Annotated in this window: 71 protein-coding genes (2 of these 71 running past the window's edge); 53 read left to right on the plus strand and 18 right to left on the minus strand. The window is 29.8% G+C overall.

Annotation, left to right across the window (positions count from 1 at the left end; all coding sequences use genetic code 11):
* A protein-coding gene (locus tag Q0731_RS07585; protein WP_299062124.1) for an oligosaccharide flippase family protein crosses the window boundary here: on the minus strand, positions 1–127 show its 5' end (the start). 1115 nt of this gene lie to the left of the window's left edge; 127 of the gene's 1242 nt are visible here — the first part of the coding sequence; its start codon is at positions 125–127; the stop codon falls past the left edge of the window.
* A gap of 81 nt (positions 128–208) precedes the next feature.
* Between Q0731_RS07585 and Q0731_RS07590 the strand changes: the two genes are divergently transcribed.
* From Q0731_RS07590 to Q0731_RS07605, 4 genes are all read left to right on the plus strand, one after another.
* The gene (locus tag Q0731_RS07590; protein WP_299062127.1) at positions 209–895 is read left to right on the plus strand and encodes a YjjG family noncanonical pyrimidine nucleotidase; all 687 of its coding nucleotides are present in this window, start codon (positions 209–211) and stop codon (positions 893–895) included.
* Positions 896–965: 70 nt separating this feature from the next.
* The gene (locus Q0731_RS07595; RefSeq protein WP_299062130.1) at positions 966–1466 is read left to right on the plus strand and encodes a hypothetical protein; all 501 of its coding nucleotides are present in this window, start codon (positions 966–968) and stop codon (positions 1464–1466) included.
* Position 1467: 1 nt separating this feature from the next.
* A complete protein-coding gene (locus tag Q0731_RS07600; protein WP_299062133.1) occupies positions 1468–2838 on the plus strand; it encodes a DUF5723 family protein in 1371 nt (456 codons plus the stop codon).
* A 1-nt stretch (position 2839) separates the two neighbouring features.
* The gene (locus Q0731_RS07605; protein WP_299062135.1) at positions 2840–3628 is read left to right on the plus strand and encodes a hypothetical protein; all 789 of its coding nucleotides are present in this window, start codon (positions 2840–2842) and stop codon (positions 3626–3628) included.
* On the opposite strand, the gene Q0731_RS07610 is transcribed toward Q0731_RS07605, so the two are convergent.
* Positions 3625–4896 (minus strand): replication-associated recombination protein A, encoded by a 1272-nt coding sequence (locus Q0731_RS07610; RefSeq protein WP_299062138.1) that lies wholly within the window; start codon positions 4894–4896, stop codon positions 3625–3627. The genes Q0731_RS07605 and Q0731_RS07610 overlap by 4 nt on opposite strands.
* A gap of 75 nt (positions 4897–4971) precedes the next feature.
* On the opposite strand from Q0731_RS07610, the gene Q0731_RS07615 reads away from it, so the two are divergent.
* Positions 4972–5667 carry a rhomboid family intramembrane serine protease gene (locus tag Q0731_RS07615; protein ID WP_299062142.1) on the plus strand — a complete coding sequence of 232 codons (696 nt, stop codon included), beginning with the start codon at positions 4972–4974 and terminating at the stop codon, positions 5665–5667.
* Between the two features lie 113 nt (positions 5668–5780).
* Here the strand turns inward: Q0731_RS07615 and Q0731_RS07620 are convergent, their stop codons facing one another.
* The 3 genes from Q0731_RS07620 to Q0731_RS07630 all read right to left on the minus strand — a co-directional run bounded on the left by Q0731_RS07620 (position 5781) and on the right by Q0731_RS07630 (position 9257).
* On the minus strand, positions 5781–6419 hold the full coding sequence (locus tag Q0731_RS07620; RefSeq protein ID WP_299062145.1) for a peroxiredoxin: 639 nt from the start codon (positions 6417–6419) through the stop codon (positions 5781–5783).
* Positions 6420–6538: 119 nt separating this feature from the next.
* Entirely contained in the window at positions 6539–7288 is a 750-nt protein-coding gene (rlmB, locus tag Q0731_RS07625) for a 23S rRNA (guanosine(2251)-2'-O)-methyltransferase RlmB (protein WP_299062148.1), read from the minus strand.
* 331 nt (positions 7289–7619) lie between these two features.
* Positions 7620–9257, minus strand: a complete 1638-nt coding sequence (locus tag Q0731_RS07630; protein WP_299062151.1) for a ShlB/FhaC/HecB family hemolysin secretion/activation protein — start codon at positions 9255–9257, stop codon at positions 7620–7622.
* A gap of 202 nt (positions 9258–9459) precedes the next feature.
* Here Q0731_RS07630 and rpsL point away from each other — a divergent pair, with 202 nt between their 5' ends.
* The 35 genes from rpsL (at position 9460) to Q0731_RS07805 (ending at position 31132) form a co-directional block, all read left to right on the plus strand.
* On the plus strand, positions 9460–9834 hold the full coding sequence (gene rpsL, locus Q0731_RS07635; RefSeq protein ID WP_018943587.1) for a 30S ribosomal protein S12: 375 nt from the start codon (positions 9460–9462) through the stop codon (positions 9832–9834).
* Between the two features lie 128 nt (positions 9835–9962).
* On the plus strand, positions 9963–10442 hold the full coding sequence (rpsG, locus tag Q0731_RS07640) for a 30S ribosomal protein S7 (protein ID WP_299062154.1): 480 nt from the start codon (positions 9963–9965) through the stop codon (positions 10440–10442).
* Positions 10443–10445: 3 nt separating this feature from the next.
* Positions 10446–12563 (plus strand): elongation factor G, encoded by a 2118-nt coding sequence (gene fusA / locus Q0731_RS07645; protein ID WP_299062157.1) that lies wholly within the window; start codon positions 10446–10448, stop codon positions 12561–12563.
* A 19-nt stretch (positions 12564–12582) separates the two neighbouring features.
* A complete protein-coding gene (rpsJ, locus tag Q0731_RS07650) occupies positions 12583–12888 on the plus strand; it encodes a 30S ribosomal protein S10 (RefSeq protein ID WP_075342599.1) in 306 nt (101 codons plus the stop codon).
* A gap of 338 nt (positions 12889–13226) precedes the next feature.
* Positions 13227–13844: a 50S ribosomal protein L3 gene (rplC, locus tag Q0731_RS07655; protein ID WP_299062165.1), complete on the plus strand. Its 618-nt coding sequence runs from the start codon at positions 13227–13229 to the stop codon at positions 13842–13844.
* The gene (rplD, locus tag Q0731_RS07660) at positions 13844–14473 is read left to right on the plus strand and encodes a 50S ribosomal protein L4 (RefSeq protein ID WP_299062168.1); all 630 of its coding nucleotides are present in this window, start codon (positions 13844–13846) and stop codon (positions 14471–14473) included. The genes rplC and rplD overlap by 1 nt, the downstream gene beginning before the upstream one ends.
* A gap of 4 nt (positions 14474–14477) precedes the next feature.
* On the plus strand, positions 14478–14768 hold the full coding sequence (gene rplW / locus Q0731_RS07665; RefSeq protein ID WP_299062173.1) for a 50S ribosomal protein L23: 291 nt from the start codon (positions 14478–14480) through the stop codon (positions 14766–14768).
* 12 nt (positions 14769–14780) lie between these two features.
* The gene (gene rplB, locus Q0731_RS07670; protein WP_299062175.1) at positions 14781–15605 is read left to right on the plus strand and encodes a 50S ribosomal protein L2; all 825 of its coding nucleotides are present in this window, start codon (positions 14781–14783) and stop codon (positions 15603–15605) included.
* Between the two features lie 6 nt (positions 15606–15611).
* Positions 15612–15890: a 30S ribosomal protein S19 gene (rpsS, locus tag Q0731_RS07675; RefSeq protein WP_015482224.1), complete on the plus strand. Its 279-nt coding sequence runs from the start codon at positions 15612–15614 to the stop codon at positions 15888–15890.
* 6 nt (positions 15891–15896) lie between these two features.
* Positions 15897–16301 (plus strand): 50S ribosomal protein L22, encoded by a 405-nt coding sequence (gene rplV, locus Q0731_RS07680; RefSeq protein WP_299062178.1) that lies wholly within the window; start codon positions 15897–15899, stop codon positions 16299–16301.
* Positions 16302–16312: 11 nt separating this feature from the next.
* Positions 16313–17035, plus strand: a complete 723-nt coding sequence (gene rpsC, locus Q0731_RS07685) for a 30S ribosomal protein S3 (RefSeq protein WP_299062181.1) — start codon at positions 16313–16315, stop codon at positions 17033–17035.
* Positions 17036–17057: 22 nt separating this feature from the next.
* Positions 17058–17489 (plus strand): 50S ribosomal protein L16, encoded by a 432-nt coding sequence (rplP, locus tag Q0731_RS07690; protein WP_299062184.1) that lies wholly within the window; start codon positions 17058–17060, stop codon positions 17487–17489.
* Positions 17490–17500: 11 nt separating this feature from the next.
* Positions 17501–17692 (plus strand): 50S ribosomal protein L29, encoded by a 192-nt coding sequence (gene rpmC, locus Q0731_RS07695; RefSeq protein ID WP_299062187.1) that lies wholly within the window; start codon positions 17501–17503, stop codon positions 17690–17692.
* A gap of 20 nt (positions 17693–17712) precedes the next feature.
* Entirely contained in the window at positions 17713–17970 is a 258-nt protein-coding gene (rpsQ, locus tag Q0731_RS07700) for a 30S ribosomal protein S17 (protein ID WP_299062192.1), read from the plus strand.
* Position 17971: 1 nt separating this feature from the next.
* On the plus strand, positions 17972–18340 hold the full coding sequence (gene rplN, locus Q0731_RS07705; RefSeq protein WP_068451523.1) for a 50S ribosomal protein L14: 369 nt from the start codon (positions 17972–17974) through the stop codon (positions 18338–18340).
* Positions 18341–18353: 13 nt separating this feature from the next.
* Positions 18354–18656, plus strand: coding sequence for a 50S ribosomal protein L24 (gene rplX / locus Q0731_RS07710; protein WP_299062198.1), 303 nt, complete (start codon positions 18354–18356; stop codon positions 18654–18656).
* A gap of 8 nt (positions 18657–18664) precedes the next feature.
* Positions 18665–19216 carry a 50S ribosomal protein L5 gene (rplE, locus tag Q0731_RS07715; protein ID WP_299062200.1) on the plus strand — a complete coding sequence of 184 codons (552 nt, stop codon included), beginning with the start codon at positions 18665–18667 and terminating at the stop codon, positions 19214–19216.
* Positions 19217–19219: 3 nt separating this feature from the next.
* On the plus strand, positions 19220–19489 hold the full coding sequence (rpsN, locus tag Q0731_RS07720) for a 30S ribosomal protein S14 (RefSeq protein WP_299062202.1): 270 nt from the start codon (positions 19220–19222) through the stop codon (positions 19487–19489).
* A gap of 163 nt (positions 19490–19652) precedes the next feature.
* Entirely contained in the window at positions 19653–20051 is a 399-nt protein-coding gene (rpsH, locus tag Q0731_RS07725) for a 30S ribosomal protein S8 (RefSeq protein ID WP_299062204.1), read from the plus strand.
* Between the two features lie 9 nt (positions 20052–20060).
* Positions 20061–20606: a 50S ribosomal protein L6 gene (gene rplF / locus Q0731_RS07730; RefSeq protein WP_299062206.1), complete on the plus strand. Its 546-nt coding sequence runs from the start codon at positions 20061–20063 to the stop codon at positions 20604–20606.
* Positions 20607–20617: 11 nt separating this feature from the next.
* A complete protein-coding gene (gene rplR, locus Q0731_RS07735; RefSeq protein WP_299062207.1) occupies positions 20618–20968 on the plus strand; it encodes a 50S ribosomal protein L18 in 351 nt (116 codons plus the stop codon).
* Between the two features lie 3 nt (positions 20969–20971).
* Positions 20972–21496, plus strand: coding sequence for a 30S ribosomal protein S5 (gene rpsE / locus Q0731_RS07740; protein WP_299062362.1), 525 nt, complete (start codon positions 20972–20974; stop codon positions 21494–21496).
* Positions 21497–21507: 11 nt separating this feature from the next.
* Positions 21508–21690: a 50S ribosomal protein L30 gene (rpmD, locus tag Q0731_RS07745; protein ID WP_036783629.1), complete on the plus strand. Its 183-nt coding sequence runs from the start codon at positions 21508–21510 to the stop codon at positions 21688–21690.
* A gap of 12 nt (positions 21691–21702) precedes the next feature.
* Positions 21703–22152 carry a 50S ribosomal protein L15 gene (gene rplO, locus Q0731_RS07750; RefSeq protein WP_299062209.1) on the plus strand — a complete coding sequence of 150 codons (450 nt, stop codon included), beginning with the start codon at positions 21703–21705 and terminating at the stop codon, positions 22150–22152.
* A gap of 13 nt (positions 22153–22165) precedes the next feature.
* The gene (gene secY, locus Q0731_RS07755) at positions 22166–23488 is read left to right on the plus strand and encodes a preprotein translocase subunit SecY (protein ID WP_299062211.1); all 1323 of its coding nucleotides are present in this window, start codon (positions 22166–22168) and stop codon (positions 23486–23488) included.
* Position 23489: 1 nt separating this feature from the next.
* Complete coding sequence (gene infA / locus Q0731_RS07760; RefSeq protein ID WP_004568721.1) at positions 23490–23705, plus strand: translation initiation factor IF-1; 216 nt, start codon at positions 23490–23492, stop codon at positions 23703–23705.
* Positions 23706–23774: 69 nt separating this feature from the next.
* Positions 23775–23891: a type B 50S ribosomal protein L36 gene (ykgO, locus tag Q0731_RS07765; protein ID WP_004568720.1), complete on the plus strand. Its 117-nt coding sequence runs from the start codon at positions 23775–23777 to the stop codon at positions 23889–23891.
* Entirely contained in the window at positions 23891–24256 is a 366-nt protein-coding gene (gene rpsM / locus Q0731_RS07770) for a 30S ribosomal protein S13 (RefSeq protein WP_165732607.1), read from the plus strand. The genes ykgO and rpsM overlap by 1 nt, the downstream gene beginning before the upstream one ends.
* A gap of 91 nt (positions 24257–24347) precedes the next feature.
* Positions 24348–24731: a 30S ribosomal protein S11 gene (gene rpsK / locus Q0731_RS07775; RefSeq protein ID WP_299062217.1), complete on the plus strand. Its 384-nt coding sequence runs from the start codon at positions 24348–24350 to the stop codon at positions 24729–24731.
* Between the two features lie 82 nt (positions 24732–24813).
* Positions 24814–25419, plus strand: a complete 606-nt coding sequence (rpsD, locus tag Q0731_RS07780; RefSeq protein WP_299062219.1) for a 30S ribosomal protein S4 — start codon at positions 24814–24816, stop codon at positions 25417–25419.
* Between the two features lie 98 nt (positions 25420–25517).
* The gene (locus Q0731_RS07785; RefSeq protein ID WP_299062222.1) at positions 25518–26510 is read left to right on the plus strand and encodes a DNA-directed RNA polymerase subunit alpha; all 993 of its coding nucleotides are present in this window, start codon (positions 25518–25520) and stop codon (positions 26508–26510) included.
* Between the two features lie 60 nt (positions 26511–26570).
* Positions 26571–27044, plus strand: a complete 474-nt coding sequence (gene rplQ / locus Q0731_RS07790) for a 50S ribosomal protein L17 (protein ID WP_299062224.1) — start codon at positions 26571–26573, stop codon at positions 27042–27044.
* 93 nt (positions 27045–27137) lie between these two features.
* On the plus strand, positions 27138–28256 hold the full coding sequence (carA, locus tag Q0731_RS07795; RefSeq protein ID WP_299062227.1) for a glutamine-hydrolyzing carbamoyl-phosphate synthase small subunit: 1119 nt from the start codon (positions 27138–27140) through the stop codon (positions 28254–28256).
* Between the two features lie 124 nt (positions 28257–28380).
* Positions 28381–29670: a phosphopyruvate hydratase gene (eno, locus tag Q0731_RS07800; RefSeq protein ID WP_299062231.1), complete on the plus strand. Its 1290-nt coding sequence runs from the start codon at positions 28381–28383 to the stop codon at positions 29668–29670.
* Positions 29671–29845: 175 nt separating this feature from the next.
* Entirely contained in the window at positions 29846–31132 is a 1287-nt protein-coding gene (locus Q0731_RS07805; protein ID WP_299062234.1) for a citrate synthase, read from the plus strand.
* Between the two features lie 106 nt (positions 31133–31238).
* On the opposite strand, the gene Q0731_RS07810 is transcribed toward Q0731_RS07805, so the two are convergent.
* Entirely contained in the window at positions 31239–31943 is a 705-nt protein-coding gene (locus Q0731_RS07810) for a DUF4369 domain-containing protein (protein WP_299062236.1), read from the minus strand.
* 37 nt (positions 31944–31980) lie between these two features.
* Entirely contained in the window at positions 31981–33288 is a 1308-nt protein-coding gene (locus Q0731_RS07815; RefSeq protein WP_299062239.1) for a DUF819 family protein, read from the minus strand.
* A gap of 214 nt (positions 33289–33502) precedes the next feature.
* Between Q0731_RS07815 and Q0731_RS07820 the strand changes: the two genes are divergently transcribed.
* From Q0731_RS07820 to Q0731_RS07830, 3 genes are all read left to right on the plus strand, one after another.
* Positions 33503–34015, plus strand: coding sequence for a TlpA family protein disulfide reductase (locus Q0731_RS07820; RefSeq protein ID WP_299062241.1), 513 nt, complete (start codon positions 33503–33505; stop codon positions 34013–34015).
* A 10-nt stretch (positions 34016–34025) separates the two neighbouring features.
* On the plus strand, positions 34026–34631 hold the full coding sequence (locus tag Q0731_RS07825; protein WP_299062244.1) for a thioredoxin family protein: 606 nt from the start codon (positions 34026–34028) through the stop codon (positions 34629–34631).
* A gap of 273 nt (positions 34632–34904) precedes the next feature.
* Positions 34905–35360 carry a DUF4442 domain-containing protein gene (locus tag Q0731_RS07830; protein WP_299062247.1) on the plus strand — a complete coding sequence of 152 codons (456 nt, stop codon included), beginning with the start codon at positions 34905–34907 and terminating at the stop codon, positions 35358–35360.
* On the opposite strand, the gene Q0731_RS07835 is transcribed toward Q0731_RS07830, so the two are convergent.
* Both Q0731_RS07835 and Q0731_RS07840 read right to left on the minus strand, forming a co-directional pair.
* Complete coding sequence (locus Q0731_RS07835; RefSeq protein ID WP_299062249.1) at positions 35361–35507, minus strand: hypothetical protein; 147 nt, start codon at positions 35505–35507, stop codon at positions 35361–35363.
* A 123-nt stretch (positions 35508–35630) separates the two neighbouring features.
* Positions 35631–37706, minus strand: coding sequence for a thioredoxin domain-containing protein (locus Q0731_RS07840; protein ID WP_299062252.1), 2076 nt, complete (start codon positions 37704–37706; stop codon positions 35631–35633).
* 260 nt (positions 37707–37966) lie between these two features.
* Here Q0731_RS07840 and Q0731_RS07845 point away from each other — a divergent pair, with 260 nt between their 5' ends.
* Complete coding sequence (locus Q0731_RS07845; protein WP_299062255.1) at positions 37967–38443, plus strand: thioredoxin family protein; 477 nt, start codon at positions 37967–37969, stop codon at positions 38441–38443.
* Between the two features lie 182 nt (positions 38444–38625).
* Here the strand turns inward: Q0731_RS07845 and Q0731_RS07850 are convergent, their stop codons facing one another.
* From Q0731_RS07850 to Q0731_RS07865, 4 genes are all read right to left on the minus strand, one after another.
* Complete coding sequence (locus tag Q0731_RS07850; protein ID WP_299062258.1) at positions 38626–38898, minus strand: HU family DNA-binding protein; 273 nt, start codon at positions 38896–38898, stop codon at positions 38626–38628.
* A gap of 181 nt (positions 38899–39079) precedes the next feature.
* On the minus strand, positions 39080–40030 hold the full coding sequence (fmt, locus tag Q0731_RS07855) for a methionyl-tRNA formyltransferase (RefSeq protein WP_299062261.1): 951 nt from the start codon (positions 40028–40030) through the stop codon (positions 39080–39082).
* Between the two features lie 84 nt (positions 40031–40114).
* The gene (locus tag Q0731_RS07860) at positions 40115–42013 is read right to left on the minus strand and encodes an ATP-dependent DNA helicase RecQ (RefSeq protein WP_299062264.1); all 1899 of its coding nucleotides are present in this window, start codon (positions 42011–42013) and stop codon (positions 40115–40117) included.
* 2 nt (positions 42014–42015) lie between these two features.
* Entirely contained in the window at positions 42016–42552 is a 537-nt protein-coding gene (locus tag Q0731_RS07865) for an ATP-binding protein (protein WP_299062267.1), read from the minus strand.
* A gap of 96 nt (positions 42553–42648) precedes the next feature.
* Here Q0731_RS07865 and Q0731_RS07870 point away from each other — a divergent pair, with 96 nt between their 5' ends.
* From Q0731_RS07870 to Q0731_RS07890, 5 genes are read left to right on the plus strand one after another with little or no spacing between them, the layout of a single operon-like run.
* Complete coding sequence (locus Q0731_RS07870) at positions 42649–42930, plus strand: DUF493 family protein (RefSeq protein ID WP_299062269.1); 282 nt, start codon at positions 42649–42651, stop codon at positions 42928–42930.
* A gap of 9 nt (positions 42931–42939) precedes the next feature.
* Positions 42940–44574: a peptidylprolyl isomerase gene (locus Q0731_RS07875; protein WP_299062272.1), complete on the plus strand. Its 1635-nt coding sequence runs from the start codon at positions 42940–42942 to the stop codon at positions 44572–44574.
* On the plus strand, positions 44574–45419 hold the full coding sequence (locus tag Q0731_RS07880; protein ID WP_299062275.1) for a hypothetical protein: 846 nt from the start codon (positions 44574–44576) through the stop codon (positions 45417–45419). Before Q0731_RS07875 ends, Q0731_RS07880 begins: the two co-directional genes overlap by 1 nt.
* Complete coding sequence (locus tag Q0731_RS07885; RefSeq protein ID WP_299062277.1) at positions 45385–46764, plus strand: peptidylprolyl isomerase; 1380 nt, start codon at positions 45385–45387, stop codon at positions 46762–46764. The genes Q0731_RS07880 and Q0731_RS07885 overlap by 35 nt, the downstream gene beginning before the upstream one ends.
* Positions 46764–47717: a MoxR family ATPase gene (locus Q0731_RS07890; protein WP_299062280.1), complete on the plus strand. Its 954-nt coding sequence runs from the start codon at positions 46764–46766 to the stop codon at positions 47715–47717. Before Q0731_RS07885 ends, Q0731_RS07890 begins: the two co-directional genes overlap by 1 nt.
* Before the next feature lie 128 nt (positions 47718–47845).
* On the opposite strand, the gene Q0731_RS07895 is transcribed toward Q0731_RS07890, so the two are convergent.
* The 3 genes from Q0731_RS07895 to Q0731_RS07905 are packed head-to-tail and all read right to left on the minus strand — an operon-like array spanning position 47846 to position 49933.
* Positions 47846–48397 carry an RsmD family RNA methyltransferase gene (locus Q0731_RS07895; protein WP_299062282.1) on the minus strand — a complete coding sequence of 184 codons (552 nt, stop codon included), beginning with the start codon at positions 48395–48397 and terminating at the stop codon, positions 47846–47848.
* On the minus strand, positions 48394–49230 hold the full coding sequence (locus Q0731_RS07900) for a DUF3822 family protein (protein WP_299062284.1): 837 nt from the start codon (positions 49228–49230) through the stop codon (positions 48394–48396). Before Q0731_RS07900 ends, Q0731_RS07895 begins: the two co-directional genes overlap by 4 nt.
* Complete coding sequence (locus Q0731_RS07905) at positions 49199–49933, minus strand: hypothetical protein (RefSeq protein WP_299062287.1); 735 nt, start codon at positions 49931–49933, stop codon at positions 49199–49201. The genes Q0731_RS07900 and Q0731_RS07905 overlap by 32 nt, the downstream gene beginning before the upstream one ends.
* A 106-nt stretch (positions 49934–50039) precedes the next feature.
* Between Q0731_RS07905 and Q0731_RS07910 the strand changes: the two genes are divergently transcribed.
* Positions 50040–51464, plus strand: coding sequence for an AAA family ATPase (locus Q0731_RS07910; protein WP_299062290.1), 1425 nt, complete (start codon positions 50040–50042; stop codon positions 51462–51464).
* On the opposite strand, the gene Q0731_RS07915 is transcribed toward Q0731_RS07910, so the two are convergent.
* A complete protein-coding gene (locus tag Q0731_RS07915; protein WP_299062292.1) occupies positions 51461–52411 on the minus strand; it encodes a lipid A deacylase LpxR family protein in 951 nt (316 codons plus the stop codon). The two genes, Q0731_RS07910 and Q0731_RS07915, sit on opposite strands and share 4 nt — an antisense overlap.
* Positions 52412–52712: 301 nt before the next feature.
* On the opposite strand from Q0731_RS07915, the gene ppk2 (Q0731_RS07920) reads away from it, so the two are divergent.
* Together ppk2 (Q0731_RS07920) and ppk2 (Q0731_RS07925) are read left to right on the plus strand one after the other, a co-directional pair.
* Positions 52713–53570 (plus strand): polyphosphate kinase 2, encoded by an 858-nt coding sequence (gene ppk2, locus Q0731_RS07920; protein WP_299062295.1) that lies wholly within the window; start codon positions 52713–52715, stop codon positions 53568–53570.
* Positions 53571–53572: 2 nt separating this feature from the next.
* Complete coding sequence (gene ppk2, locus Q0731_RS07925) at positions 53573–54352, plus strand: polyphosphate kinase 2 (RefSeq protein WP_299062298.1); 780 nt, start codon at positions 53573–53575, stop codon at positions 54350–54352.
* On the opposite strand, the gene Q0731_RS07930 is transcribed toward ppk2 (Q0731_RS07925), so the two are convergent.
* Positions 54349–54975 (minus strand): hypothetical protein, encoded by a 627-nt coding sequence (locus Q0731_RS07930; protein ID WP_299062301.1) that lies wholly within the window; start codon positions 54973–54975, stop codon positions 54349–54351. The two genes, ppk2 (Q0731_RS07925) and Q0731_RS07930, sit on opposite strands and share 4 nt — an antisense overlap.
* A gap of 70 nt (positions 54976–55045) precedes the next feature.
* Between Q0731_RS07930 and Q0731_RS07935 the strand changes: the two genes are divergently transcribed.
* Positions 55046–55325: the 5' portion of a Smr/MutS family protein gene (locus Q0731_RS07935; protein ID WP_299062304.1), read on the plus strand. The gene runs 266 nt beyond the window's last position; only the first 280 of its 546 coding nucleotides appear in the window; it begins with the start codon at positions 55046–55048; its stop codon lies off the right edge, out of view.

Below are 55325 nucleotides of genomic sequence, written 5' to 3' on the forward strand. Positions count from 1 at the left end.
AAACGAATACAGAAGATGTAAACAACATATAAATACCAAAAACCTCTGTAGAAAAAAGTCTTGTAAGCAGTAAAATAGATGCATAAATAACTATTTGGCTTAAAGCAGAACCTGTTATTAATGTCAAAACATTTTTAACAAACTCTTTTTTTAAAAAAGAAAATAGTTGCATATTACTAGCTTTAATAGGTTTTCAAATATAGCGGAAATGAAACAGATAGAACACGTCTTTTTTGATTTAGATCATACTTTATGGGATTTTGAGAAAAATTCTGACTTAACCTTTCAAAAAGTTTTTAAAAAGATTGATATCGATACAAATTTAGATGCTTTTTTAGCAGCTTACAAACCTATTAATTTTCAATATTGGAAACTTTTTAGAGAAGATAAAATCACAAAACAAGAGTTAAGATATCAAAGGTTAAAAAAAGCTTTTGAAGCTATTAATTACTCAATTTCTGATGAAATAATAGCACAAATAGCTCAAGAATATATAAATTTTTTGGCAGATTTTAATCATCTTTTTGACAATGCACTAGAGGTTTTAAATTATTTACAGACCAAATATAAGTTGCATGTTATAACCAATGGTTTTGAGGAGATTCAAAGTAAAAAAATGATCAACTCTAAAATTTATCATTATTTTGAAACCATTGTTACTTCAGAATCTGTAAATTTAAAAAAACCACATCCAAAAGTGTTTCTTTTTGCTTTAGATATTGCAAGTGCTAGCAAAGAAAAATCAATTATGATTGGAGATAGTGTTGAAGCAGATGTAAAAGGTGCTTTAAATATTGGCATGCAAGCTATACATTGTAATTTTAGAAAAGAGATTTTAAAAGCGAACGATTTTCCTTCAATTACGTCTCTTTTAGAAATAAAACAATATCTTTAACGTTCTCAAATTAATGCATTTAGAAATGTTCTTAAAAAAAATAGTTGTCTGGTTTATTTGTTTTTTTTCTATGGTTTCTTGTTACGGAGATATAGACTTTAAGCAAATAGAAGACTATACACTTACCCCAGAAATTGTATCGCCTTTAATTTATTTTACTGTTTTACCCAATAAATTTTTTAATGGCGCTAATATTCAGCAACCATTTATAGAAGATATTGCAGATTTTAGAGCTTTTGAAGACAATACCTTAAGAGGTAATGTAGTAAAAATTGTTATAGATGTAGAAATAAAAAACGAATTTGATAGAAGTTTTGGAGCACAAATAGATCTGTTAAATGAAGAAGGAGAAGTAACTTATACAATTAATAGATTTGCAATACCTGCAAATGATTTAAACTATGTTCATCCTTCAGAAGAAATTTTAATTGAAGATAATTTTAATGTTAAAGATGCAACTAAAGTTAGGGTTAGAGTAACAGATTCTTCTGCTAGGGCAATAGATGTTAATGATACAACTGAATTCCAATTTAAATCTTCTTTAAAAGTCTTTTTAGAATTAGGTGCATAATATGAAAAAAATAATCACGCTTCTTTTCGTCTTTTTTGGAATAATATCCTACTCCCAAAATAAACAAGTTTTATATGATTTTGCAGAACTACCACAAACGTTATTACTAAACCCTGGTGCAGAAACTAATTATAAATTTCATGTTGGTGTGCCAATGTTATCTGGTCTTTCATTAGAAATAGGTTCAACTGGGTTTACTGTGTCAGATATCTTTACTATAGATAATATTCCTGTTCAAGATAAAGTTACACGGGTTTTAAGTGGTTTAACTACAAAAGATCATATAAAAATTAATACCCAGATAGAGGTTATAAATGCAGGTTTTAGGGTTGATAAAAATTATTTTAGTTTTGGTTTTTATGAAGAAGTAGATGCTTTTTCTTATTTTCCTAAAGATCCAGTAAAACTAATAACTGATGGGAATTCTGCATTTTTAAACAGAAGTTTTAATTTTTCTCAAATAGTTTATAAAGTAGATGTATTAGGTGTTTTGCATTTTGGAGCTTCTAGAGAAATAAATGAAAAATTAACAATTGGTGGACGATTTAAAATTTACTCATCTGCTGCTAATTTAGAAAGCTCTAGAAATACAGGAACTTTTACAACTACAGAAGGAACAAATAATATTTACAATCATAACTTAGATAATGTAGATCTTAATTTTAGAACCTCTGGAATTGTTGGAGACGATAATGAATATATTGATACCCCAGAGACTTATTTAGGGAATACCTTTTTTGGCTCAAATTTAGGTGTTGGTTTAGATATTGGTTTTACATATCACTCATCAAAACAACTAGAATTTACAGGTAGTATTGTAGATTTTGGTTTTGTAAATCATAAAAATAATGTTAAAACTGCTACAGCTAAAGGAAGCTATGTTTTTGAAGGTGTAGAAACTACGTTTGATGAGAATGATTTTACAAATTACTGGGATGAATTTGAAGAAAATTTTAAAAGACAGCTTCCTAGTGGAGATAATAGTGATTCTTATATTTCTTGGAGACCCACCAAAGTAAATGCTTCTTTAAAATATAGTTATGGAGAAAGAAGGAGTTTGGAGTGTTATAGAAATACTCACAAAGATTTTTATGCTAATGCTTTAGGTGTACAATTGTTTTCTGTGTTTAGACCTTTAGGACCTCAGTTAGCTTTAACAGGTTTTTATGAAAGAGCATTTTCAAAAAAATTCCATGCAAAGTTTACCTATACTTTAGATGAGTATTCTTTTTACAATATCGGAGCTGGTTTATCTGCTCAATTAGGAGCTATAAATTTATACGGAATGGTAGATAATATAGCGCAATTTGCAGATATTGCAGCTTCAAATAATGTGTCTTTCCAAGTAGGTGTCAACGTAATATTCAATTAAAATGAACAAAAATAAAGTATTTGTTTTATTGTTTTTTGTAACCTTAGTATCATTTAGTCAACAAAAAAATATCAATAGCTATAAATATGTAATTGTACCTGATAAATTTGATTTTTTAAAAACTTCAGATCAATATCAAACTAGTTCACTCTTAAAATTTTTATTAGAAAAAAAGGGTTTTGTTGTTTTTTTAAGTAACGATACATCTTTACCAAAAGAACTTTTGGTTAACAATTGTTTGGCTTTAAAGGCAAGTGTTATTGATAAATCTAGCATCTTTACTATAAAAAGTATCATAGAATTAAAAGATTGTTATAATAAAACTATTTATACTTCAGAAGTAGGAACAAGTAAGCAAAAAGAATACAAAAAATCTTATCATGAGGCTATTAGAAAAGCTTATGCTTCTATGAAGAATTTGGATTATAAATATATTGCTGATAAAGACTTAACTACAAAACCAACAATAACTTTACCAATAAAAGAAGTTGTTTCAGAAAACGCTACAAAAGAAATTAAAGTAGTCAATTCTTTAGAAATTGGAATGTTAATAGAAACTACAAAACTTTCTAATAGTATAGAAACGCTTTATGCTCAAAAAAACTCAACAGGTTTTCAAATTGTAGATACAATACCAACAATTATTTTTCAAGTTTTAAATACAAATGTGAATGATGTTTTTATTTTAAAAGATAAAAATGGAATCTTATATAAAAAGGAGAAAGTTTGGGTTGCTGAGTATTATGAGAACAATGAGTTTGTTATAAAAAAATACACGATAAAATTTTAATAATCGTACCTATTTTTCCATCTGGTTTTTAAAGTTTCTCTAAAATTATTTTCTCTGGCATTGTTTCCTGGTTCATATAATTTTGTACCAGAAATTTCATCAGGTAAAAACTCTTGTTCAGCAAAATTGTTAGGGAAATTATGCGAGTATTTGTAATCTTTACCATAATCTAAATCTTTCATTAATTTTGTGGGTGCATTTCTTAAATGTAACGGAATTGATAAGTCTCCAGTTGTTTTAACCAAATTTAAAGCAGTATCAATTGCCAAATAAGAAGCATTGCTTTTTGGCGAATTTGCCAAATAAACAGCACACTGACTTAAAATAATTCGAGATTCAGGATTGCCAATTACACTAACTGCGTGAAAAGTATTGTTTGCCAAAATTAAAGCAGTTGGGTTTGCATTGCCAACATCTTCAGAGGCTAAAATTAACAATCTTCTTGCAATAAATTTTACATCTTCTCCACCTTCAATCATTCTTGCCAGCCAATAAACTGCTGCATTAGGATCACTACCTCTAATAGATTTTATAAAAGCAGAAATAATATCATAATGTTGTTCGCCAGTTTTATCATATCTAACTGTGTTTTTCTGAACCTTTTCTAAAACTAATTTGTTGGTAATTTCAATTTCATCATCAGCAGAAACTAACAATTCAAAAATATTTAACAATTTTCTGGCATCACCACCAGAAACTTGTAACAATGCATCTGTTTCTTTTAAGGTTATTTTTTTGGTTGATAAAAGGGCGTCTTTTTCCATTGCTCTGTGTAATAAAGCAATCAAATCATTTTTATCAAAAGAATTTAAAATATATACTTGGCAACGAGATAGTAGGGCAGGTATTACTTCAAAACTTGGGTTTTCTGTAGTGGCACCAATTAAGGTAACCCAACCTTTTTCTACAGCACCTAACAAAGAATCTTGTTGCGATTTACTAAATCGATGAATTTCATCAATAAATAAAATAGGGTTTTTTGCAGTAAACAAGCCACCTCCTTTTTTTGCTTTTTCTATAATTTCTCTAACCTCTTTTACGCCAGAACTTATTGCACTTAACGTGTAAAAAGGTCTGCCAGATTCTGTTGCAATAATATTTGCCAAAGTGGTTTTACCAATTCCTGGAGGTCCCCATAATAGTAAAGACGGAATAATTCCTTTTTTTATTAGGTTGGTTAAAACTCCATTTTTACCCACCAAATGTTGCTGACTTATATAATCGTTTAACGTTTTAGGTCTAATTCGTTCTGCCAAAGGTTCATTCATTCAGTAAAAATAATAAAGATTTCTGTCAAAAAATGTAAAAAAAGTATTTGGTTCGTTTTTTGTATTTTTATTTTGATGAATGATGAAAGCCAATTAAAAATATCGAAGTCAATTTTTCTAATACCATTTGTATATGTATTTGCAATATGGTTTATTTATTGGGTTGAAATAACGTTTAATTTTAATTTTAATAAATTCGGGGTTTTTCCAAGAACTCTGCAAGGTTTTAGAGGAGTTTTCTTAACTCATTTTATTCATGGAGATACAAGCCATCTTTTTAACAATTCCATTCCTTTGTTTGTTCTTTTAAGTAGTTTAATTTATTTTTATAGAGATGTTGCTTACAGAGTTTTATTTTTTGGGGGCTTTTTTACAGGGTTTTTAACTTGGTGTATTGCAAGAGAATCCTATCATATTGGTGCAAGTGGCATTGTGTATTTATTATTCAGCTTTGTGTTTTTTAGCGGAATTATAAAAAAACATTTTAGATTGGTAGCGTTGTCTTTAATTATTATTTTTCTTTACGGAAGTATGGTTTGGTATGTGTTACCAATAAAAGAAGGTGTTTCTTGGGAAGGACATTTATCAGGCTTTTTAGTAGGTCTTGTTTTTGCAATTGTTTACCGAAAAATAGGAATGGTAAAAGAAGAACATCAATTTATTGAAACAGAATTTGATGCTATGTTTGATGAAAATGGAAATTTTTCTCCACCAATTGAAGTTGAAGAATTAGAAGATTCTAAAGCAATGGAAATAAAAAAGGACATCTAAATGATGTCCTTTTAAAGTGCTTTTTTATCAGATAATCAGCATAAAGTCTTGCTTCATGGTTATTGAAACAAAGTGGTTTTGTCTTTTTTTATCTAATCATAATAAACTTTGATTTACAAGTTTGGTTGAGGTGTCATCCTTAAATAAGGTTTCACTTCTTTATGTCCTTTTGGAAACAAATCAGGAATTTGTTCATTACTAACTGCTGGAGAAATTACACAATCTTCACCTTTTTTCCAGTTGGCTGGTGTTGCTACTTTATGGTAAGCTGTTAATTGTAAAGAGTCTATAACTCTTACTAATTCATCAAAATTTCTACCTGTAGAAGCAGGATATACAATAATTAATTTTACCTTTTTATCAGGATCAATAATAAATACAGATCTAACCGTTAAATTGTTATCTGCATTTGGATGAATCATATCATATAAGTTTGATACTTTTTTGTCTTCATCAGCAATAATAGGAAAATCTACAGAAGTATTTTGAGTTTCATTTATATCTTTAATCCAACCTTGGTGAGAAGGAACACCATCTACACTTAAAGCGATTGTTTTTACATTTCTTTTCTCAAATTCAGCCTTGTATTTTGCAACTGTTCCTAATTCTGTTGTACAAACAGGTGTATAATCTGCAGGATGAGAAAATAAGATTCCCCAACTATCTCCTAACCATTCATGAAAATTTATTTCTCCTAATGAAGTTTGTGCTATAAAGTTTGGTGCAACATCACCTAATCTAATAACGCTCATTTTTTTTTGTTTAAAATATTAATAAATTTATTTAGGTAAAATTACAAAAAAAACAGAGTGCTACTTATTGAATATTCTAAAATTGATGTTAAAAATAAATTAGATTTTATTTATACAAATTACAAGCGTTGTCTAAGAGTTTCATACAAAAAAGCACCACAAGCAACAGATACATTTAAGGAGGCAATTTCGCCTAATAAAGGTAATTTTGCTTTATAATCTACCATTTTTAAAATAGAAGGGTTTACACCTCTATGTTCAGAACCCATTACAATTGCTATGGGTTGGTTTAAATCAATATCATAAACAGAATCTTCTGTTTTTTCTGTAGCTGCTACTATTTTAATATTAGAACCTTGTAGTAAAAATAAGGCGTCTTTAATATGATCTACTTTACAAATAGGAATTTTAAAAGCAGCACCTGCAGATGTTTTTATCGTTTCAGCATTTACAGGAGCACTCCCGTTTTTTTGAATAATAATTCCATTTACACCTGTGCATTCTGCAGTTCTAATAATTGCCCCAAAATTTCTCACATCAGACAATTGGTCTAAAAGTAAAAACAAAGGTGTTTTGCCACTTTCTACTGTTTTTTCAATTAGCGTTTCTAAATCATGAAATTCTACAGGAGATATTTGAGCAACAGCACCTTGATGATTACTTTTTTTAGACAAACGATCTAATTTTTCTACAGGAACCATACTTGTCGTAAGATTATGCGATTTTATCAATTTATTTAATTCATAAAATAATTCGCCTCTCAATCCTTTTTGTAAATATACTTTATTAATGGTAGAGCCACTTTCTATGGCTTCAATAATTGCTCTAATTCCAAAAATATTCGTTGTTTCTGCTGTTTCTGTTGTCATACTGCAAATGTATATTAAAATGAGGTTATAAAAAAGACTATATAAATTAAGAAAGCCTTTTTTTATGGTTGATTTTTTAATCTAATAAGAAATAGTTAGGCTACAATTAACAAAAGCCAGTTACTATCAATTTTTTAAGTAAAAGAAGCTGTTTTTTTATTCTAAAGAAACACAATTATAATAATGTAATGTCAGTCTGAGCTTGTCGAAGACTTTTTTTATACTTTTAATTGAGCTACGAAGTTAGAAGGTTAATTAGAATTAATAATATAGAAGTGTAAAAATCTATAAAAATCAGTAAGTTATACTACATTATTTTTTAAGAATAATTCTAAAAGAAATTCGTCCAATTAATAATAAACTTAGTATCACTAATAGAAGTTTGGTTGCTATTAACGTTCCCTAAAACAAGCCCAATATTTATTTGTGAATTTTTAGTGCTAAATAAATACCCTAAACCAACACCTAATAAATTATTGTTTTTAGAGTTGATATCAGCTCTTCCAATATCTGTAATTGTGTATAAATAAGATTTTTCTGATGTTAAATATCTGAACTCTACATTAAAGTAGGTGTAGTTATTTGTAAAGATACTTTGCTCATTAAATCCTCTAATACTATTTGCTCCACCAATTCTAAAAAGTTCATTTTCAATAAATGAATCAGAATTTAAATAACCTGTTTCATTTTTAAAGAAAATGCTACTTCTTAAACTAACATCCCAAATATAAGAAGTTGATGCTTCAATTTTAAACTGATTTAATGTGTTGTTATTTGTTGTTCTTTTTCCAATAGAAGGATTAATTTCTAAATTGAATTTATCATTAAAAAAATAATCGTTTTTAGCAATGTTATATTGAAATTGAAAACCTAAAAAGGAGTTGCTAAATGTTTCAATATTATTGTTGATGTTTGCTATTAAGTTTTCAGAAGATTCAGAGGTATATGTAATTGCAAGCTTTGTTTTTGGGTTGATGTTATAAAATAATTTGGAATCAAATTTTGTGTTTAAAAAAGTAGAATCTTGCTTGTAAATAGAAAAGGATATTTCTGGGCTAAATTTTGAGTTAAATATGTAAGGAATATTTGTTGACACTTTAAACTCTTGTCGTTCTTCTCCAATACTATTCCAAAACAGCTCAAACTTTTCCCCTGTATTTAAGATGTTGTTTAATTTTAAATTGATGTTGCCGTTAAACAATAAATCTCCATTTTCTTTAGTGGTAAAATTTACAATTCCATCAAAACTATTATTTTGCTGTTTTTTTAAATATAGATATAGTAAGGTAGAATCTTTTGTAAATAAGACTTCTGGAGCTTTGATTTCTTTAATAAACTGCAAACTTTTTGAAGCTAAAGATATTTCTTTAATTTTTTGTTGATTAAAAACAGTAAGTGAACTTATATTGAAATAGTTTTTTAAATAAGATTTAGGAAAATCCTCATAATCTTTAATAATAATCTTATTAATAATTCTTTTTTTAGATAGAAGTATCTTTAAGTTTCCGTATAAAATTTTTCCTTTTATAGATATGTCTTTTAATTGAACCTTAGAGAAAGATTTACCTTCTGTGTCTAATCTTTTAGAAATTGTTGATAATCTATTTTGTAAAGCTTCTATGGGTATAGTTACAAAATTATCTTTTAATTTTAAGTCTTCGAAATAAATTTCTGAATTAGAATCTACCTTAATAATAGCATGTTCAATTTTATCAGACAAAGAAAAGTAACCAATATAATTTGTGCTGCTATTTTTTATGCTATCAATAGTATGTGTAAAATATCCAATGTTTTTTAAGTAATCAGATATTTTGTAGATTTCAGCATATAAGCTAATGGAATCTTTGTGGTTTTTAACGTAATCAATTTCATTTAATATTTCACTCTCATTAGTATTTGTTGCTATAATTTTTAATGTGATTTCTTGAGCAAAAAGTCCATCAAAAGAAAACCAGCATAAAATTATCAAAAAATAATGAGTTGTTTTTGGGTTCAAATTGCTAAAAATTTAGGTTCAAAAGTAAAATAAATAACTAAAAATCAATACAAAATTCATCATTTACAAAAAATAACTTGCTGATACTTGAATAATTAGAAAATAATTGTACATTTGCGGACTCTTAAAAAAGAGAAAAGGTTTAATTATAAACGAAAAACAGTAATAATTTAGTATGCCAACTATTCAACAATTAGTTCGTAAAGGAAGAACCAAAATAACTAAGAAGAGTAAATCGGCTGCTTTGTCGTCTTGTCCTCAAAGACGTGGAGTTTGTACTCGTGTTTATACTACAACACCAAAGAAACCTAATTCAGCAATGCGTAAAGTTGCCAGAGTTAGATTGACAAATGGTAATGAGATAAACGCATACATTCCAGGTGAAGGACATAACTTACAAGAGCACTCGATAGTATTAGTTAGAGGTGGAAGGGTAAAAGATTTACCAGGTGTTAAATATCACGTTGTACGTGGTGCATTAGATACAGCAGGTGTTGAGGGTAGAACCCAAAGACGTTCAAAGTATGGTGCAAAACGCCCAAAGAAGTAAAACAGGTTTAAAGTTTTAAGTTTTAGGTTTTAAGGTTAAAGTTTTAGGTTTTGTAAAAAAAAAACTAAGAACTAAGAGCTAAAAAACTAACAACTAACAACTAATAACTAAAAAACTCAAAAGAAGACATGAGAAAAAGAGCAGCAAAAAAAAGAGTCTTATTACCAGATCCAAAATTTAACGATCAGTTAGTAACACGTTTTGTGAATAACTTAATGTGGAGTGGTAAGAAGTCTGTAGCATTTAAAGTGTTTTATGACGCTTTAGATCTAGTAGAAGAAAGAAAAGGTGAAGGCGAAGAAAAAACGGCTTTAGAAATCTGGAAAGATGGTTTGTCTAATGTAATGCCTCACGTAGAAGTAAGATCTCGTCGTGTTGGTGGTGCAACATTCCAAATTCCAATGCAAATTAGACCAGATCGTAAAGTATCTATGGCTATCAAATGGATGATTTTGTATACTCGTAAGAGAAACGAAAAAACAATGGCGCAGCGTTTAGCTGCTGAAATTTTAGCTGCGGCTAAAGAAGAAGGTGCTGCTGTTAAGAAGCGTACAGATACTCACAAAATGGCAGAGGCTAACAAAGCATTCTCTCACTTTAGATTTTAAGAAATGGCTAGAGATTTAAAATTCACAAGAAATATTGGGATTGCAGCACATATTGATGCTGGGAAAACCACAACAACAGAGCGTGTATTGTATTATACAGGTGTTTCTCATAAAATTGGAGAAGTGCATGATGGTGCAGCTACAATGGACTGGATGGAGCAAGAGCAAGAAAGAGGTATTACAATTACTTCTGCTGCAACTACTTGTACTTGGCAGTTTCCAACTGAGAATAGCAAGCCTGTTGATGGTACAAAAGATTATCATTTTAATATTATTGACACACCTGGTCACGTAGATTTTACTGTAGAAGTAAATAGATCTTTACGTGTATTAGATGGTTTAGTTTTCTTGTTTAGTGCAGTTGATGGTGTTGAGCCACAATCTGAAACTAACTGGAGACTTGCTGATAACTATAAAGTGCCAAGAATTGGTTTCGTAAATAAAATGGATCGTCAAGGTTCTGATTTTATGATGGTTTGTGGGCAAGTTAAAGAAATGTTAGGTTCTAATGCAGTGCCAATTGTTTTAAACATTGGTGATGAAGAAAACTTTAAAGGTATTGTAGATCTAGTTAAAAACAGAGCTATTATATGGCATGAAGAAGGGATGGGTTCAACATTTGATGTTGTTGATATTCCTGAAGAATTAAAAGAAGAGGCTAAATTATTACGAGCGAATCTTATTGAAGAAGTAGCAAGTTATGATGAGAATCTTTTAGAGAAATTCATGGAAGATGAAAATTCTATTACAGAAGATGAGGTACATGCTGCATTAAGAGCTGCTGTAATGGATATGGCTATTATTCCTATGATTTGTGGTTCTGCATTTAAAAATAAAGGTGTTCAGTTTCTTTTAGATGCTGTTTGTCGTTATTTACCTTCTCCTATGGATAAAGAAGGTATTGTTGGTGTAAACCCTGAAACTGAAGAGGAAGAATTACGTAAGCCAGATGTAAAAGAGCCTTTTGCTGCTTTAGCATTTAAAATTGCTACAGACCCTTTTGTTGGTCGTTTAGCGTTTTTTAGAGCTTATTCTGGTCGTTTAGATGCTGGTTCTTATGTTTTAAATAACCGTTCTGGTAAAAAAGAACGTATCTCACGTATCTATCAAATGCATGCAAACAAGCAAAATGCAATTGATTATATAGAAGCTGGTGATATTGGTGCTGCTGTAGGTTTTAAATCTATTAAAACAGGTGATACTTTAACTGCTGAAAAATCTCCTCTTGTATTAGAGTCTATGGATTTTCCAGATCCAGTAATTGGTATTGCTGTAGAGCCTAAAACAAAAGCAGATGTAGATAAGTTAGGTATTGGACTTGCTAAGTTAGCAGAAGAAGATCCTACTTTTACAGTACGTTCAGACGAAGCATCAGGACAGACAATTATTTCTGGAATGGGTGAGTTGCATTTAGATGTACTTGTAGATCGTTTAAAGCGTGAGTTTAAAGTAGAGGTAAACCAAGGTCAACCTCAAGTAGAATATAAAGAAGCAATTACTGCTACAACAGATCATAGAGAGGTTTATAAAAAGCAATCTGGTGGTCGTGGTAAATTTGCAGATATTGCATTTACTATTGGCCCTGCAGATGAAGGTGTTCAAGGATTACAATTCGATTCTGTAATTAAAGGTGGTAACGTTCCTAGAGAATTTGTTCCTTCTGTAGAGAAAGGGTTTAGAGAAGCTATGAAAAACGGTCCTTTAGCTGGTTACGAAATGGATTCAATGAAAGTTACTTTGAAGGATGGGTCATTCCACCCAGTAGATTCTGATGCGCTATCTTTTGAATTAGCTGCAAGAATGGGTTATAAAGCTTCTGCAAAATCTGCAAAAGCAAAAATCATGGAACCTTTAATGAAGGTAGAAGTGTTAACTCCAGAAGCTAATATGGGTGATATTGTTGGAGATTTAAATAGAAGAAGAGGTCAAGTAAATGATATGAGTGATCGTGCTGGGTCTAAAGTTGTAAAAGCAATTGTTCCGTTATCTGAAATGTTTGGATATGTAACCGCTTTAAGAACAATGTCTTCTGGTAGAGCAACCTCTACTATGGAATTTTCACATTATGCAGAAACGCCTTCTAATGTATCTGAAGACGTAATCGCAAAATCTAAAGGATAATCTACTTAATAATTACAAGATGAGTCAAAAAATTAGAATAAAATTAAAGTCTTACGATTACAATTTAGTAGATAAATCTGCTGAAAAAATAGTTAAGACGGTAAAAAGTACTGGTGCTGTTGTAAACGGACCAATACCTTTACCAACACATAAAAAGATTTTTACTGTGTTACGTTCTCCACACGTAAACAAAAAATCTAGAGAGCAATTTCAATTATCTGCTTACAAAAGATTGTTAGACATCTATAGTTCTTCTTCAAAAACTATTGATGCTTTAATGAAACTTGAGTTACCTAGTGGTGTTGAAGTGGAAATTAAGGTTTAATAAAACCTGAATTGAACATTCCTGCGAAAGCAGGAATCTCTAATAAAACTTAAAGTAAAATATTAACTTTCGGTTTAATTTTGTTAAACCGAAAGTTTTTTATACTTTTGCAACCCGAATTAGAGTAGGGTAATGCTTTTTTTGATATTTATTCAATTAAAGTAACATGTCCAGAGCGTTTCGCGAAGGAAAAACGGAAAAAACAAAATCAGCGTTGAATTTGTTTTACGCTGTTTTTTTTGAAAGAAACTTAAAGGGTAATAAAGAAACAATAGTTTCAAACAAACAATTATGAATAGACGCGCTGGATAAATATCTATCGTCTAAAAATTTAACAAATGTCTGGGTTAATAGGAAGAAAGATTGGAATGACCAGCTTATTCGATGAGAACGGGAAGAATATTCCTTGTACTGTAATCGAAGCAGGTCCTTGCGTTGTCACTCAGGTCAGAACCGAAGAGGTTGACGGCTACAGTGCGTTGCAGCTTGGTTTCGATGACAAAAAAGCGAAGAGTTCTAACAAAGCGTTAGATGGTCACTTTAAAAAGGCTGGCTCTACAGCTAAGAAAAAAGTCGTTGAATTTCAAGGATTTGAAGAAGAGTATAAATTAGGAGATTCTATCTCTGTAGACCACTTTGAAGAAGGTGAGTTTGTAGATGTGTCAGGTGTTTCTAAAGGTAAAGGTTTTCAGGGTGTTGTAAAACGTCATGGATTTGCTGGTGTTGGTCAAGCAACACATGGTCAACATAACCGTTTAAGAGCCCCTGGGTCAATTGGTGCTGCATCTTATCCTGCAAGAGTATTCAAAGGAATGCGAATGGGAGGTCGAATGGGTGGAGATAAAGTGAAAGTTCAAAACTTAAAAGTATTAAAAGTAGTTGCTGAAAAGAACTTACTTGTTGTTAAAGGGGCGGTTCCTGGACATAAAAATGCTTTTGTAACTATTCAGAAATAATGAAAGTAGCAGTTTTAGATATTACAGGAAAAGATACAGGTAGAAAGGTTGAGCTTTCTAAAGATGTATTTGGTATAGAGCCTAATGATCATGCAATTTATTTAGATGTTAAGCAATACTTGGCGAATCAAAGACAAGGAACGCATAAAGCTAAAGAAAGAGCAGAAATTTCTGGTTCTACAAGAAAGATAAAAAAACAAAAAGGTACTGGTACTGCAAGAGCAGGTTCTATCAAATCTGGTGTTTTTAGAGGTGGAGGTCGTATGTTCGGTCCAAGACCAAGAAGTTATTCTTTTAAATTGAATAAAAACTTAAAGCGTTTAGCACGTAAGTCAGCTTTAAGTATTCAAGCAAACGATAAGAATTTAGTAGTAATTGAAGATTTTAACTTTGATACACCAAAGACAAAAAACTTTGTAGATGTACTAAAAGCATTAGAATTAGATACTAAAAAATCTTTGTTTGTTTTAAGTAATGAAAATGCAAATGTGTATTTATCATCACGTAACTTAAAGAAATCTAAAGTAGTTAAAGCTTCAGAAATTAATACTTATGGTGTTTTAAATGCTAATAAAGTTGTGATAACTGAAGGGTCTTTAGAAGGTATTAATACAAACTTAAGCAAATAGGGATATGAGTATTTTAATAAAACCTATTATCACAGAAAAAGCAACTAATGATAGCGAATTGTATAATCGTTTTACATTTGTTGTAGATAAGAAAGCTAACAAATTAGAAATTAAAGGAGCTGTTGAGGCTGCTTATGGAGTTTCTATCTTAAGCGTTAAAACTTTAAACTATCCAATTCAAAGAAATACAAAGTTTACTAAAAAAGGTTTAGTAACTGGTATTAAGAGTGGGTACAAAAAGGCAATCGTTCAAGTAGCAGAAGGGGAAAGCATTGATTTTTATAACAATCTTTAAGAAAAGACAAAAATGTCAGTTAGAAAATTAAAACCAATAACACCAGGTCAGCGTTTTAGAGTTGTAAATGGGTTCGACACCATAACAACTGATAAGCCGGAGAAAAGTTTACTTGCTCCGAAAAAAAGATCTGGAGGTCGAAACAGTCAGGGTAGAATGACAACACGTAATATAGGTGGTGGTCATAAACAAAGGTATCGTATTATCGATTTTAAGAAAGATAAAAGTGGTATTCCTGCAACAGTTAAAACTATAGAGTATGATCCAAATCGTACTGCATTTATTGCTTTGCTTAGTTATGCTGATGGTGAGAAGCGTTATGTAATAGCACAAAACGGTTTAACAGTGGGTCAAAAAATTGTATCAGGTAGTGGTGTAGCTCCAGAAATTGGAAATGCAATGCCATTAAGTGAGATTCCTTTAGGAACTACAATTTCATGTATAGAATTACGTCCTGGACAAGGAGCTGTTATGGCTCGTTCTGCTGGTTCTTTTGCACAATTAATGGCAAGAGATGGTAAGTACGCAACTGTAAAGTTACCTTCTGGTGAAACAAGATTAATCTTGTTAACATGTACAGCAACAATCGGTGTTGTATCTAATTCAGATCATCAATTATTAGTATCTGGTAAAGCAGGTAGAAGAAGATGGTTAGGTAGAAGACCAAGAGTTAATGCAGTAAGAATGAATCCTGTAGATCACCCAATGGGTGGTGGTGAAGGACGTGCTTCTGGAGGTCATCCAAGATCTAGAAATGGTATTCCTGCTAAAGGATTCAAAACGAGATCTAAGACTAAGGCTAGTAATAAGTACATCATAGAACGTAGAAAGAAATAATAAGTTATGGCAAGATCATTAAAAAAAGGACCTTACGTTCACTATAAATTAGAGAAAAAAGTGTTGGCTAATGTAGAGGCTGGTAACAAAACTGTAATCAAAACTTGGTCTAGAGCAAGTATGATTACTCCAGATTTTGTAGGACAAACGATTGCTGTTCATAACGGACGTCAGTTTGTACCAGTTTATGTTACAGAAAACATGGTAGGGCATAAGTTAGGCGAATTTTCACCAACTCGTTCTTTTAGAGGACACGCTGGTGCAAAAAATAAAGGAAAAAAATAGTAGGATATGGGAGTTCGTAAAAAAAACATGGCAGATCAGTTAAAAGCAGACAGAAAGCAACGTGCTTTCGCGAAGCTTACTAACTGTCCTACATCACCAAGAAAAATGCGTTTAGTTGCAGATCAAGTAAGAGGCGTAGAAGTTGAAAAAGCTTTACAAATCTTAAAGTTTAGTCCTAAAGAAGCATCTATCAATTTAGAGAAGTTGTTATTGTCTGCAATTGCAAACTGGCAAGCTAAAAATGAAGATGCATCTATAGAAGAAGCAGGCTTATTTGTAAAATCTATTTGTGTAGATAGCGCAGGAATGTTAAAAAGATTAAGACCAGCTCCACAAGGGCGTGCTCATAGAATTCGTAAGCGTTCTAATCACGTTACATTAGAGTTAGGTGCTAAAAATTTAAGTAATTAATCAAAGTAGAAATGGGACAAAAAACAAATCCAATAGGAAATCGTTTAGGAATCATCAGAGGTTGGGAATCTAACTGGTATGGTGGTAATGACTACGGAGATAAATTAGCGGAAGATTTTAAAATAAGACAGTATGTAAATGCTAGATTATTTAAAGCTAGTGTTTCTAGAGTAATTATAGAGCGTACGCTTAAACTTGTTACAGTTACAATTACAACTGCAAGACCAGGTATCATTATAGGTAAAGGTGGTACTGAAGTAGATAAGTTAAAGGAAGAGCTTAAAAAAATTACAGGTAAAGAAGTTCAAATTAATATTTTTGAAATTAAACGTCCAGAATTAGATGCAAAATTAGTTGCAGTTAGTGTGGCTCGTCAAATTGAAAATAGAATTTCATACAAGAGAGCTACTAAAATGGCTATACAAGCCACAATGCGTATGAATGCTGAAGGGATAAAAATCCAAATTTCAGGTCGTTTAAACGGAGCTGAAATGGCACGTTCAGAGCATTATAAAGAAGGAAGGATTCCACTTTCAACATTTAGAGCTGATATTGATTATGCACTTGTAGAAGCTCATACTCAATATGGAAGACTAGGTGTTAAAGTATGGATTATGAAGGGTGAGGTATATGGAAAGAGAGAATTATCTCCATTAGTTGGTTTGTCTAAAAAACAAGGCGGTAACAAAGGTGGAAATGATAGAAAACGACCACAACCTCGAAGAAGAAAATAATTTTTAAAACTAGAAATTAAAAATGTTACAGCCAAAAAGAGTAAAATACCGTAAGGTACAGAAGGCGAAAGGAAATATGACTGGTATTTCTGGAAGAGGAAATCAACTTTCTAATGGAATGTTTGGTATTAAATCTTTAGACCAGAACTTATTAACTTCACGTCAAATAGAAGCAGCTCGTATCGCGGCAACTCGTCATATGAAAAGGGAAGGTCAATTATGGATTAAAGTTTTTCCAGATAAGCCTATCACAAAGAAACCCTTAGAAGTACGTATGGGTAAGGGAAAAGGAGCACCAGATCATTTTGTTGCAGTTATTAAACCAGGTAGAATTTTGTTTGAAATTGGAGGTGTACCAATGAACGTTGCAAAAGAAGCCTTACGTTTAGCTGCTCAGAAACTTCCTGTAAAAACGAAGTTTGTAATCGCAAGAGATTTTGATATTAACGCATAATTCTAATTAAAATGAAACAATCAGAAGTAAAAGAATTGTCTGTAGCTGATCTTAGTGAGAAGCTTGGAGCGTTGCAAAAGAATTATACTGATCTTAAGATGGCACATGCAATAACTCCTTTGGAGAATCCATTGCAATTAAGAAGCTTAAGAAGAACTGTAGCAAGAATTGCAACAGAATTAACAAAAAGAGAATTACAATAATTCTATAGTCAGTTTTAAAGATGGAAAAAAGAAATCTTAGAAAAGAGAGAATTGGTGTTGTATCTAGTAGCAAAATGGAAAAATCTATTGTTGTTGCAGAAACTAAAAGAGTAAAACACCCAATGTATGGAAAGTTCGTTTTAAAAACGAAGAAATATGTTGCACACGACGAACAGAATGATTGCAACGAAGGAGATACTGTTAGGATCATGGAAACAAGACCTATGAGTAAATCTAAGCGTTGGAGATTAGTAGAAATCCTAGAAAGAGCTAAATAATATGTTACAGACAGAATCAAGATTAAAAGTAGCAGATAATACTGGAGCCAAAGAGGTTTTAGTGATTAGAGTTTTAGGAGGTACAAGAAAACGTTATGCAAGCATTGGTGACAAGATTGTTGTAGCGGTTAAATCTGCAACTCCTAACGGAACTGTAAAAAAGGGTCAAGTATCTAGAGCAGTTGTTGTGAGAACGAAAAAAGAAGTAAGACGTAAAGACGGATCATACATTAGATTTGATGATAACGCTTGTGTACTTTTAAATCCTACTGAGGAAATGAGAGGGACACGTGTTTTTGGTCCTGTTGCACGTGAACTTCGTGAGAAACAATTCATGAAAATAGTATCATTAGCACCTGAAGTGCTTTAAATCATTATATAAGATGAAGAAGTTCAAAATAAAAGCAGGAGATACTGTAAAAGTAATTACTGGTACTAGTAAAAATACTGAAGGTAAAGTAATACAAATCTTAAAGGATAAAGATAGAGTTTTGGTAGAAGGTGTAAACTTAATTTCTAAGCATACCAAACCAAGTGCTCAAAATCCTCAAGGTGGTATTGTAAAGAAAGAAGCTTCTATCCATATTTCTAATGTAATGTTAGTAGAAGATGGTGTTGCTGTAAGAGTAGGTTATAAAGTTGATGGAGATACGAAGACAAGAATCTCTAAAAAAACTAAAAAATAATAATAATCATGAGTTACGTACCAAGATTAAAAGCAGAATACAAAGAAAGAGTTGTAAAAGCTCTTACTGAAGAATTCAGTTATAAGAATGTAATGCAAGTACCAAAATTAACTAAAATAGTTGTTTCTAAAGGTGTTGGTGATGCAATTGCAGATAAGAAATTAATAGATTATGCTGTTGAAGAGTTGACTAAAATTACTGGTCAGAAAGCTATCTCTACAATGTCTAAAAAAGATATTGCTGCATTTAAATTACGTAAAGGAATGCCAATTGGCGTTAAAGTTACTTTACGTGGAGATAAAATGTATGAGTTCTTAGATAGATTAGTTACAGCTTCTTTACCACGTGTAAGAGACTTTAACGGTATAAAAGCTAATGGTTTTGATGGAAGAGGTAATTATAATTTAGGTATTACTGAACAAATCATCTACCCAGAGATTAATATTGACCAAGTGAAAAAAATTAACGGTATGGATATTACATTTGTAACATCTGCAGATACTGATAAAGAAGCAAAGTCATTATTAGGAGAATTAGGTTTACCATTCAAAAAAAATTAAGAAATGGCTAAAGAATCAATGAAAGCGCGTGAGCGTAAAAGAGCAGCGACAGTTGCAAAATATGCAGAAAAGAGAAAAGCTTTAAAGGAAGCTGGAGACTATGATGCTTTACAAAAATTACCTAAGAACGCTTCACCAATTAGAATGCATAATAGATGTAAATTAACTGGTCGTCCAAAAGGTTATATGAGACAATTTGGTATCTCACGTGTTACTTTTAGAGAAATGGCAAACCAAGGTTTGATACCAGGTGTTAAAAAAGCATCTTGGTAGAAATTTTAAATAAAGCTTAAATATAAAAATAGAATGTGTATCTTTGCACGCTCTATTTTTTTTGAGTATAAGAATTTTAACTGATTATAGGTTCATTTATCACAGAGAAATCTGTAGCATAAATAGAGATATTTGAAAACCGGAATCGCAATTTTATATAAATATGTATACAGATCCAATCGCGGATTTTCTTACTAGAGTAAGAAATGCAATCGCAGCAGGACACAGAGTAGTGGAAATTCCAGCTTCAAACTTGAAGAAGGAAATGACTAAAATTTTGTTTGATCAAGGGTATATTTTGAGTTATCAGTTTACTGACAATAAAGTTCAGGGAACAATTAAGATCGCTTTAAAATACCAAAGAGACACAAAAGAGTCAGTGATTAGAAAAATTCAACGTATCAGTACACCAGGTTTACGTAAATATGTTGGCTCTACAGAGATGCCAAGAGTATTAAACGGACTTGGAATTGCTATTGTTTCTACATCTAAAGGTGTAATGACAAACAAAAAAGCACGTCAAGAGAATGTTGGAGGAGAGGTTTTATGTTACGTTTATTAATCTAAGGAAATGAGTAGAATAGGAAAAAATCCCGTTAGCATTTCACAAGGTGTAGATGTAAACATAAAAGACAATGTAATTACAGTAAAAGGAAAGTTAGGAGAATTATCTCAAACTATTTCTGATGGAATTAGCATTAAAATCGAAGATGGTACTATTACTTTAGATAGGGCATCAGAAAGTAAAGACCATAAAGCACAACATGGTTTAATGAGAGCTTTAATCGCTAATATGATTGAAGGTGTAAGTAAAGGTTGGACTAAAGATTTAGAATTGGTTGGTGTAGGTTATAGAGCATCAAATCAAGGTCAAAAATTAGATTTAGCTTTAGGTTTCTCTCATAATATTGTTTTAGAATTAGCTCCAGAAGTTAAAATTGAAACAATATCTGAGAAAGGGAAAAACCCAATCATTAAATTATCTTCATTTGACAAACAACTTGTTGGTCAAATTGCTGCTAAGATTCGTTCTTTCAGAGCACCAGAACCTTATAAAGGAAAAGGTGTTAAGTTTGTTGGTGAAATATTAAGAAGAAAAGCAGGTAAATCTGCATAATACATAGCATTATGGCATTATCAAAGCTACAAAGAAGAGCTAGAATTAAGCGTAGAATTAGAAAAATTATTTCTGGTACTGCTACAAAACCAAGATTATCGGTTTATAGAAGTAACAAAGAAATTTACGCTCAATTGGTAGACGATGTAAATGGAGTTACAATAGCTTCAGTTTCATCTAGAAATAAAGAAATAAAAGCAGGTACTAAGACAGAAGCAGCAACAGCAGTTGGTAAATCAATCGCAGAAATTGCTACTAAAGCAGGAGTTGAAACAGTTGCTTTTGATAGAAACGGATATTTATATCACGGTAGAGTTAAAGTATTAGCAGACGCTGCAAGAGAAGCGGGTTTAAAATTTTAAGAAATTATGCAAGGATATAAAAACGTAGAAAGAGTAAAACCTAGTGGGTTAGAACTTGTAGATAGGTTAGTAGGTGTACAACGTGTTACTAAAGTAACAAAAGGTGGTAGAGCATTTGGTTTCTCTGCAATTGTTGTTGTAGGAGATGGAAATGGAGTAGTAGGTCATGGATTAGGAAAATCTAAAGATGTAGCTTCAGCAATTGCAAAAGCAATTGAGGATGCTAAGAAAAATTTAGTTAGAATTCCTATTTTAGATGCAACTTTACCTCATGAACAAAAAGGTAAATTTGGTGGGGCTAAAGTATTTTTGAAGCCTGCATCTCATGGTACTGGAGTTATTGCTGGTGGTGCTGTAAGGCACGTACTTGAGGCAGTTGGTATACATGATGTATTATCAAAATCTCAGGGATCATCAAATCCTCATAACGTTGTAAAAGCCGTTTTTGATGCATTATTACAATTACGTAGTGCAGCAGGTATTGCTAAACAAAGAGGAATTTCTTTAGAAAAAGTATTTAACGGATAAATCTAAGAACGATGGCAAGAATAAAAGTTACACAAGTAAAAAGTCAAATCGGGCGTCTTCAGAGTCAAAAAAGAACTTTAGAAGCATTAGGTTTACGTAAAATGAATCAAACTGTAGAGCATGAGGCAACTCCATCTATAGTTGGTATGGTAAATACAGTTAAACACTTAGTTTCTTTCGAAGAAATTAAATAAGACATATATAAAATGAGTTTACATAATTTAACACCGGCAGAAGGTTCCATTAAAAAAGGAAAAAGAATTGCAAGAGGTGAAGGATCTGGAAAGGGTGGTACCGCTACAAGAGGTCACAATGGACAGAAATCTCGTTCTGGTTATTCTAAAAAGATTGGTTTTGAAGGAGGGCAAATGCCTCTTCAAAGACGTGTGCCAAAATTTGGTTTCACAAATATTAATCGTATTGAATACCAAGGGATTAATTTAGATAATCTACAATCTTTAGTTGATAGTGGTAAAATAACAGATACAGTTACTTTAGACATCTTAATTGAGAATAGATTGGCAAGAAAAAATGACTTGATTAAGATATTAGGTCGTGGAGAATTAAAAGCCAAATTAAATATAACTGTACACAAGTTTACAGCAACAGCAAAAGCAGCTATTGAGGCAGCTGGAGGTGAAGTTGTTACTTTATAACATCCCGTAAAAGATGAATTTTATTAATAGATTAAAAGAAATTTTCAGTATTGAAGAGTTAAAGAATAAGATTCTTCTTACCATCGGTTTAATTGCTGTATATCGTTTTATGGCGGCTGTTCCATTACCTGGAGTAGACCCATTGCAATTAGCAGCATTAAAAGATAGTACCTCTGGAGGTCTTTTAGGTTTGTTGAATGCATTTACAGGGGGAGCATTTGCTAGAGCGTCAGTAATGGCACTTGGTATTATGCCTTATATTTCTGCTTCTATTGTAGTTCAGTTAATGGGAATTGCGGTTCCGTATTTACAGAAGTTACAAAAAGATGGAGAAAGTGGTAGAAAAAAAATTACACAAATAACAAGATGGTTAACAATTGGTATTACTTTGGTACAAGCACCAACGTATATCACAGCTATTAAAACTCAGTTTGGTTTAGGACCAGAAGCATTTTTAGTAAGCGGACCAACTTTTTGGATTTCATCAATTATCATCTTAACCGCAGGAACAATTTTTGCGATGTGGTTAGGTGAACGTATTACAGACAAAGGTGTTGGTAATGGTATTTCATTATTAATTACAGTAGGTATTATCGCTAACTTTCCAGCTGCATTTTTACAAGAATTTGTTGCGAAAACTACAAATGCAGGAGCAGGTGGTATTATGATGGTTTTAATTGAAATCATTGTTTGGTTTGTTGTAATTTTATTAACTGTATTATTAGTAACTGCTGTTCGTAAGATTGCTGTTCAATATGCAAGAAGAACTGTAGTTGGTAATATAGAAAACGTTGCAGGTTCAAGAGATTATATTCCTTTGAAATTAAATGCAGCAGGTGTAATGCCAATTATTTTTGCACAAGCTATTATGTTTTTACCAGTAGCTTTAGCTCAGAGGTTTCCTGCAATTGCCAGCCTACAAGATATGAATGGTCTAGGTTACAATGTTATTTTTGCTTTGTTAATTATCATCTTTAGTTATTTTTATACTGCAATTACAATTCCTACGAATAAAATGGCAGATGATTTAAAAAGAAGTGGTGGTTTTATACCAGGTATTAGACCAGGTAAAGATACTGCAGATAGGTTAGATAGTGTTTTATCTAGAATTACATTTCCAGGATCTTTATTTTTGGCTGCATTATCAATATTACCTGCCATTGCAGTTAAGTTTGGTATACAACAAAGTTGGGCAATGTTTTATGGTGGTACATCATTAATAATTATGGTAGGGGTTGCAATTGATACGTTGCAACAGATCAACTCTTATTTATTAAACCGTCATTATGATGGTTTAATGAAAGCAGGAAATAGCAATAGAAAATCTAATAAATAATATGGCTAAACAATCAGCAATTCAACAAGACGGAACAATTACAGAAGCATTATCAAATGCAATGTTTCGTGTAGAATTAGAAAACGGACATATTGTGACGGCTCACATTTCAGGTAAAATGCGTATGCATTATATTAAATTATTACCTGGAGATAAGGTAAAGTTAGAAATGAGTCCTTATGATTTATCAAAAGCAAGAATAACTTATAGATATTAATTAGCCGTTAGCATTTAGTCTTTAGCGTCCAGCTAATAACTAAAAGCCAATAGCCAACAGCAAAATAAAATGAAAGTTAGAGCATCAGTAAAAAAAAGAAGTGCCGACTGCAAAATAGTACGCAGAAAAGGTAGATTATATGTGATTAATAAACAAAATCCTAGATTTAAACAAAGACAAGGGTAATGGCAAGAATAGCAGGTATTGATATTCCAAAGAATAAAAGAGGCGTTATTGCTTTAACATACATCTTTGGTATAGGAAGCAGCAGAGCTCAAAAAGTTCTAGCAGAAGCAAAAGTAGATGAGAGCATTAAAGTTCAAGATTGGACAGATGATCAAATCGCAGCAATTAGAGAACAAGTAGGATCTTTTACAATTGAAGGAGAATTACGTTCTGAAGTACAGATAAACATCAAACGTTTGATGGATATTGGTTGTCAGAGAGGAATTCGTCATAGACTTGGTCTTCCTTTAAGAGGACAAAGAACTAAGAACAATTCTCGTACAAGAAAAGGTAAGAGAAAAACTGTAGCTAACAAGAAAAAATAAGTTAGAGATTAATCTAGTTATAAGTATTTAGTGTGCCGTATTTTTATAAAAGTACAATTTACTAAAGAGCGATAACTGAACATTAAAAATTATGGCAAAAGCAAGTTCAAAAAAACGTAAAGTAATAATTGAAGCTGTAGGAGAAGCACATGTAACTGCATCTTTTAACAACATCATTATATCTTTAACAAATAAAAAAGGTGACGTTATTTCTTGGTCATCTGCAGGTAAAATGGGTTTTAGAGGTTCTAAAAAGAATACTCCTTATGCAGCTCAATTAGCAGCAGAAGATTGTGCAAATGTTGCAAAAGAAGCTGGTTTACGTAAAGTAAAAGTGTATGTTAAAGGACCTGGAAATGGTAGAGAATCTGCTATTAGATCATTACATAATGCTGGTATAGAAGTAACAGAAATTATTGATGTTACACCAACACCTCACAATGGATGTCGTCCACCAAAGAGAAGAAGAGTATAATTAAATATTTTAACTTGATGGGATCAAGATTATCGAAGGAGAAAGCCTTAATTCATAATCCCTATCTATAACAACAAAAGAAATGGCAAGATATACAGGACCAAAAACTAAAATTGCTCGTAAGTTTGGTGAAGCAATTTTTGGAGAAGATAAAAACTTCGAAAAAAGAAATTTCCCTCCAGGACAGCATGGAAATGCAAGAAGAAGAGGAAAAAAATCTGAATATGCTACTCAATTAATGGAGAAGCAAAAAGCGAAATACATGTATGGTATTTTAGAGCGTCAGTTCAGTAATTTATTCAAGAAAGCTCAGGCTGCTGGAGGTATTACTGGTGAAGTTTTATTACAATTATGTGAATCTCGTTTAGACAACGTTGTTTACAGAATGGGTATTTCTAACTCTAGAAGTGGAGCAAGACAATTAGTTTCTCATAGACATATTACTGTTAATGGTGAAATTGTTAACATACCTTCTTATAGTTTAAAAGATGGAGATGTTGTTGCTGTAAGAGAGAAATCTAAATCTTTGGTAGCTATTGAAAGTGCATTACAATCTAACAATAATGTATGGGAATGGTTAACTTGGAATAATGATACAAAAACTGGAACTTTTGTAAAAGCTCCAGAAAGACTACAAATTCCAGAAAACATTAAAGAGCAGTTAATCGTAGAATTATATTCTAAGTAATAAATTAATCATATTGAAATTTAGCCAAAGGATTTATAAGATTTTCTTCACACTTATAATTCGCGCAACTAAATAACAATTAAAAAGAAGAAAAAATAATGGCAATTTTAAATTTTCAAAAGCCTGATAAAGTAATTATGATTGAATCTACTGATTTTAAAGGTAGATTTGAATTTAGACCTTTAGAACCAGGTTTTGGTTTAACGGTTGGTAATGCTTTAAGAAGAGTACTTTTATCATCTTTAGAAGGATTTGCAATTACTTCATTAAGAGTTGATGGAGTTGAGCACGAATTTTCTACTGTACCAGGTGTTGTAGAAGACGTTACAGAAATTATTTTAAACTTAAAACAAGTTCGTTTTAAGAAACAAATAGAAGAAACAGATAGAGAAACTGTTTCTATCTCTTTATCTGGTCAAGAGCAGTTTACTGCTGGAGATTTACAGAAATTTACTTCTGGTTTTCAAGTATTGAATCCAGATTTAGTAATCTGTAATATGGATAAATCTGTAAAGTTAAATGCAGAAATAACTATAGAAAAAGGTAGAGGATTTGTACCTGCAGAAGAGAATAAAAAGAATTCTGCACCAATAGGAACAATTTTTACAGATTCTATTTACACGCCAATAAAAAATGTTAAGTATGCAATTGAAAATTTTCGTGTAGAGCAAAAAACGGATTATGAAAAATTAGTTTTCGATATTGATACTGATGGTTCTATCAATCCTAAAGATGCTTTAACAGAAGCTGCAAAAATTTTAATCCACCACTTTATGTTATTCTCTGATGAGCGTATCACTTTAGAGGCAGATGAAATTGCACAAACAGAAACGTATGATGAAGAGTCATTACACATGCGTCAGTTATTAAAAACTAGATTAATCGATATGGATTTATCTGTAAGAGCTTTAAATTGTTTAAAGGCTGCAGAAGTAGATACTTTAGGAGATTTAGTTTCTTTTAACAAAAGCGATTTAATGAAGTTTAGAAACTTTGGTAAAAAATCATTAACAGAACTAGAAGAATTAGTGATTGTTAAAGGCTTAAGTTTTGGAATGGATTTAGTAAAATACAAATTAGATAAAGATTAACTTTTCATATTTTGCTCCTCATAATGAGTAGATGCAAGATGAAATTAAATAACAATTATAATGAGACACGGTAAGAAGCACAATCATTTAGGAAGAACAACTTCGCACAGAAAAGCGATGTTAGCAAATATGTCTTGTTCTTTAATAGAACACAAGCGTATTAATACAACTGTGGCTAAAGCAAAAGCATTAAGAGTTTTTGTTGAGCCATTAATTACAAAGTCTAAAAGTGATACTACTCACAACAGACGTGTTGTATTTTCTCACTTACGTGATAAATATGCAGTTACAGAATTATTTAAAGAAATTTCTGTAAAAATTGGTGATAGACCAGGAGGTTACCTTCGTATCATTAAATTAGGAAATCGTCAAGGAGATAATGCTCCTATGGCAATGGTAGAGTTGGTTGATTACAACGAAATCTACAATCCTAATGGTAAAAAAGCAAAGAAAACTACACGTAGAGGAAGAAGTAAAAAAGCTGAATCTGCACAAGTAGAAGGAACTGCATCAGAAGAAAAAACTGAAGAATAAAAAATGAAAATTTTTTAAATTTTATTAAAGGGATAAGCGTTTACGTTTATCCCTTTTTTTATATTTTTGCACTAAGAAAAATAATTAGGATCAATGAAATATCAAACACGAAACAAAGCATTAGTTTTATTAGCAGATGGAACAATTTTCTACGGTAAATCCGTTGGAATTGAAGGTACATCTACAGGAGAAATCTGTTTTAATACAGGTATGACTGGTTACCAAGAAATATTTACGGATCCATCTTATTTTGGTCAGTTAATGGTTGCAACAAATGCTCATATTGGTAATTATGGCGTTAATGATAATGAAGTAGAGTCTGATGGAATTAAAATATCAGGTTTAATCTGTAGAAACTTTAGCTTTACTCATTCTAGAGTAGATTCTGATGGGAATTTAAAAGATTGGTTTACTAAACATAATTTGGTAGCTATCTCTGATGTTGACACTAGAGCATTGGTTTCTTATATTAGAGATAATGGAGCAATGAATGCCATTATTTCTACAGATGTAGATAATATCGAAGCATTAAAAAAACAATTGGCGGCAGTACCAAGTATGAAAGGTTTAGAATTAGCATCTAAAGTCTCTACTAAAACTCCATATTTAGTTGGTGATGAAAATGCTGAAATAAAAATTTCTGCCTTAGATATAGGTATTAAAAAGAATATAATAAGAAATTTAGTTAAAAGAGGTGCTTGTGTAAAGGTATTTCCTTACAATTCTAAATTTGAAGATTTAGCAGCTTTTAATCCTGATGGATATTTTATATCTAATGGACCTGGAGATCCAGAACCTTTAGTAGAAGCCCAAGAAGTTGCAAAAGAAATTATTAAAAGAGATTTACCATTGTTTGGTATTTGTTTAGGACACCAAGTAATTGCTCTAGCAAATGGAATCTCTACTTACAAAATGCACAATGGGCACAGAGGTATCAATCATCCTGTTAAAAACCTTTTAACAGGTAAAGGAGAAATTACTTCACAAAACCATGGTTTTGCAATTAATAGAGAAGAAACAGAAGCAAATAATAATGTAGAAATTACTCATGTTCATTTAAATGATCATACTGTTGCAGGTATCCGTGTAAAAGATAAAAATACTTTTTCTGTACAATATCATCCAGAAGCGAGTCCTGGGCCTCATGATGCTGAGTATTTATTTGACCAATTTATAGAAAATATAAAGGCATCAAAACTAATAATTAAATAAATAAGATTGTTAAAGTAACTAGAAAACGTTTTCGTAAGTTACTATTATAAATCAAATTAAAAGCTGCTATAATTTGTAAATTAGCAGTATAAATAAAAGTATAAATTAATTAAATTACAATAATATGAGTATTATAATCAGCGTTCATGCACGTCAAATTTTTGATTCAAGAGGTAACCCAACAGTAGAAGTAGATGTAACTACAGAAAACGGTGTTTTAGGTAGAGCAGCAGTTCCTTCTGGAGCTTCTACAGGAGAACATGAGGCAGTAGAATTACGTGATGGAGGTAAAGATTACATGGGTAAAGGTGTATTAAAAGCTGTTAGTAATGTAAACAATATCATTGCTGAAGAGTTATTAGGAACATCTGTTTTTGAACAAAATGCAATCGATCAATTAATGATTGATTTAGATGGTACTCCAAATAAATCTAAATTAGGAGCTAACGCAATTTTAGGTGTTTCATTAGCAGCAGCAAAAGCAGCAGCAAATGAGTTAGGCATGCCTTTATATAGATATGTTGGTGGTGTTTCTGCAAATACTTTACCATTACCAATGATGAACATTATTAATGGTGGTTCTCATTCTGATGCACCTATTGCATTTCAAGAATTTATGATTATGCCAGTAAAGGCAGAAACTTTTACAGAAGCGATGAAAATGGGTTCTGAAATTTTTCATAACTTAAAGAAAGTTTTACACGATAGAAACTTATCTACAGCTGTTGGAGATGAAGGAGGTTTTGCACCAAATTTAGCAGGAGGAACAGAAGATGCTCTAGAAACAATTGCCTTAGCAGTTAAAAATGCAGGATATGTTTTTGGAGAAGAAATTAAAATTGCATTAGATTGTGCAGCAGCAGAATTTTATGTTGATGGTAAATACGACTATTCTAAATTTGAAGGTGAAACTGGGAAAATTAGAACGAGTAAAGAACAAGCAGATTATTTAGCTGAATTAGCTGGTAAATACCCTATCATATCTATTGAAGATGGAATGGACGAAAACGATTGGGATGGTTGGAAGTATTTAACCGAAAAAATTGGAGATACAGTTCAATTAGTTGGGGATGATTTATTTGTAACGAATGTAGAGCGTTTATCTAGAGGAATTGAAAACGGAATCGCAAATTCTATTTTAATTAAAGTAAACCAAATTGGTAGTTTAACAGAAACTATTGCAGCTGTAAATATGGCTAAAAATGCAGGTTTTACTTCAGTGATGTCTCACAGATCTGGTGAAACAGAAGACAATACAATTGCAGATTTAGCAGTTGCATTAAATTGTGGACAAATTAAAACAGGTTCTGCTTCTCGTTCTGATAGAATGGCAAAATACAATCAATTATTACGTATTGAAGAAGAATTAGGAGAAGTTGCATACTTTCCCAAAGAAAAAGCTTTTAATATATAGTTATTATTCGCACAATATTTTAGCCTCATAAGAAATTATGAGGCTTTTTTTTGTTGAATTCGCATTTATATTAATGTTCTCTTAAAATATTTAAATACTATAAGAACTATCGTTTTAAATTATTTGAAATTTGCTATCTTCGTGAAATCTTAAAAACACGATAAAACGTCAATAAATGTCAGATATAGCTAAGTTACAGATTGGGGACAATTCTTATGAATTTCCTCTTGTAAAAGGAACAGAAAATGAAGTTGCAATTAATATTAAAACCTTAAGAGGAGCAACAAATGGAGTAATAACGATAGATCCAGGTTATAAAAATACAGGTTCTTGTGAGAGTGCAATTACTTTTTTAGATGGTGAAAAAGGAATTTTACGTTATAGAGGTTATTCAATTGAAGAATTAGCAGAAAAAGGTGATTTCTTAGAAGTATCTTATGCCTTAATATTTGGAGATTTACCAACGAAAGAACAATTAGCTAAATTTCATTCAGATATTAAAGAACATTCTTTGGTTGATGACGATGTTAGAAAAATATTGGAAGCTTTTCCAAAAACAGCTCATCCAATGGGTGTTCTGTCTTCATTAACAAGTGCTTTAACTGCATTTAATCCTTCTTCTGTAAACATTGAGTCTAGAGAGGATATGTATCTTGCTATTGTTAGAATTTTAGGGAAATTTCCTGTTTTAGTAGGTTGGACAATGCGTAAGAAAAAAGGTTTACACCTAAATTATGGTCAAAAATCTTTAGGGTATGTAGAGAACATTATGTATTTAATGTTTAAGCAACCAAATGAAGAATTTGTAATAAACCCAATAATAAAAAATGCACTTGATAAATTATTAATTTTACATGCAGATCATGAGCAAAATTGTTCTACATCTACTGTTAGAATTGTAGGTTCTTCTCATGCAGGTTTATTTGCTTCTCTTTCTGCTGGAATTTCTGCACTTTGGGGACCATTACATGGTGGAGCAAACCAAGCCGTTTTAGAAATGTTAGAAGCAATTAAAGAAGATGGAGGAGATACCAAAAAATACATGGCAAAGGCTAAAGATAAAAATGATCCTTTCCGTTTAATGGGCTTTGGTCATAGAGTTTATAAAAACTTTGATCCTAGAGCTACCATTATCAAAAAAGCAGCAGATGATCTTTTAAATACTTTAGGCGTTAATGATCCTATTTTAGAAATTGCAAGAGGGTTAGAACAAGAGGCTTTAAATGATCCTTATTTTGTTGATAGAAAATTATACCCAAATGTAGATTTTTATTCAGGAATTATTTATAGAGCTATGGGTATTCCTGTAGAAATGTTTACAGTAATGTTTGCATTAGGTCGTTTACCTGGTTGGATAGCACAGTGGAAAGAAATGAGGTTAAACAAAGAGCCTATAGGTAGACCTCGTCAGATTTATACAGGAGAAAACTTAAGATCTTTTGTAGAAATTGAAAAAAGATAAATTTTATTTCATTTACAAAAAAAGCTTCATATTTTTATGAAGCTTTTTTGTTTTTGTGAAATAATTAATTTTAAATACGATATTTATCTATTTAAATACCAGTAGACTATTTTAACTCAGCCGCTTTAATATCATTAAGATACTCTTGGAAACGTTTTCCATAAACAGATTTTTTAACTTTTTCTGTTAATGAATTATTCACAGTATCTAACATTTTTAAGCTTGCATCATACATTTCCGTAAGTGCTAAATAAGGAGCTACTTCTAAATTTGAGTTTTTAATTGCAAAATTTGTAGTAAATAAAACCCTCCTTTTAGCCAAACTTTTATATTCGTTTTCTAATTGAGTAACCAATGCCTGGTTGTTTTCTCTTTTTGCATCAAAATCTTTTTTTATAAAATCTAAACGTTGCCCTTGAAACTTTTTTTCAACAATATTATATTCATCTAATACTTCTTGATTTTTAGATCCTGTAATTTTGGGGTTAAAGCCAAATTCTTCTAATTTATCATGAATAGTAATAGTACCTTTTTCTCCAAAAAATAAAATACTATTGGTTTTTGTATTTCCATCTAAAGTTAAAAAATATAAAACAGGTGAGGTAACATTATCAGTTAACGAAAAAGTTTCTTGGCCTAATATTTTTACAGAATCTACAGATATTAAAAGTGTATCTTTCATTTTCTGTAGGTATAAAGTTCCTTTTTTTAAACCTTTGATATTTCCCTGAACAATCATATTCCCTTCTTTTTCTGAAGAACATGAAATTATTAAAATTGATAAGGCTAAAAGAGTAATAATTTTATTCATAATATAAATTTTCGACTGCAAATATCTTCATTTTTATTTAAAACGTTGCTGATAATTCCATTAAAATAGTACATAAAATTGCACCAATGGTTCCAATAGCATAACCAAAAACAGCTAATAAAACTCCTACGCTAGCTAATGAAGGATGAAAAGCTTGGGCAACAATAGGGGCAGAGGCAGCACCACCAACATTTGCTTGACTACCAACTGCTAAAAAGAAATAAGGAGCTTTTATTAGTTTTGCAACTAAAATAAGTAAACCTGCATGTATTGCCATCCAAACTGCTCCAATAGCAATTAATCCTAGGTTATCAAAAATCATTGTTAAATCCATTTTCATACCAATAGTTGCTACTAGAATGTACATAAAAATGCTCCCAATTTTACTTGCACCTGCACCTTCGTAATTTTTAGCTTTTGTAAAAGATAAAATAATAGCAATTATTGTAGAAATACTTATTAACCAGAAAAATTTTGAACTTAAAAAAGAAAAAATATTTTGCCAAGTTTGTGATGAAATTGAAGTAACAAAACTCGAAAAGAAATCACTAAAATATTTTGACATAAAATGACTAAAACCTACTGTTACAAAACCAATAGCAAGAATCATCATTAAGTCTGTAATAGAGGGATTTCTTTTAACTTTTTGAGTATAAGTAGATACTTTTTCTTTTAACTGCTCTATTGCTAAAGTATCTGCACCTAACCATTTGTCTATTTTATTTTTTTTACCAATCCCAATTAATAAAATAGCCATCCAAATATTAGCTATTACAATGTCAACAAAAACCATTCCTCCATATTGTGTAGGATTGTATTTGTATATTTCTAGCATTGCAGTTTGATTAGCTCCACCACCAATCCAACTCCCTGCTAAGGTAGATAAGCCTCTCCAGACAGCATTAAAATCTGAACCTCCAACTGTTTCTGGAGAGAAGATAGAAATCAATAAAATAGCTAATGGGCCTCCAATAATAATGCCAATTGTACCTGTAAAAAACATAATTAATGCTTTTGAACCTAAATTAAAAATGGCTTTTAAGTTGATGCTTAAAGTCATTAAAACCAGTGCTGCAGGCAATAAAAATCTGCTAGAAATATAATATAATTGAGATTTTTCTTTAACAATTTCCCCAATAGCATTTAGTGTTTCCCATTCTGGGGATATAATTCCTAAAGTTGTAAATAAAGCAGGAATAAAATAAGCCATAAATAATCCAGGAACAATTTTATAGAATTTTTGCCAAAAGCCACTCGTTTTGCTTTCTGTGTAAAAAACAAAGCCTAGTGATAACATTAAAAGACCAAAAACGATTGCATCGTTAGTGAAAATTGGAGCAGACATTTTTATTTTTTTTAGTTAAATTTTGTGTAGTCCTATTATAATGCTAATGTAATTTTTTTTAACTACAATGTATTTATCAAACTATAGATGTTTAAAATTATTTTGATTATTAATTGTAAACTTTAAAAATAGTTTGCAAATTATTTTAAGAACTTTTTAGTTAACTATTAGTTAATTGTTTTTTAGTGAGATATCTTATTTGTAAATTTATAAAATGATAAAAAAATATTTTTACTCTTTATTATTTGTATTCTTATTGTTTTCATGTAAAAAGGCAAAAAAAGCCATAGTTTCTAAACAAATAACAATAGTAAAGTCATACAATTATAATGAATTAAAGCCTTTATTAGAAAAAGAAGACAATAAAACATATATTGTTAATTTTTGGGCAACTTGGTGTGCACCTTGTGTAAAAGAATTGCCTGCTTTTGAAAAATTAAACAAAGAATATGCATCTAAAAATGTAGAAGTTATTTTGGTAAGTTTAGATTTTCCAAAACAAGTAGATAAAAGATTAATTCCTTTTATCAATAAAAAGAAGTTACAGTCTAAAGTTATTTTATTAGATGATATAAACGAAAATATTTGGATAAAAGCAATAGATTCAACTTGGTCTGGAGCTATACCAGCAACTTTAATTTATAACAAAAATAATAGAAAATTTTACGAACAATCTTTTGATTATGAACAATTAGAGGCTGAGTTACAAACGTTTTTGAAAATTTAAATAATACAATATGAAATTTACCAAATCTATTTTAGTGCTATTTGTTTTTTTAATAGCAAGTGCATTTACAACAAAAACAAATAAAGGTTATCAAATTGGTGATACTATAGAAGATTTTAAATTAAAAAATATTGATGATAAACAGGTTTCTTTATCAGATTACAAAGATGCTAAAGGATTTGTAATTGTATTTACCTGTAATCATTGTCCATATTCTATTGCTTATGAAGATCGATTAATTGCTATCGACCAAAAATATAAAAAGTTAGGATACCCTGTAATTGCAATCAATCCTAATGATCCAGAAGTATCTAAAGGAGATAGTTTTGAAGCGATGCAAGTGCGTGCTTCAGAAAAAGGATTTACGTTTCCTTATTTATTTGATGAAGGACAAAAAACGTATCCAAAATTTGGAGCTACAAAAACACCACATGTATTTATTGTTAGTAAACAAAATATGAGCGTTGAATATATTGGTGCAATTGATAATAGTTCTAGAAACCCAGATAATGTTTCAGAAAAATATGTAGAAGATGCTATTAACTCTTTATTAGCAGGGAAAAAGCCAACTAAAACAACTACAAAAGCAATTGGTTGTTCTATTAAAAAATTATAAAAAATAGATTTATATATTAATAGAGCTTAATTTATAAGTATTTAAAACTCCAAAGTAAAATTTGTAGTTTTTTGCTATAAAAACTTTAAGCATAATATTTATTTATACTATTAGGAAAAAATACTACTGCTAATTTTAGTTAGTGGTTCGGTTTAAAATGATAGCATTTTTTTAAGAAGTATTAGTTTTATATAGGTTTGTGGAAAAATATACTTTTTTTATTCTATTTTAGTTACTTTTAAATTGAATACCTTATAAAATCTAAATTTAAAAATGAAATTCACTCCCAGAAAAGTTAATTTTTTTAACCTGTTAAAATTACCTTTAGCTTATTTAGGAGGAGTAAGGGTATGTTTAATTTCAGATAAAGAGGTGGTAGTTTCTATAAAACATAAATGGTTAAATCAAAACCCATTTAAAAGTATGTTTTGGGCTGCACAAGGTATGGCAGCAGAAATGCCAACTGGTGTTTTAATTATGAAAGCAATAGATAATTCTGAACGAAAATTTTCTATGTTAGTTACCAAGCAAGAAGCTGAGTTTTTTAAAAAAGCAACTGGCAAAATTACATTTTCTTGTAAAGGAGGTGATGAAATAAGGGAAGCCATACAAAAGTCAATTAAAACTGGTGAAGGACAAATTATTATATTAACATCCGAAGGAAAAAATCAAGAAGGTGTTTTAGTTTCTATGTTTAAATTTCATTGGAGCCTAAAAGTAAAATTCTAATTATTTTTTCTTTTGATAAAGTTTTGGTCTTTCTTCCTTATAATCGCAATCTTGAAAAATGCCACAAGAAACATTTGTACGAGCTAGTGATTTTGTTACCTCAAATTTCTTATAAAAAGCTTCAATTTCTGGTGTTAAATACTTCATAATCTTTTTTATTATTAGTAGCTAATTTATTCTTTTTCTTACATTTTTTAATTTTAAAGTTAAAAAAAATATTTTTAGTATTCTAAATCTCATAAAAATGAGTCTTAAAAATTAAAATAAAAACTAATTCTCTATTAGTTTTAAAGTCTCTTTTATTGTTTTAACGGGCAATCTACAAGTATTATTTACACAAACATATAAGTAAGTTTCATCAGTTATAAACCTGTTTTCTAAAAGAGGTAAATTAGATGCTTTATTACTTATTGAAATTAAAATATTAGGCAAATATTTTTTTTGAAGTGCTACTCTTTTTTCTTGTGCTTTTTTTCCTACAATAACAACCTCATAATATTTGTCGGTATAATTCATCATAAAATCTAACCAATTAGCATAGTAACTAGCATTGTCTGTTATTTTTGGTTTGATGTTATTTAGCATTGCAGTTGCTTTTTCTTTGTAGCTGTTGTTGCTTAAGTGATGAGAAAGAGCAAATAAATTTTTAGCCATAATAGAATTGCTAGAAGCAATAACGTTATCTTGATATTCTATTATTTTTGAAGCTAAATCAGTATCTTCTTTAGAAGAAAAAAAGAACATTTTAGAGGTTTCATCATAAAAATTAGTCATTGTGTATTTAACTAAATCATTAGCTTTTTCTAGCCAAATTTTGTCAGACGTAACTTCATGAAGCTTTATAAAAGCCTGAGCAGTTGCAGCATAATCCTCTAAAAATCCATTTATTGTCGTTTTTCCATTTTTATAATTATGGTATAATTTTCCTTCTTTTGATAAAAGATTATTTACTATAAAGTTAGCAGTTTTTAAAGCAATATCTAAATGTTCTTTTTGATTAAAAGCACTGTAAGCATCTACATATCCAAGAATCATTAATGCATTCCAAGAAGTAAGACTTTTATCGTCTAACCTTGGTTTTTTACGATTTTTTTGAACTTTTTTTAGTTGTTTTTTCCAGTCGTTTTTAATATTATCTAATTGGTTTAGAGATAAATGATGCTTGTTAGAAAAAGAAACATCATCAATAGTTTTTATCAAAACATATTTATCATCTTCCCAATAGCCAAAGTCATTGATGTTGTAATATTTAGAAAATAAATCAAAATTAGTAGTAATGATACTTTTCAACTCTTCTTTTGTCCAAGTATAATAAGCCCCTTCCTCTAAAACATTTTTAGGCGTATAACTATCTGCATCTAAAGAAGAGTAGAACATTCCTTCTGCTGAGGTTAAATCGTTTTTTACAAATTCTAATGTCTCTAAAACAATATTTTTGTAAATTTTATTTTTAGTAAGTTGGTATGCTTTTGCATAAAGGCTTACAAGTTGGGCATTGTCATAAAGCATTTTTTCAAAATGAGGAACATGCCATTTTTTATCTGTTGAATATCTAGAAAAACCTCCATTAACCTGATCAAAAATACCACCAAAAGCCATTTTATTTAACGTTTTTTCTACAGAATTTAAAAGTTTTTTGTCTTTATTTTGATGTGCATATCTAAGTAAAAATTGATAATTATTAGGCATCATAAATTTTGGAGCACCTTTTTTTCCACCAAAAGAATTGTCAAATAAAGAGCTCCATTTTTTTACTTCATTACTCAAAAACAATTTGGTAAAATCTGCTTTTTCAGTATTTAATTGTATTAAATCTAAGCCTTTTACACCTTTTTCTAATTCATCTGCAAAGGCGTAAAAACTTTCAGGTTTATTTTTATAGTTTTCTGTAATTTGGACTAAAACTTTTTGCCATTGTTTTTTTGTAAAATAGGTACCTCCCCAAATAGGTCTTCCATCAGGTAAAGCAATTACATTTAATGGCCAACCACCATTTCCTGTCATTAATTGTACGGCTTTCATGTACACCTTGTCTACATCTGGTCTTTCTTCTCTATCAACTTTAATATTTACAAAGTTTTTATTCATGGTTTTAGCAACCAAGGAGTCTTCAAAACTTTCTTTTTCCATTACATGACACCAATGGCAAGCTGCATAACCTATACTAATAATAATTAATTTTTTATCCTTTTTGGCTTCAGCAAGTGTGGTATCATTCCAAGCTTTCCAATTTACAGGGTTGTGAGCATGTTGCAAAAGATAAGGGCTTGTTTCCTTAACCAAATCATTTGTGAATTCATGTTGATTTTTAGTACTATTGTTACAGCTAAAAATAATTATACACAATATTGTAATAAAAAATGAGGGTTTAAATACGTTCACTAAAATTAGTTTTATGTTCGGGTTATTATTTTAAATATAGGTGTTTGTAAATTTAATGAATTTTAAGTTGAGTGTTTATCAATATAGGTTTAATATAAAAGCATCTTTTTTCTTAGAAATAAAAATAATCGCTCTAAATAAAGTTATTGTTTTTTTTTTGTAAAAATTCTTAAGTATTTTTTATTTGGTATTATTTTTGATATTTTTGAGAAAACTAAACCCCCATGAAAAAAATATTATTAAGTATTCTAACATTTTTATTTACTCTATCAAGCTTTATTGCACAAGATGTTGTGATAGAAGAACCAATAGAGAACATTTCTTTAATATGGGAGCCTTCCTTTCAAGAAGCTTTAAATAAATCAAAAAAAGAAAACAAACCTGTACTTATTTATTTTACAGGCTCAGATTGGTGCAGTCCTTGTAAAGTTTTAGATAAAAAACTATTTCACACTGAGAAGTTTAAAAAAATAGCTGACGAAAGTTTAATTTTATTTATGGTTGATGTGCCTAGAAATAAAGATTTGATAGATGAAAAGACCAGACAATTTAATAAAAAGTTAAGTAATAAGTATGGTCAAAAATCTTTTCCTACTATGGTTTTAGTAAATCATAAAGGTAAAATGTTGGATATAAAAAAAGGAGTTTATATGACTGAATATTATTATCCTTTTTTTGAAAAAACAATTGCTAAATATTAAAAAAATGTTGTTTTTATTTTAAAATCAAGATTTAAATCTAAAAAGGGTTGTAATTATAGTTTACAACCTTTTTTTTTTGATTTTATTTTCAAGATTTTAAGTTTAGGTAGTAGCAGAAGTTTTTTAATCAAAAAAAAACTCCCTTAAAAAAGAGAGTTTTTTATACTTAGAAGCTAAAATGCTTAGTTTACAGCGTCGCTTAAACCTGCACCAGCTTTAAATTTTGCTACGTTTTTAGCAGCAATTTGAATCGTTTTTCCTGTCTGTGGGTTTCTACCAGCTCTTGCAGCTCTGTTAGAAACAGAAAAAGTTCCAAAACCAACTAAAGCAACTTTGTTACCACCTTTTAAAGCAGAAGTTACATTACCTGTAAAAGATTCTAATGCCGCTTTAGCTGCTACTTTAGAAATTCCTGCATCAGCAGCCATTGCATCGATTAAATCTGATTTGTTCATAATAAAATGTTTTTTAAATTAATTAATATTTTTGCTTATTAGCTCAACAAATATAGCAGGATTAAGGGCTTATGCAAATTTGAATGCAAAAAAAACACGTATTTGTTGATAAATAGGGTTGAAATGTTAACAAAGGTAGTTGTAAAACAGAAAAAAGCTAAAAACCTTACTAATAAAGGCTTTAGACGAATTTAGATTCCGCAGAAAATGCATAACCATTTAATAAGCTTTTGGCATCCATTTTTTTCTTTCCAGATAACTTTATTTCATCAATAATAATAAAACCTTCTGTAACTGCTACTTTTAATTCTTTTTTTGTGGTAATAATTTTACCAACAGCAAAATTGTGTGGTTCTAATTCCGTTTCTTTTTTAATCGCATAAATTTTAGCAGTTATTTCTTCTCCTTCATTGATAATAACAGACCAAGCTGCAGGAAAAGGATTTAAACCCCTAATTTTATTATAAATATTGTCTAGAGAATCTGTCCAATCTATTCTACAATTTTCAGGATTTAATTTTGAAGCCGATTTTTCTTCTAAATCAGGCTGTTTTGTAGTCGTTACTTTTTGTGTTTCAATTAAGTCTATTGTTTTTTCAACCAAATCAGCTCCTAAAAACATTAATTTATCATGTAATGTTCCAACAGTTTCAGTTTCAGAAACGAATGTTTCTTTTTGTAAAATAATTTCTCCTGTATCAATTTTATCATCAATAAAAAAAGTAGTAACGCCTGTTTTTGTTTCTCCATTAATTATTGCCCAATGAATAGGAGCTGCACCTCTGTATTCTGGTAATAAAGAAGCATGTAAATTAAAAGTACCATATTTTGGCATTTGCCAGACTATTTTTGGTAACATTCTAAAAGCAACAACAATTTGTAAATCGGCATTTAAATCTTTTAACTCTTTAGTAAAATCTTCGTTTTTTAAGTTTGTAGGTTGTAAAATAGGTAGGTTTACAGAAGTAGCATATTTTTTTACTGCAGATTCATTTAACTTTCTTCCTCTACCTGCAGGTTTGTCTGCTGCAGTAATAACCCCCACAATCTTATAATTATTTTCTACTAAATGTTTTAAAATAGTAACTGCAAAATCTGGAGTTCCCATAAAAACGATACGCAAGTCTTTCATGTGTTTGTATTTATTTTTATAAATGGTTACTTATAGCTTTCCATTTAGTAATGCTCTTTTATATTAAAACCCTTTAGGTAAGTTTTATAGTGATACCTTTAATTGGTATTTATTTTGATGGTTAACAATAATTTTATCATCCGATAATAATTGTTGCAAATGTATTAAAATGTCTTTTTCATGAGCCACTAAAACAGTACAAATTTCTGAAGAGGTTAGGCTTTTTTGAGCTGTTAAAAGTTGAAGTATTTTTGATGATAAATCTATGTCAGTTTTTCTGTTTTTAGTGATGCAAACATCACAAATACCACATTTTTCTGTTTTTATTTCATCAAAATAATTTAAAACTTGGATGCTTCTACAAATAGCATTGTTATTTACAAATTCTATAATAGCATCAGATTTTTGTTTTTTCTGATGGATAAACTGTTTCATTTCTTTAGAAAATCGATTAATCGTATAATCATCTTCTCTTGGCAATAAAAAAGTCAGTTCAGCTTCATTTTTTACAGCTTTATAAGCTATAATGTTATCTTCTTGTAAGCGTTCAAAATTAGATAATACAAGCTTGGTTGTAATTCCTGCTTTTTTTGCAATATAGAATTCATCAATAGCTACCTCTTGTTCAAATAAACCTGCATAAGTTCTTAAAATTGAATTGGTAAAATTTTTAAGAACTGTATTGTTATCCAAATAATTTAAAACGGTTTTGCTATTCACAATAAATTGCAAGGTAGATTTCTTATTGTAATGTGTACTAATTTCTATAATTCCGTTATTTGCTAAAATTTTAAGAGCAGTATCAACTTTTAAAACAGAAAAGTTATATTGTTTACAGAATTCTAAGAGATGAAAAGAAAAAGTTTCTTCAATAATTTCGCCTATTGAAATTCTATAATATTGATACAATTGCTTGTGAATTGCCTTAATTTCTTTGATGCTTAGTAACGTTTTTTCTACACGATCTTTAAATAGCAACGTATCGTTTTTGTTAAACAACAAAACAGCAAAAGATTTTTTACCATTTCTACCAGCTCTTCCTGTTTCTTGCACATAATTTTCTATGCTCGATGGAATGTCTAAATGAATGACCAAGCCAACGTTTGCTTTGTCAATTCCCATTCCAAAGGCATTTGTAGCTACCATTATTGGTGTTTTTTCAGTCATCCAGTTTTCAAAAGAAATATTTTTTTCTATGGATGATAATCCACCATGATAAAAGGAACTTTTAAAGTTATTGGCATTTAAAAAAGCAGCAATTTGTGCTGTTTTATTTCTGGAATTTACATAAACAATTGCAGGAGTTTTCGTTTTGGTAAAAATCTGTAATAAACGCTGTAATTTATCTTCAATAGTAAATATTTGATACGCTAAACTTTTTCTAAAAAACGATTTTCTAAAAAGTTGCGGGTTTTTTAGTTCAAGATTAGTAGCAATATCATCTAAAACTCTTTGGTTTGCTGTTGCTGTTAATGCAATAAAATTTACGCTAGGTTTTAATGCTCTTAAAATTTTAATATTTCTGTAAGAAGGTCTAAAATCATGTCCCCATTCAGAAATACAATGTGCTTCATCAATTGCAATTAAATGAATGTTTAATTCTTTAATTTTTTGCTGAATAAAGTAAGATTGCAATCTTTCAGGAGAAATGTATAAAAACTTTACACCACCAAATTTAATAGTATCAAACAAAGTAATAATTTCATCTTGTGTAGCACCAGATTTAATACTTGTGGCTTTAATTCCTTTTAGAACTAAGTTTTCTACTTGATCTTGCATTAAGGCTATTAAAGGCGAAATTACCAAACAAACTCCTTCTTTTGCTAAAGCAGGTATTTGAAAACAAATAGATTTTCCTCCACCTGTTGGCAACAATGTAATTACATCTTTTTGCTCTAAAACAGCGGTAATAATTTCTTCTTGAAGTGGTCTAAATTCAGAAAAACCCCAATGTTTTTTTAATAGTTCTTTTGGTAAAATCATACTTAAAAAGTCAATGAGTTAAGAATAAATTGAGTCCTTTCATCAACAGAACAAAAAGGGACTTTAATGATTTTATACCCTAAATTTAAATATGTTTTTACTAAAAAAGCATCAATTTGTGTTGTTTCTTCAAAAGATTCATAACGTTCATTATCAGTTGTATGAATTTCTTTCCAAGGAGCAAAGTGAAAAACTTTGTCGTATTTATATTGTTTGTTTTTTTCTATAAAAATAGGTGGGTACTCTGTTTTAGAATAATCCATGTATGCAGAAATATCAGGAATTCCTCTATCAAAAAAAACAATTTTAGCATTTGCTTTTTTAGCATTTAAATATTGTTGCTCTCTACTTTCTAACAGCATTTCACTAAAAAGTAGAGGTTGGGTTAAAAACAATTGATCTACACCTTGTTGTTGTGCTTTTAAAATTAAGGCTCTAGATACTTCTGGCATACAAAAATAACCTTGCTTAATTAATGTATTTAAAACCGAAGTTTTTCCTGTTCCTGGTCCACCAATAAAAAGAATTTTTTGCTGCATCTCACAAAAATAAATGAATCCCTTTATAAAACTAATTTTTAATGTAAATTCGTGTCTTGTAATTTTTAATTAATTTATAAGAGATTATCAAATTTTATGAGTGATAAAAAAGAGTTTTACGAGAAGTTAAAACTACAATTAGACGATACTAGTACATTTCCTTCAGATTATTTGTATAAATTTATTGTACCTACAGATGCCAATCAGGTAGAGGAGGTAAAGGCGTTGTTTAATAACACTGGAGCAGTAATTAATACAAAAAAATCTAAAACAGGAAAATATATTAGTGTTTCTATCGTATTAAAAATAGAAAGTTCAGAAAAAGTAATTACTTATTATAAGCAAGCAGAAAAAATTAAAGGAATAATATCATTATAATTATATAGTATGAGAAAATTAGTTTTATTAGTTGTTTTAAGTGTGTCAATGTCTATCTTTTCACAAAAGAAAAGTAAAAATTTATTATTTATTGATGGAGCACCAACAACTGTATCAGAATTTAAAAGAGTCTATGAAAAAAATTTAGACGCTATAGATAATGAAGAATCTAAAAGTGTTACCAAAAACTTAGAATTGTTTATAAATTATAAGTTAAAGGTTAAAGAGGCTTATAAGATGCAATTAGATACAGCAGCTTCTTATAAGCGAGAAATGGAAACTTATAAAAACCAACTTTCTACACCTTATCTACAAGATACAACCTTTATAGATCAATTGGTAAAGGATGTGTATTTTAGAACAAAGAATGAAGTAAAAGCAAAACATATTTTAATTAGATTATCTAGGCAAGCTTTGCCAAAAGATACTTTATTGGCCTACAACAAAATTTTAGATTTAAGAGAAAGAATTTTAAAAGGTGAAAAGTTTGAACAAATTGCAGCAAAGTTTTCTGAAGATAAATCTGCTGCAGATGACCCAAAAACAGGTAGAAAAGGAAATGGTGGTAATTTAGGTTACTTTTCTGCATTTAACATGGTGTATCCTTTTGAAGTTGCTGCTTATGCTACCAAAGTTGGAGAAATTTCCATGCCATTTAAAACACAGTTTGGATATCATATCATACAAGTAGATGATTTAAAACCATCGAAAGGAGAAATTGAAGCAGCACATATTTTGGTGAGAGATACTACTGCTGTTGGCAAAAAACAGATAGAAAATGTGTACGCTAAATTAATAGCAAAAGAAAGTTTTGAAGATTTAGCGAAAGAATATTCAGAAGATCCAGGTTCTAAAAACAAAGGAGGCAGTTTAGGTAAGTTTGGTGCAGGTAGAATGGTAAAACCATTTTCTGATGCAGCTTTTGCCTTAGAAAATGAAAATGATTTTACAAAACCTTTTAAAACTCGTTTTGGATGGCATATTATTAAATTGCTAAAAAAACATCCTATAAAACCATTTAAAGAAATGGAAAAAGAATTAAAAGAAAAAGTAAAAAAGAGCTCTAGAATGGAGTTGTCTAAAAACGCAGTAGTTAAAAAATTAAAAAAAGACTATCTTATAAAAGAGCCTAAAGAAGCAAGAAAAATGTTAAATAGAAAAGATGTTAGAAGTATTCCTAAAGATTCTTTAAAAAATATATTACTAAGTATTAATGACAAAGACATTCTTCAGCAAGAGTTTATCAGCTTTATTAGAAATAGAAGACATTTACCTATTTTTAAACTTTATGAAATGTTTAAAGAAGAGCAAATATTAAACTATTACAAAGAAAATTTAATTTATACAGAACCAGATTATGCTGCTGTTTTAAAAGAATATGAAGATGGATTATTACTTTTTGAATTAATGCAACAAAAAATTTGGACAAAATCATCTAAAGATACTTTAGGTTTAAAACAATATTTTGATAAAAATGCAACTACTTACAATACAGATGATTTAAAAACTGTAAAAGGACAAGTAATTAATGATTATCAAAATTTTTTAGAAAAAAACTGGATTGCAGATTTAAGGAAGAAAAGCGTGATAGAAATTAAGAAAAAACAGTTAAAAAAGTTAATTAAATTATACGGTAAAGAATAATGAAATATACAGTTGTTTTATTTTGTGTTGTGCTTTTTATTTCTTGTGATTTTTTTAAAATGCAAGAAGAAGAAAATAATACTTCAGAAATTGTAGCGATTGTAAATACCGAAAAACTGTTTAAAAAAGATTTAAAATCTATCTTACCACAAAATATTAATAAAGAAGATAGCCTTGTTTTGGTTAAAAGTTACATACAAAATTGGGCAATAAAAATGCTTTTATTAGAGAAATCTAAGAATAATAGTTCTTTAGAAACTGTAAATCAGATTGATGATTTAGTAAAAGATTATAAAGAAAGCTTGTTAATTAATAATTATAAAGAAGAGTTAATAAAACAGCAATTAGATACTGTTATTTCTGATGAAGAACTAGAGACCTATTATTTGAATAATAAAGATAATTTTAGACTCAATGAAGAGTTGGTTAAAATTAAGTACCTTCATATTGATCCTGCTATTAAAGACAAAGACAAAATGTTATCTCTCTTTAAATCAGATAATATTAATGATTTAGAGGAGCTAGAAAAGGAAGAGCTTAGTTTTAAATTTCATCAGTTTAATGATTCTTCTTGGGTTCAGTTAGATAAGGTTTTGTTAAAACTCCCTTTTTCTAAGGAAAAACTGTTAAAAAAAACAGAATTCATTCAAAAACAAGATTCAATAGGTTTATATTTGGTGGCTATAAAAGACGTTTTATTACGTAGTTCTATAGCTCCACTTAGCTATGTTACACCAACTATAGAACAAATGATTTTACACAAACGTAAAATTGAATTAATAAGAGATATTGAAAAAATAATAGTTAAAGATGCCATACAGAAAAATAATTTTAAAATATATTAAGTTTATAATTTGCACCTTTATTTTGGGTTTTGTAAGTCTACAAACGTTTGCTCAGAAAACAAAAATAGATGGTGTAGCAGTGGTTATTGGTAAAAATATTGTTTTAGATTCTGATATAGAGAAATTTAAGTTAGAGGTTGAACAAAGAAGTGAAGGCAAAATAAAAATTACTGACTGTGAAATGTTAGAGGAGTTAATGCAGCAAAAATTAATGGCACATCATGCAGTTGTAGACAGTGTTGTTGTTTCTGATGCAGAAATTTTAGGTAGAGTAGATAGAAGTATTCAGTTTTTTACACAGCAATATGGTAGTACAGAAAAAGTAGTTAAAGCTTATGGTTTTAATGATTTAGAAGACTTAAAAAATGAATTAACTACCGTACAAAAAGAAACCCTTTTAATAGAGAAAGAGCAAATAAAGGTTACAGAAAAAATTGATGTTACACCAGAAGAAGTACGTTTATATTATAATGGTTTAAAAGATAAAGGAGAATTACCACAGTTTCCTGCAGAGGTAGAATTGGCTCAAATTGTTGTAAAAGCAACACCATCAAAAGAAGAAATAGAAAGAGTTGTTGCAAAATTAAATGAACTAAAGCAACAAATTGAAGGGGGCTCTAGTTTTAGAATGAAAGCTATTATAAATTCTGATGATCCTGGAGTTACTAAAAACGGAGGAGAATATACAGTGACTAAAGAATCTGCTTTTATTAAAGAATTTAAAGAAACCGCTTTTACTTTAGATATAGGGCAGGTTTCTAAACCATTTAAATCTGAGTTTGGTTATCATATTATGCAATTGCATAAAATAAAAGGAAACACTAGAATTGCCTCTCATATATTGATGCAACCAGAAGTACCTGATGATAAATTAAAAGAGGTAAAAGCCAAAGTAGAAAGAATTATTAAAGAAATTAAAGATAAAAAGTTAACTTTTGAAGAGGCGGTTGATAAATACTCTGATGATAAAGATACCAAAAATAACGGAGGCGTTATTACAAGTCCTACTGGTGATTCTAAGTTTGATTTAACAAGAATGGATCCTGCTTTTTATGCTAGAGTTAGTGATCTTAAAAAAGGAGAAATGACAGAACCTTTTTATGATCAAGAAAGATCTGGAGATAAAATGTTTAAGTTTATTTTAATGAAAGATAGAACAGACAATCATACTGCAGATATTATTGAAGATTACGTAAAAGTGCAAAAATTAGCACTCCAAAAAAAGAAAGAAGAGGAAATTACAAAATGGTCTAAAGAAAAAATAAAAGATACCTACATTAATATTGGCCCTAATTACAGTAAATGTACTTTTGATAAAAACTGGAAAAAACAAGTAAGTAAATAATGTCTGACGTTAAAGCTATAAAAGATTTAGTACTAAAATACAAAGCCTTAAAAAAGGAAATAGGGAAAGTTATTATTGGGCAGCATCAAGCTGTGGATTTTACCTTATTATCTATTCTTTGTGGAGGACATTCATTATTAATTGGTGTACCAGGTTTGGCAAAAACGTTATTAGTAAATTCTGTTTCAGAAGCTTTAGGATTAAAGTTCAATAGAATACAGTTTACACCAGATTTAATGCCATCTGATATTTTAGGAAGTGAAATTTTAGATGAAAACAGACACTTTAAATTTATAAAAGGGCCTATTTTTTCTAATATTATATTGGCAGATGAAATAAACAGAACACCACCAAAAACACAAGCTGCTTTGTTAGAAGCTATGCAAGAGCGTTCTGTAACCGTTTCTGGAAATCATTATAAATTAGATTTACCATTTTTTGTGTTAGCAACTCAAAACCCAATTGAGCAAGAAGGAACGTATCCTTTACCAGAAGCTCAATTAGACAGGTTTATGTTTTCTATTTATTTAGAATACCCTACTTTTAATGAAGAAGTTGCTGTTGTAAAAAACACTACCAGTAATAAAAGCGAAACAATACAACCTTTATTTACTTCGGATGAAATTGTAGAAGCTCAAAAACTAATACGTAAAATACCTGTTGCAGATAATGTAATAGAATATGCAGTTGGTTTGGTGGGTAAAACAAGGCCAAAATCTAACGAAGCAACAGATTTAGTAAAATCTTATTTAGATTGGGGAGCAGGACCTAGAGCGTCTCAAAACTTAATATTGGCAGCCAAAGCTCATGCAGCAGTAAATGGAAAATTTTCTCCAGATATTGAAGACGTAAAAGCCGTTGCAATACCAATTTTATCTCACAGAATTGTAAAAAATTACAAAGCAGAAGCAGAAGGAATTACCATTGCTGATATTATTGAGTCTTTGTTGTAGTCTTTTTGATAGTCTAGAACTTTCCAGTTTGTCCTTTCGACGAAGGAGAAATCACATAAAGGGAATCAACTTTGTGTTCTCACTATCATGTGACTTCTCCCAAAGGGTCGAAGTGACAATTGGTAAGGTTATTCTTGATCAATATTATTCTCAAAAAAACTAAAAACATTACCACCATAACGCTTATCATAACTATGATTATCATTTTTAGATAAATCTGTATGTTTAGAATGTTCTACAATTAAAACGCCTTCTTCTTTGAGTAGGTTGTTCGTAAAAACTAAATCTACAATTTTTAAAAATTCAGTTTCTTTAAAATCATAAGGAGGATCTGCAAAAATAACATCAGCTTTAAGCGATGTTTTTTCTAAAAATTTATAGACATCACTTTTAAAAGTATTGATGGGTAAGTCTAACTTTTTTGCAGTTTCATTGATAAACTTGATACATCCAAAATGAGCATCAATGGCATAAATTTCTTTAGTGCCTCTAGATCCAAATTCATAACTAATATTTCCTGTGCCAGCAAAAAGATCTATTACAGTTATACTATCAAAATAATAAGTGTTGTTTAAGATGTTAAACAACGATTCTTTAGCCATATCTGTAGTTGGGCGAACAGGCAAATTTTTAGGTGCTGATAGACGTCTGCTTTTGTGTTTTCCAGAAATTATTCTCATGAATTTAAAAGGATATAATTTGAATGTTTAGAAGCATCTAACTTGTTAAAAATGTAATTGCTACTTTCTAAAAAAGAAACGTTTCTAATGTATTGATAGGTAATCTTGTAAATATCAGAATTTAGCTCAATATCTCCAGAAAAAAATAGTGCTGTTTTTTCAACATCCAACTTTAGTTGCTCAAAAGTAAATAATATATAGTAGATAAAATCTTCCTTAGATTCAAAAGAAAAAGAGTTAGAGAATTTTAATTTTTTATTTTTTATAACAACTACATCAAAATTTTCTTTTGTAACATTAACATATACTTCTTTTTTATCAGAATTATTAATGGAAATTAATTGCTCTATAAAAAGTGTAAGATGATGTCTGTATTCAAATTCGCCAAAATTTTGAAACAAATAATTATTAATATTTACATAAGGTACGTATATATTTTTTGCATTGATACTTTGCAAATCATCAAAGGCAATAAAATCTGTAGCTAAAGTTTTAATATTGTAATTAAGATACTCTACAAGTTTGTTTTCATCAAAGTATTGATTGGGAACAAACGTAAATAAATTATTTTGATGAACTACTAATACAGTAGCAAAGTCTTTTTGTAGGTAAGAATCTGTTTTAAATATCTCCTTAATTTTATCTAATAAATTTTCTGGATTGCTTTGTTTTTCATCAAATACATATTCAGAAAAGTAAAGTGTTTCTTTTGATGTATTGTTTGTGATACAAAAAGAAAATCCATCCAAATTAAATTGAATGGATAGCTTTGTATCTTTTGTGTTTATAAAAGTAATGCTACTATTCTTTTTGATCACGGTCTTGTTTGTCATAAGAAGGAGGCCAATTACCACCAGTTGAAACTTCTTCTAAAGAACCAACAGAAATATATTCTCCTTTAATTTGGTCTGTAGCTTTTGCTTGTAGTTCTTGTTTTATAAGAGATTTACTCATCCCTTTTAAAATTTCTTCTTTTGGTGTTTGAATTAAAAACGTAGGTACTACTAAACCTTCTACTTTTTCTACACTTCCTGTTTGTATTTCAAATTCTTTACCTTCTACACCAGGTACTTTAAACATTTCTTTATAATTTCTGTCTTTAAAATATTTTAAAACAGGTTCATAACCAGTAATATTTGTTTTTCTAACCTCAACATCAACAACAATACCACCACCTTTATTTACTTTTTCTATAACAGTAATTGTTTCTGTAAGCTCTAATCTTGCAGTGTCAATAAATTTAATTAAACCAGCTTTATCTTCTGTATATTTACCTGTTACTTCAAAATGCTTTACTTGTGCATCTCTAATAATTTTTAATTGTTCTACAACTTTTGCATATTTAACAACTTTTTGTTTATTAAAATTAATTGGCTCCATAACACCATCGTATATTTTAATTACTAAAAATACTGTTAATACTAATAGCAATAAAGAAGCAATCCATCTTAGTTTTAAAGGTAAATACTTTACGATAACGATTGCTAATAGCACAGCAACTACAATTGCTGCTAAAATCATTCCAATTAATTCCATTATTTTCTTTGTTTTTTTAAGTACGTTCAGACAAATCTACAATTTTTTTTTAATGATAAAAATTTTTATTTGTAATTCGATGTATCTTTACCATATTAATTTTTTTATGATAAACAAAACAGCAGATTTTTACTCAGAAATTTTAAAAAAGTTTCAATATACACCAACAACAAAACAAAACAATTTGTTACGTTTTTTAAGTGATTTTATCTTTAGTGAAGATAAAGACGCCTTATTTTTATTAAAAGGATATGCAGGTACAGGAAAAACAACAACTATTAGTGCTTTTGTAAACAGTTTAGGAGCAGCAGGAAAAAAATCGATTTTATTAGCACCAACAGGTAGAGCTGCCAAAGTAATTTCTGTCTATTCTAAAAGACCGGCATTTACAATTCATAAAAAAATATATTTTCCTAAAAAACAATCTAATGGCTCTTTAGGTTTTGTATTGCAACCCAATAAACACACCAATACTATTTTTATTATTGATGAAGCTTCTATGATACCTGATCGTAGGCAAAATCAAAAGTTATTTGAGTCCAGTTCATTATTAGATGATTTAATTAATTATGTATACTCAGGACATCAATGTAAGTTGATATTTATTGGAGATACAGCTCAATTACCACCTGTAAAATTAAATATTAGCCCTGCTCTTGAACAAGATACGTTAATGTACGATTTTCATAAAAATGTAGCTGAAATTGAGTTAGATGAAGTAATGCGTCAACATAAAGATTCAGGGATACTGGCAAATGCAACTTTATTACGTTTAATGATTCAAAATGACAGTACTAATTTTAAGTTTGAAATTGATTTTCCGGATATTATTAGATTAGATGATGGTTATGATATAGAAGATGCTTTGGTATCTGCTTACGATGCAGATGAAGTAGAAGACACTGCTTTTATTGTACGTTCTAATAAAAGAGCCAACGATTACAACCAACAAATTAGAATGAAAATTAGAGGGCAAGAAAACGAAATTTCTGCGGGAGATTACATTATGGTTGTTAAAAATAATTATTTTTGGTTAAAAGAAAATTCAAATGCAGGTTTTATTGCCAATGGTGATATTTGTAAAGTATTAAAAATATTTTCTATTAAAGAACTCTATGGTTTTAAATTTGCTGAGGTAGAGGTAAGTATGATTGATTACCCAGAGATGCAACCTTTTGAAACTGTTTTATTGTTAGATACTTTAACCAGTGAAACACCTTCTTTAACCTATGAGGAATCTAATAAATTATACCAAGCAGTAAAAGAGGATTATGCTGATGAAAAATCGAAATCTAAACAGTTTTTGGCAATCAAAAAAAATGTGTTTTTCAACGCTTTACAAGTTAAGTTTTCTTATGCTATGACGTGTCATAAATCTCAAGGAGGACAATGGAAAACCGTTTTTATAGAGCAGCCTTATTTGCCAGATGGCGTTTCTAAAGAATATTTTAGATGGTTGTACACTGCATTAACAAGAGCTCAAAAAAAATTATATTTAATTGGTTTTAAAGACGAGTTTTTTACAGATTAATGTAATACATAATTAATGGTAATTCTACCATATTTATGTCCGTAATTGTATCTTAAATCTTTAGATTTACTGGTGTTGTACATAAAAGCGTAGCCAAAATTAAAACGATTCAAAGTACATTTTATACCTACTTCAACATCAAAAACAACTGGTTTTAATTCTTTTGTGATGCTGTTTTTTGGGGTTAAAAAACTACCTTGTAAAGTAGCGTCATAAAGAGCATAACGCAACATCGGTTTTGCATAAAAAAACGACTCTGATTCATTAAAAGTTTTATGCTGCTCGTTATTTAAGTTGGTATTAAAACCAATTGAGTTCATAATTTCTTGCAATGGTATAAAGCCAATTCTTGCTTGTAAACCTGAAGAAATATTTGTGTAAACAGTACCTAAATTTAAGTTGTTATGCCAGGTAAGATCAAAACGTTTTTCTTTTGATTTTAAAATTGTTTTTAAATATGCTGCATTAAAATTTAAAGCAAAAGCGTTTTTTATTTGATGTTTCCAACCTACTGCTTTTTCAAAACCATAAATATCGTGAATAAAGCCTTGTAATTCTTCTGCATAAGAGTTTGAGCCAATGACACCAATTTGAATGTTAGTATTTAAAATTTGATGGTTTTTGTAAATGTTTTTTATACCAAAACTACCATATAAATATCCAGCAAAAGGTCTGTCGTGGTTTAATACATTTCTCACTACAGCTCTAAAAGGAGTATACATTTCTTGATTTAACTTAAACTCTAAAATACGTTTTTCTAAATTCTTCCCTTTCTTTTTGGTGAGATATCGATATCCTAAAAAAAAACCACTTGTATAATATCTGTCTCTAATTACAGAAGCATATAAATCATTATCAGTAACTAAGGTTATTTCTTTAGAAAATTTTTCTTGAGCTATTGTAATTGAAGTAATATAGAAGAAGAATAGAAGAAAAATATATTTCATGCAAAGCAAATATAAAAGAACTTATCTAAATCCATTAATGTCACATTAAAAATATTTTAGTTTTATAAATGCTGTTAAAATTTTGTATTTAACTAGTTTTTTTAATGATATCTTACTAGTTTTTAAAATTAAAATCTAAAAAACCACTAGTTATCAGGTAGTTAGGTTTTGGTGTTGTTTCTTGGTTCTTTTAGTGAAGCGGTTTAGTTGCTTTTATCAGAAAATAACTAATTTAAATTGTATTTTTTTTAATAGAATTCTAAAAAAAAGTAGCTATTTTAGACCTTAGTAAATAGAATTTATGGAAACTAAATTAGGATTGAGTGTAGCAGACTTTCAAACGGTTAAAAATAGGCAAGATTTATTAACACTTATCAATGAAAAAAACGCTGTTTGTAAAAAGGTTAAGAAAACTATTTTATATGATGAAGAACTAAGATTATTACAAATAGAACTGGTTAAATTACAGAGATGGATTTCTAATAATAACAAACGCGTTGCTGTTATTTTTGAAGGAAGAGATGCAGCAGGAAAAGGAGGTAATATTCGTCGTTTTATGGAGCATTTAAACCCTCGTTCTAGCAGATTGGTTGCATTAAATAAACCAACAGAAATTGAAAAAGGCCAGTGGTACTTTCAACGTTACATAAAAGAATTACCAAATCCTGGTGAAATTGTTTTCTTTGATAGAAGTTGGTATAATAGAGCTGTTGTAGAACCTGTAATGGGTTTTTGTAAAGACGAGCAATACAAGGAGTTTTTAGTACAAGTGCCAGAATTTGAACATATGATGTATGAAGATGGTGTTGTGATTATTAAATTTTGGCTTTCAATTACAAAAGACGAACAATTAAAACGTTTTGAAGCGAGAAAGGAAAACCCCTTAAAAAGATGGAAATTTAGTCCTGTAGACAAACAAGGGCAGATTCTTTGGGACAGATATACACATTTTAAAGAAGAAATGTTTTCTAAAACACATACTTCTTATAGTCCTTGGATGATGATAAAAACGAATGATAAAAAGGTAGCAAGATTAGAAGCCATAAGACACGTTTTGTCTCAGTTTGACTATGAGGGTAAAGAAGAAACTACAACAGTTTTAAACCCAGACCCTAATGTTGTAATGCGTTATTATAGATCTAATACCAACATAGATTAAATATGGAATTAACACCTAAAAACTTAAAAAAACTAAACTCTAAAAAAGGACTCTTAGCACTTTTATCAAAAGAACCTTTAAATATTGAAAGAGCAATTAGATATGTAGACTATCAAAAAAAATTAGAAGAATTACAAGTAGAATTAATTCGTTTACAAACTTGGGCAATTAACAATAAAGAACGTATAATAATTGTTTTTGAAGGAAGAGACTCTGCAGGTAAAGGAGGAGCAATTAGAAGATTAACAGAACGTATTAATCCACGTCACATGCGTATTGTTGCATTACCAAAACCAACAGAAGATGAAAGTTCTCAATGGTATTTTCAAAGATATGTAGAGCAATTTCCTAAAGCAGGTGAGATTGTTTTTTTTGATAGAAGTTGGTACAATAGAGCTGTTGTAGAGCCTGTGAATAATTTTTGCACACAAAAAGAGTATGAAATTTTTATGAATCAGGTTAATGATTTTGAAAGAATGATTTTAGAATCGGGCATTCATTTGGTTAAAATTTATATGTCTATTTCTAAAAAAGAGCAAGCAAAACGTTTTGCCGATATTAAAAGTGATCCATTAAAACAATGGAAAATGACTAAGCTAGATGAAAAAGCACAAGATCTTTGGGAAGATTATACAGTGTACAAAAAAGCAATGTTTGAAAAAACACATACAGAAATTTCACCATGGAAAATTATAAAGGCAAACAGAAAAACAGAAGCTCGTGTAAATGTAATCAACCACATTTTAAATCGAATTCCTTATGATAAAGATTTAGAAGTTTAAACTATCGTCTTTTTAACTTCAGAAAAAATAAAATAAATTTCTCCTGCAATCTGTTGGGTCGTTTTTAAATACGTTTCTTCTTGTAAATCTGTATCGTCAGATGATTTTGGATCTACAAAAGGTAAATGAAATCTTTGCGTTGCTTCAGCAATAAATGGGCAATTTGTATCTGCATTATTACAAGTAGTAATTGCTATAAAAGGATGTTGGTTTTCTTTATCATCATATCTTTTAGAAAAACCAAAAATAGATTTAGAGCTTCCATCAAAAGAAATTACATATTTAGGGTTTTGATGAGAAAAATTAGCCAAATCAAAACTAAAACCAACACTTTGTAATGTTTTTACAGTATTTTTAAAGAAAGCAGTAACTTCTGTTCCGCCAGAAAAACTATTGATATTTAGTTTAAAATGATTCGCCGCAAAAAATCCCCAAACTTGTCCTAATTGGCTTCTTCTTGAATTATGGGTGCATATAAAATTTAAGTTAACAATACCATTTTTTTTGTATTCTTCTAAAATTCCTTTAGATATTTTAAGTAACAATTGCTTTCTATCTTCATTTGATACAAGTTGATGGAATGCGTTTGTAAAGAAATTTTCAGTAGAAATAGTAGAAGTCATAATGATCTTGTTATTTTTGTAACAAAGATACTATCTTCAAAAGATAATACAAGTTAATAGAAACTTAAGGATGGGTTTAGAAATTGGGAATAAAGTAGCTGTTTTAGATGATGTTTTAAAAGGCAAAGTAGTCAATATTGTTGATGATGTTATTTCTGTAGAAACTACTGATGGCATGATTTTTAAATTCAATACTGCTGAATTGGTAAAAGTAGAAACAGCACAACATGAGTTGTCTAAATTTAGTGATATTGATAATTCTTTTTTAAAAGATAAAATTTCTCAAAACCCAAAAAAGAAAAGTTTATTTAGAGAAGATAAAAAAGAAGTAGTAATGGAAGTAGATTTGC

It is taken from the genome of uncultured Polaribacter sp., assembly GCF_947497695.1.
Taxonomy (GTDB): domain Bacteria; phylum Bacteroidota; class Bacteroidia; order Flavobacteriales; family Flavobacteriaceae; genus Polaribacter.

What these genes read in the sequence shown, in the direction of transcription:
- Q0731_RS07890 (WP_299062280.1), top strand. Translation starts at nt 46,764, where the DNA reads ATGTCTGACGTTAAAGCTATAAAAGATTTAGTACTAAAATACAAAGCC.
- Q0731_RS07590 (WP_299062127.1), top strand. Translation starts at nt 209, where the DNA reads ATGAAACAGATAGAACACGTCTTTTTTGATTTAGATCATACTTTATGG.
- Q0731_RS07600 (WP_299062133.1), top strand. Translation starts at nt 1,468, where the DNA reads ATGAAAAAAATAATCACGCTTCTTTTCGTCTTTTTTGGAATAATATCC.
- Q0731_RS07865 (WP_299062267.1), bottom strand. Translation starts at nt 42,552, where the DNA reads ATGCAGCAAAAAATTCTTTTTATTGGTGGACCAGGAACAGGAAAAACT.
- Q0731_RS07785 (WP_299062222.1), top strand. Translation starts at nt 25,518, where the DNA reads ATGGCAATTTTAAATTTTCAAAAGCCTGATAAAGTAATTATGATTGAA.
- rpsN (WP_299062202.1), top strand. Translation starts at nt 19,220, where the DNA reads ATGGCTAAAGAATCAATGAAAGCGCGTGAGCGTAAAAGAGCAGCGACA.
- ppk2 (WP_299062295.1), top strand. Translation starts at nt 52,713, where the DNA reads ATGGAAACTAAATTAGGATTGAGTGTAGCAGACTTTCAAACGGTTAAA.
- Q0731_RS07605 (WP_299062135.1), top strand. Translation starts at nt 2,840, where the DNA reads ATGAACAAAAATAAAGTATTTGTTTTATTGTTTTTTGTAACCTTAGTA.
- Q0731_RS07875 (WP_299062272.1), top strand. Translation starts at nt 42,940, where the DNA reads ATGAGAAAATTAGTTTTATTAGTTGTTTTAAGTGTGTCAATGTCTATC.
- rplQ (WP_299062224.1), top strand. Translation starts at nt 26,571, where the DNA reads ATGAGACACGGTAAGAAGCACAATCATTTAGGAAGAACAACTTCGCAC.
- rplC (WP_299062165.1), top strand. Translation starts at nt 13,227, where the DNA reads ATGTCTGGGTTAATAGGAAGAAAGATTGGAATGACCAGCTTATTCGAT.
- Q0731_RS07860 (WP_299062264.1), bottom strand. Translation starts at nt 42,013, where the DNA reads ATGATTTTACCAAAAGAACTATTAAAAAAACATTGGGGTTTTTCTGAA.
- infA (WP_004568721.1), top strand. Translation starts at nt 23,490, where the DNA reads ATGGCTAAACAATCAGCAATTCAACAAGACGGAACAATTACAGAAGCA.
- rplB (WP_299062175.1), top strand. Translation starts at nt 14,781, where the DNA reads ATGTCAGTTAGAAAATTAAAACCAATAACACCAGGTCAGCGTTTTAGA.
- rplV (WP_299062178.1), top strand. Translation starts at nt 15,897, where the DNA reads ATGGGAGTTCGTAAAAAAAACATGGCAGATCAGTTAAAAGCAGACAGA.
- rpsH (WP_299062204.1), top strand. Translation starts at nt 19,653, where the DNA reads ATGTATACAGATCCAATCGCGGATTTTCTTACTAGAGTAAGAAATGCA.
- rplD (WP_299062168.1), top strand. Translation starts at nt 13,844, where the DNA reads ATGAAAGTAGCAGTTTTAGATATTACAGGAAAAGATACAGGTAGAAAG.
- Q0731_RS07805 (WP_299062234.1), top strand. Translation starts at nt 29,846, where the DNA reads ATGTCAGATATAGCTAAGTTACAGATTGGGGACAATTCTTATGAATTT.
- Q0731_RS07870 (WP_299062269.1), top strand. Translation starts at nt 42,649, where the DNA reads ATGAGTGATAAAAAAGAGTTTTACGAGAAGTTAAAACTACAATTAGAC.
- rplW (WP_299062173.1), top strand. Translation starts at nt 14,478, where the DNA reads ATGAGTATTTTAATAAAACCTATTATCACAGAAAAAGCAACTAATGAT.
- rpmC (WP_299062187.1), top strand. Translation starts at nt 17,501, where the DNA reads ATGAAACAATCAGAAGTAAAAGAATTGTCTGTAGCTGATCTTAGTGAG.
- Q0731_RS07850 (WP_299062258.1), bottom strand. Translation starts at nt 38,898, where the DNA reads ATGAACAAATCAGATTTAATCGATGCAATGGCTGCTGATGCAGGAATT.
- eno (WP_299062231.1), top strand. Translation starts at nt 28,381, where the DNA reads ATGAGTATTATAATCAGCGTTCATGCACGTCAAATTTTTGATTCAAGA.
- ykgO (WP_004568720.1), top strand. Translation starts at nt 23,775, where the DNA reads ATGAAAGTTAGAGCATCAGTAAAAAAAAGAAGTGCCGACTGCAAAATA.
- rplF (WP_299062206.1), top strand. Translation starts at nt 20,061, where the DNA reads ATGAGTAGAATAGGAAAAAATCCCGTTAGCATTTCACAAGGTGTAGAT.
- rpsQ (WP_299062192.1), top strand. Translation starts at nt 17,713, where the DNA reads ATGGAAAAAAGAAATCTTAGAAAAGAGAGAATTGGTGTTGTATCTAGT.
- rplO (WP_299062209.1), top strand. Translation starts at nt 21,703, where the DNA reads ATGAGTTTACATAATTTAACACCGGCAGAAGGTTCCATTAAAAAAGGA.
- rplE (WP_299062200.1), top strand. Translation starts at nt 18,665, where the DNA reads ATGAGTTACGTACCAAGATTAAAAGCAGAATACAAAGAAAGAGTTGTA.
- rpsG (WP_299062154.1), top strand. Translation starts at nt 9,963, where the DNA reads ATGAGAAAAAGAGCAGCAAAAAAAAGAGTCTTATTACCAGATCCAAAA.
- Q0731_RS07620 (WP_299062145.1), bottom strand. Translation starts at nt 6,419, where the DNA reads ATGAGCGTTATTAGATTAGGTGATGTTGCACCAAACTTTATAGCACAA.
- rlmB (WP_299062148.1), bottom strand. Translation starts at nt 7,288, where the DNA reads ATGACAACAGAAACAGCAGAAACAACGAATATTTTTGGAATTAGAGCA.
- rpsS (WP_015482224.1), top strand. Translation starts at nt 15,612, where the DNA reads ATGGCAAGATCATTAAAAAAAGGACCTTACGTTCACTATAAATTAGAG.
- rpsD (WP_299062219.1), top strand. Translation starts at nt 24,814, where the DNA reads ATGGCAAGATATACAGGACCAAAAACTAAAATTGCTCGTAAGTTTGGT.
- Q0731_RS07895 (WP_299062282.1), bottom strand. Translation starts at nt 48,397, where the DNA reads ATGAGAATAATTTCTGGAAAACACAAAAGCAGACGTCTATCAGCACCT.
- Q0731_RS07595 (WP_299062130.1), top strand. Translation starts at nt 966, where the DNA reads ATGGTTTCTTGTTACGGAGATATAGACTTTAAGCAAATAGAAGACTAT.
- rpmD (WP_036783629.1), top strand. Translation starts at nt 21,508, where the DNA reads ATGGCAAGAATAAAAGTTACACAAGTAAAAAGTCAAATCGGGCGTCTT.
- rplR (WP_299062207.1), top strand. Translation starts at nt 20,618, where the DNA reads ATGGCATTATCAAAGCTACAAAGAAGAGCTAGAATTAAGCGTAGAATT.
- Q0731_RS07835 (WP_299062249.1), bottom strand. Translation starts at nt 35,507, where the DNA reads ATGAAGTATTTAACACCAGAAATTGAAGCTTTTTATAAGAAATTTGAG.
- Q0731_RS07905 (WP_299062287.1), bottom strand. Translation starts at nt 49,933, where the DNA reads ATGGAATTAATTGGAATGATTTTAGCAGCAATTGTAGTTGCTGTGCTA.
- Q0731_RS07900 (WP_299062284.1), bottom strand. Translation starts at nt 49,230, where the DNA reads ATGACAAACAAGACCGTGATCAAAAAGAATAGTAGCATTACTTTTATA.
- rplX (WP_299062198.1), top strand. Translation starts at nt 18,354, where the DNA reads ATGAAGAAGTTCAAAATAAAAGCAGGAGATACTGTAAAAGTAATTACT.
- Q0731_RS07845 (WP_299062255.1), top strand. Translation starts at nt 37,967, where the DNA reads ATGAAAAAAATATTATTAAGTATTCTAACATTTTTATTTACTCTATCA.
- ppk2 (WP_299062298.1), top strand. Translation starts at nt 53,573, where the DNA reads ATGGAATTAACACCTAAAAACTTAAAAAAACTAAACTCTAAAAAAGGA.
- carA (WP_299062227.1), top strand. Translation starts at nt 27,138, where the DNA reads ATGAAATATCAAACACGAAACAAAGCATTAGTTTTATTAGCAGATGGA.
- Q0731_RS07825 (WP_299062244.1), top strand. Translation starts at nt 34,026, where the DNA reads ATGAAATTTACCAAATCTATTTTAGTGCTATTTGTTTTTTTAATAGCA.
- Q0731_RS07615 (WP_299062142.1), top strand. Translation starts at nt 4,972, where the DNA reads ATGAATGATGAAAGCCAATTAAAAATATCGAAGTCAATTTTTCTAATA.
- Q0731_RS07915 (WP_299062292.1), bottom strand. Translation starts at nt 52,411, where the DNA reads ATGAAATATATTTTTCTTCTATTCTTCTTCTATATTACTTCAATTACA.
- rpsC (WP_299062181.1), top strand. Translation starts at nt 16,313, where the DNA reads ATGGGACAAAAAACAAATCCAATAGGAAATCGTTTAGGAATCATCAGA.
- Q0731_RS07610 (WP_299062138.1), bottom strand. Translation starts at nt 4,896, where the DNA reads ATGAATGAACCTTTGGCAGAACGAATTAGACCTAAAACGTTAAACGAT.
- rpsK (WP_299062217.1), top strand. Translation starts at nt 24,348, where the DNA reads ATGGCAAAAGCAAGTTCAAAAAAACGTAAAGTAATAATTGAAGCTGTA.
- rpsL (WP_018943587.1), top strand. Translation starts at nt 9,460, where the DNA reads ATGCCAACTATTCAACAATTAGTTCGTAAAGGAAGAACCAAAATAACT.
- secY (WP_299062211.1), top strand. Translation starts at nt 22,166, where the DNA reads ATGAATTTTATTAATAGATTAAAAGAAATTTTCAGTATTGAAGAGTTA.
- Q0731_RS07815 (WP_299062239.1), bottom strand. Translation starts at nt 33,288, where the DNA reads ATGTCTGCTCCAATTTTCACTAACGATGCAATCGTTTTTGGTCTTTTA.
- rplP (WP_299062184.1), top strand. Translation starts at nt 17,058, where the DNA reads ATGTTACAGCCAAAAAGAGTAAAATACCGTAAGGTACAGAAGGCGAAA.
- rpsM (WP_165732607.1), top strand. Translation starts at nt 23,891, where the DNA reads ATGGCAAGAATAGCAGGTATTGATATTCCAAAGAATAAAAGAGGCGTT.
- Q0731_RS07885 (WP_299062277.1), top strand. Translation starts at nt 45,385, where the DNA reads ATGCCATACAGAAAAATAATTTTAAAATATATTAAGTTTATAATTTGC.
- Q0731_RS07910 (WP_299062290.1), top strand. Translation starts at nt 50,040, where the DNA reads ATGATAAACAAAACAGCAGATTTTTACTCAGAAATTTTAAAAAAGTTT.
- Q0731_RS07830 (WP_299062247.1), top strand. Translation starts at nt 34,905, where the DNA reads ATGAAATTCACTCCCAGAAAAGTTAATTTTTTTAACCTGTTAAAATTA.
- rpsJ (WP_075342599.1), top strand. Translation starts at nt 12,583, where the DNA reads ATGAGTCAAAAAATTAGAATAAAATTAAAGTCTTACGATTACAATTTA.
- rplN (WP_068451523.1), top strand. Translation starts at nt 17,972, where the DNA reads ATGTTACAGACAGAATCAAGATTAAAAGTAGCAGATAATACTGGAGCC.
- fmt (WP_299062261.1), bottom strand. Translation starts at nt 40,030, where the DNA reads ATGAAAGACTTGCGTATCGTTTTTATGGGAACTCCAGATTTTGCAGTT.
- Q0731_RS07810 (WP_299062236.1), bottom strand. Translation starts at nt 31,943, where the DNA reads ATGAATAAAATTATTACTCTTTTAGCCTTATCAATTTTAATAATTTCA.
- fusA (WP_299062157.1), top strand. Translation starts at nt 10,446, where the DNA reads ATGGCTAGAGATTTAAAATTCACAAGAAATATTGGGATTGCAGCACAT.
- Q0731_RS07930 (WP_299062301.1), bottom strand. Translation starts at nt 54,975, where the DNA reads ATGACTTCTACTATTTCTACTGAAAATTTCTTTACAAACGCATTCCAT.
- Q0731_RS07820 (WP_299062241.1), top strand. Translation starts at nt 33,503, where the DNA reads ATGATAAAAAAATATTTTTACTCTTTATTATTTGTATTCTTATTGTTT.
- Q0731_RS07880 (WP_299062275.1), top strand. Translation starts at nt 44,574, where the DNA reads ATGAAATATACAGTTGTTTTATTTTGTGTTGTGCTTTTTATTTCTTGT.